The sequence below is a fragment of the Campylobacter sp. CH186 genome (assembly GCF_004378925.1).
Classification (GTDB): Bacteria; Campylobacterota; Campylobacteria; order Campylobacterales; family Campylobacteraceae; genus Campylobacter_D; species Campylobacter_D jejuni.
This window is the reverse complement of record NZ_RYYB01000001.1, coordinates 326,145-383,815: the sequence shown is the minus strand read 5'-3', so window position 1 is coordinate 383,815 and position 57,671 is coordinate 326,145. Positions and strand designations below refer to the sequence as shown.

58 protein-coding genes and 2 pseudogenes (2 of these 60 cut by a window edge) are annotated in these 57,671 nt (G+C 30.9%); 16 read left to right on the top strand and 44 right to left on the bottom strand.

What is annotated here, in order from left to right; all coding sequences use genetic code 11:
• On the bottom strand, positions 1-1,351 hold the 5' portion of the coding sequence (locus ELQ09_RS01910) for a heavy metal translocating P-type ATPase (RefSeq protein ID WP_134263730.1). It extends 1,007 nt beyond the left edge of the window; the window shows 1,351 of its 2,358 coding nt (coding positions 1-1,351); its start codon is at positions 1,349-1,351; its stop codon lies beyond the left edge, outside the window.
• Between the two features lie 109 nt (positions 1,352-1,460).
• Between ELQ09_RS01910 and rho the strand changes: the two genes are divergently transcribed.
• Both rho and ELQ09_RS01900 read left to right on the top strand, forming a co-directional pair.
• Positions 1,461-2,759, top strand: a complete 1,299-nt coding sequence (gene rho, locus ELQ09_RS01905; RefSeq protein WP_057042622.1) for a transcription termination factor Rho — start codon at positions 1,461-1,463, stop codon at positions 2,757-2,759.
• Between the two features lie 3 nt (positions 2,760-2,762).
• Positions 2,763-4,292: a DNA polymerase III subunit gamma/tau gene (locus ELQ09_RS01900; protein ID WP_134263729.1), complete on the top strand. Its 1,530-nt coding sequence runs from the start codon at positions 2,763-2,765 to the stop codon at positions 4,290-4,292.
• On the opposite strand, the pseudogene ELQ09_RS08370 reads toward ELQ09_RS01900, so the two are convergent.
• The 12 genes and pseudogenes from ELQ09_RS08370 to ELQ09_RS01830 all read right to left on the bottom strand — a co-directional run bounded on the left by ELQ09_RS08370 (position 4,289) and on the right by ELQ09_RS01830 (position 13,541).
• Positions 4,289-4,756 (bottom strand): annotated as a pseudogene (locus ELQ09_RS08370) (DUF2165 family protein). The gene ELQ09_RS01900 and the pseudogene ELQ09_RS08370 sit on opposite strands and share 4 nt — an antisense overlap.
• A gap of 79 nt (positions 4,757-4,835) precedes the next feature.
• Complete coding sequence (gene copA / locus ELQ09_RS01880; RefSeq protein ID WP_070317045.1) at positions 4,836-6,935, bottom strand: copper-translocating P-type ATPase CopA; 2,100 nt, start codon at positions 6,933-6,935, stop codon at positions 4,836-4,838.
• Positions 6,935-7,129 (bottom strand): cation transporter, encoded by a 195-nt coding sequence (locus ELQ09_RS01875; protein WP_002852760.1) that lies wholly within the window; start codon positions 7,127-7,129, stop codon positions 6,935-6,937. The genes copA and ELQ09_RS01875 overlap by 1 nt, the downstream gene beginning before the upstream one ends.
• A complete protein-coding gene (gene czcD, locus ELQ09_RS01870) occupies positions 7,119-8,069 on the bottom strand; it encodes a CDF family cation-efflux transporter CzcD (protein ID WP_088303470.1) in 951 nt (316 codons plus the stop codon). The genes ELQ09_RS01875 and czcD overlap by 11 nt, the downstream gene beginning before the upstream one ends.
• 74 nt (positions 8,070-8,143) lie before the next feature.
• On the bottom strand, positions 8,144-8,407 hold the full coding sequence (locus ELQ09_RS01865; protein WP_002933229.1) for a zf-TFIIB domain-containing protein: 264 nt from the start codon (positions 8,405-8,407) through the stop codon (positions 8,144-8,146).
• 70 nt (positions 8,408-8,477) lie between these two features.
• Complete coding sequence (locus ELQ09_RS01860) at positions 8,478-8,972, bottom strand: threonine/serine exporter family protein (RefSeq protein WP_002853757.1); 495 nt, start codon at positions 8,970-8,972, stop codon at positions 8,478-8,480.
• Positions 8,969-9,745, bottom strand: coding sequence for a threonine/serine exporter ThrE family protein (locus ELQ09_RS01855; RefSeq protein ID WP_134263728.1), 777 nt, complete (start codon positions 9,743-9,745; stop codon positions 8,969-8,971). Before ELQ09_RS01855 ends, ELQ09_RS01860 begins: the two co-directional genes overlap by 4 nt.
• Positions 9,746-9,826: 81 nt before the next feature.
• Positions 9,827-10,426, bottom strand: coding sequence for a DedA family protein (locus tag ELQ09_RS01850; protein WP_096702621.1), 600 nt, complete (start codon positions 10,424-10,426; stop codon positions 9,827-9,829).
• A gap of 79 nt (positions 10,427-10,505) precedes the next feature.
• Entirely contained in the window at positions 10,506-10,733 is a 228-nt protein-coding gene (locus ELQ09_RS01845; protein WP_002822505.1) for a hypothetical protein, read from the bottom strand.
• A 10-nt stretch (positions 10,734-10,743) separates the two neighbouring features.
• Positions 10,744-12,186 (bottom strand): outer membrane tyrosine kinase, encoded by a 1,443-nt coding sequence (gene omp50 / locus ELQ09_RS01840; RefSeq protein WP_096702619.1) that lies wholly within the window; start codon positions 12,184-12,186, stop codon positions 10,744-10,746.
• 155 nt (positions 12,187-12,341) lie between these two features.
• Positions 12,342-12,824 (bottom strand): peptidylprolyl isomerase, encoded by a 483-nt coding sequence (locus ELQ09_RS01835; protein ID WP_070317040.1) that lies wholly within the window; start codon positions 12,822-12,824, stop codon positions 12,342-12,344.
• Positions 12,825-12,833: 9 nt separating this feature from the next.
• The gene (locus ELQ09_RS01830; protein ID WP_096702617.1) at positions 12,834-13,541 is read right to left on the bottom strand and encodes a YebC/PmpR family DNA-binding transcriptional regulator; all 708 of its coding nucleotides are present in this window, start codon (positions 13,539-13,541) and stop codon (positions 12,834-12,836) included.
• Between the two features lie 105 nt (positions 13,542-13,646).
• Here ELQ09_RS01830 and ELQ09_RS01825 point away from each other — a divergent pair, with 105 nt between their 5' ends.
• Together ELQ09_RS01825 and ELQ09_RS01820 are read left to right on the top strand one after the other, a co-directional pair.
• Positions 13,647-13,988 (top strand): SMR family transporter, encoded by a 342-nt coding sequence (locus tag ELQ09_RS01825; protein ID WP_096702615.1) that lies wholly within the window; start codon positions 13,647-13,649, stop codon positions 13,986-13,988.
• Complete coding sequence (locus ELQ09_RS01820) at positions 13,988-14,296, top strand: multidrug efflux SMR transporter (RefSeq protein ID WP_002933241.1); 309 nt, start codon at positions 13,988-13,990, stop codon at positions 14,294-14,296. The genes ELQ09_RS01825 and ELQ09_RS01820 overlap by 1 nt, the downstream gene beginning before the upstream one ends.
• Before the next feature lie 17 nt (positions 14,297-14,313).
• Here ELQ09_RS01820 and argS read toward each other — a convergent pair whose 3' ends face one another.
• The 17 genes and pseudogenes from argS to cetC form a co-directional block, all read right to left on the bottom strand.
• Entirely contained in the window at positions 14,314-15,906 is a 1,593-nt protein-coding gene (gene argS, locus ELQ09_RS01815; protein ID WP_096702613.1) for an arginine--tRNA ligase, read from the bottom strand.
• A gap of 11 nt (positions 15,907-15,917) precedes the next feature.
• Complete coding sequence (locus tag ELQ09_RS01810; RefSeq protein WP_002852866.1) at positions 15,918-16,157, bottom strand: twin-arginine translocase TatA/TatE family subunit; 240 nt, start codon at positions 16,155-16,157, stop codon at positions 15,918-15,920.
• 1 nt (position 16,158) lies between these two features.
• Positions 16,159-16,776 (bottom strand): guanylate kinase, encoded by a 618-nt coding sequence (gene gmk / locus ELQ09_RS01805; protein WP_070317036.1) that lies wholly within the window; start codon positions 16,774-16,776, stop codon positions 16,159-16,161.
• 2 nt (positions 16,777-16,778) lie between these two features.
• Positions 16,779-18,455, bottom strand: a complete 1,677-nt coding sequence (locus ELQ09_RS01800) for a highly acidic protein (RefSeq protein ID WP_134263727.1) — start codon at positions 18,453-18,455, stop codon at positions 16,779-16,781.
• 56 nt (positions 18,456-18,511) lie between these two features.
• Positions 18,512-19,279: a flagellar biosynthetic protein FliR gene (gene fliR / locus ELQ09_RS01795; RefSeq protein ID WP_002859266.1), complete on the bottom strand. Its 768-nt coding sequence runs from the start codon at positions 19,277-19,279 to the stop codon at positions 18,512-18,514.
• Positions 19,266-19,901: an ABC transporter ATP-binding protein gene (locus tag ELQ09_RS01790; protein ID WP_002852807.1), complete on the bottom strand. Its 636-nt coding sequence runs from the start codon at positions 19,899-19,901 to the stop codon at positions 19,266-19,268. The genes fliR and ELQ09_RS01790 overlap by 14 nt, the downstream gene beginning before the upstream one ends.
• Positions 19,902-19,913: 12 nt before the next feature.
• Complete coding sequence (gene tsf / locus ELQ09_RS01785) at positions 19,914-20,987, bottom strand: translation elongation factor Ts (RefSeq protein WP_134224590.1); 1,074 nt, start codon at positions 20,985-20,987, stop codon at positions 19,914-19,916.
• On the bottom strand, positions 20,987-21,778 hold the full coding sequence (gene rpsB / locus ELQ09_RS01780; protein ID WP_134224589.1) for a 30S ribosomal protein S2: 792 nt from the start codon (positions 21,776-21,778) through the stop codon (positions 20,987-20,989). Before rpsB ends, tsf begins: the two co-directional genes overlap by 1 nt.
• A gap of 115 nt (positions 21,779-21,893) precedes the next feature.
• The gene (locus ELQ09_RS01775; RefSeq protein ID WP_134224588.1) at positions 21,894-23,057 is read right to left on the bottom strand and encodes a cyclopropane-fatty-acyl-phospholipid synthase family protein; all 1,164 of its coding nucleotides are present in this window, start codon (positions 23,055-23,057) and stop codon (positions 21,894-21,896) included.
• A 127-nt stretch (positions 23,058-23,184) separates the two neighbouring features.
• Positions 23,185-24,309, bottom strand: coding sequence for a cytochrome c1 (locus ELQ09_RS01770; protein ID WP_134263726.1), 1,125 nt, complete (start codon positions 24,307-24,309; stop codon positions 23,185-23,187).
• The gene (locus tag ELQ09_RS01765; RefSeq protein WP_134224586.1) at positions 24,306-25,556 is read right to left on the bottom strand and encodes a cytochrome bc complex cytochrome b subunit; all 1,251 of its coding nucleotides are present in this window, start codon (positions 25,554-25,556) and stop codon (positions 24,306-24,308) included. Before ELQ09_RS01765 ends, ELQ09_RS01770 begins: the two co-directional genes overlap by 4 nt.
• Before the next feature lies 1 nt (position 25,557).
• The gene (petA, locus tag ELQ09_RS01760) at positions 25,558-26,061 is read right to left on the bottom strand and encodes a ubiquinol-cytochrome c reductase iron-sulfur subunit (protein WP_088303480.1); all 504 of its coding nucleotides are present in this window, start codon (positions 26,059-26,061) and stop codon (positions 25,558-25,560) included.
• Between the two features lie 89 nt (positions 26,062-26,150).
• A pseudogene (locus ELQ09_RS01755) lies at positions 26,151-27,417 on the bottom strand (arsenic transporter).
• 14 nt (positions 27,418-27,431) lie between these two features.
• Positions 27,432-29,291 carry a tRNA uridine-5-carboxymethylaminomethyl(34) synthesis enzyme MnmG gene (gene mnmG, locus ELQ09_RS01750; RefSeq protein ID WP_134263725.1) on the bottom strand — a complete coding sequence of 620 codons (1,860 nt, stop codon included), beginning with the start codon at positions 29,289-29,291 and terminating at the stop codon, positions 27,432-27,434.
• Positions 29,292-29,378: 87 nt separating this feature from the next.
• Positions 29,379-29,876, bottom strand: a complete 498-nt coding sequence (gene cetB / locus ELQ09_RS01745; protein WP_134263724.1) for a bipartate energy taxis response protein CetB — start codon at positions 29,874-29,876, stop codon at positions 29,379-29,381.
• 18 nt (positions 29,877-29,894) lie between these two features.
• Positions 29,895-31,274, bottom strand: a complete 1,380-nt coding sequence (gene cetA / locus ELQ09_RS01740) for a bipartate energy taxis response protein CetA (protein ID WP_070317030.1) — start codon at positions 31,272-31,274, stop codon at positions 29,895-29,897.
• Positions 31,275-31,394: 120 nt separating this feature from the next.
• Complete coding sequence (gene cetC / locus ELQ09_RS01735) at positions 31,395-31,889, bottom strand: energy taxis response protein CetC (RefSeq protein WP_070317029.1); 495 nt, start codon at positions 31,887-31,889, stop codon at positions 31,395-31,397.
• Between the two features lie 267 nt (positions 31,890-32,156).
• On the opposite strand from cetC, the gene ELQ09_RS01730 reads away from it, so the two are divergent.
• Positions 32,157-33,533, top strand: coding sequence for a cation:dicarboxylase symporter family transporter (locus ELQ09_RS01730; RefSeq protein ID WP_070317028.1), 1,377 nt, complete (start codon positions 32,157-32,159; stop codon positions 33,531-33,533).
• On the opposite strand, the gene ELQ09_RS01725 is transcribed toward ELQ09_RS01730, so the two are convergent.
• Positions 33,530-34,336 carry an inverse autotransporter beta domain-containing protein gene (locus ELQ09_RS01725; RefSeq protein WP_070317027.1) on the bottom strand — a complete coding sequence of 269 codons (807 nt, stop codon included), beginning with the start codon at positions 34,334-34,336 and terminating at the stop codon, positions 33,530-33,532. The two genes, ELQ09_RS01730 and ELQ09_RS01725, sit on opposite strands and share 4 nt — an antisense overlap.
• A 141-nt stretch (positions 34,337-34,477) precedes the next feature.
• Here ELQ09_RS01725 and ELQ09_RS01720 point away from each other — a divergent pair, with 141 nt between their 5' ends.
• On the top strand, positions 34,478-36,004 hold the full coding sequence (locus ELQ09_RS01720; protein ID WP_002864548.1) for an inorganic phosphate transporter: 1,527 nt from the start codon (positions 34,478-34,480) through the stop codon (positions 36,002-36,004).
• Between the two features lie 7 nt (positions 36,005-36,011).
• On the opposite strand, the gene ELQ09_RS01715 is transcribed toward ELQ09_RS01720, so the two are convergent.
• The 3 genes from ELQ09_RS01715 to gatB are packed head-to-tail and all read right to left on the bottom strand — an operon-like array spanning position 36,012 to position 39,511.
• On the bottom strand, positions 36,012-37,190 hold the full coding sequence (locus tag ELQ09_RS01715) for a metal-dependent hydrolase (protein ID WP_070317026.1): 1,179 nt from the start codon (positions 37,188-37,190) through the stop codon (positions 36,012-36,014).
• A 9-nt stretch (positions 37,191-37,199) separates the two neighbouring features.
• Positions 37,200-38,096, bottom strand: a complete 897-nt coding sequence (locus ELQ09_RS01710; protein ID WP_134224584.1) for an NAD(P)H-dependent glycerol-3-phosphate dehydrogenase — start codon at positions 38,094-38,096, stop codon at positions 37,200-37,202.
• Positions 38,093-39,511, bottom strand: a complete 1,419-nt coding sequence (gatB, locus tag ELQ09_RS01705) for an Asp-tRNA(Asn)/Glu-tRNA(Gln) amidotransferase subunit GatB (protein ID WP_070317024.1) — start codon at positions 39,509-39,511, stop codon at positions 38,093-38,095. Before gatB ends, ELQ09_RS01710 begins: the two co-directional genes overlap by 4 nt.
• 114 nt (positions 39,512-39,625) lie before the next feature.
• On the opposite strand from gatB, the gene luxS reads away from it, so the two are divergent.
• The 5 genes from luxS to metF all read left to right on the top strand — a co-directional run bounded on the left by luxS (position 39,626) and on the right by metF (position 45,337).
• Complete coding sequence (gene luxS / locus ELQ09_RS01700; protein WP_002870821.1) at positions 39,626-40,120, top strand: S-ribosylhomocysteine lyase; 495 nt, start codon at positions 39,626-39,628, stop codon at positions 40,118-40,120.
• Between the two features lie 309 nt (positions 40,121-40,429).
• Positions 40,430-41,422 carry an isopenicillin N synthase family oxygenase gene (locus ELQ09_RS01695; RefSeq protein ID WP_070317023.1) on the top strand — a complete coding sequence of 331 codons (993 nt, stop codon included), beginning with the start codon at positions 40,430-40,432 and terminating at the stop codon, positions 41,420-41,422.
• Positions 41,423-41,432: 10 nt separating this feature from the next.
• The gene (locus tag ELQ09_RS01690) at positions 41,433-42,203 is read left to right on the top strand and encodes a MetQ/NlpA family ABC transporter substrate-binding protein (RefSeq protein ID WP_208357094.1); all 771 of its coding nucleotides are present in this window, start codon (positions 41,433-41,435) and stop codon (positions 42,201-42,203) included.
• A gap of 11 nt (positions 42,204-42,214) precedes the next feature.
• On the top strand, positions 42,215-44,479 hold the full coding sequence (gene metE, locus ELQ09_RS01685) for a 5-methyltetrahydropteroyltriglutamate--homocysteine S-methyltransferase (RefSeq protein ID WP_096703124.1): 2,265 nt from the start codon (positions 42,215-42,217) through the stop codon (positions 44,477-44,479).
• A 9-nt stretch (positions 44,480-44,488) separates the two neighbouring features.
• A complete protein-coding gene (gene metF, locus ELQ09_RS01680; protein ID WP_134224582.1) occupies positions 44,489-45,337 on the top strand; it encodes a methylenetetrahydrofolate reductase [NAD(P)H] in 849 nt (282 codons plus the stop codon).
• A gap of 21 nt (positions 45,338-45,358) precedes the next feature.
• Here metF and ELQ09_RS01675 read toward each other — a convergent pair whose 3' ends face one another.
• The 5 genes from ELQ09_RS01675 to ELQ09_RS01655 form a co-directional block, all read right to left on the bottom strand.
• A complete protein-coding gene (locus ELQ09_RS01675; protein WP_002852856.1) occupies positions 45,359-45,550 on the bottom strand; it encodes a membrane protein in 192 nt (63 codons plus the stop codon).
• Positions 45,547-46,227, bottom strand: coding sequence for a F0F1 ATP synthase subunit A (locus tag ELQ09_RS01670; RefSeq protein ID WP_002908551.1), 681 nt, complete (start codon positions 46,225-46,227; stop codon positions 45,547-45,549). Before ELQ09_RS01670 ends, ELQ09_RS01675 begins: the two co-directional genes overlap by 4 nt.
• A 68-nt stretch (positions 46,228-46,295) precedes the next feature.
• Positions 46,296-47,636: a DNA repair protein RadA gene (gene radA, locus ELQ09_RS01665; RefSeq protein WP_002870828.1), complete on the bottom strand. Its 1,341-nt coding sequence runs from the start codon at positions 47,634-47,636 to the stop codon at positions 46,296-46,298.
• Positions 47,636-48,502 carry a signal recognition particle-docking protein FtsY gene (gene ftsY, locus ELQ09_RS01660; RefSeq protein ID WP_134224581.1) on the bottom strand — a complete coding sequence of 289 codons (867 nt, stop codon included), beginning with the start codon at positions 48,500-48,502 and terminating at the stop codon, positions 47,636-47,638. The genes radA and ftsY overlap by 1 nt, the downstream gene beginning before the upstream one ends.
• Complete coding sequence (locus ELQ09_RS01655) at positions 48,502-49,059, bottom strand: TlpA disulfide reductase family protein (protein ID WP_070317020.1); 558 nt, start codon at positions 49,057-49,059, stop codon at positions 48,502-48,504. The genes ftsY and ELQ09_RS01655 overlap by 1 nt, the downstream gene beginning before the upstream one ends.
• A gap of 83 nt (positions 49,060-49,142) precedes the next feature.
• Between ELQ09_RS01655 and ELQ09_RS01650 the strand changes: the two genes are divergently transcribed.
• The 4 genes from ELQ09_RS01650 to ELQ09_RS01635 are packed head-to-tail and all read left to right on the top strand — an operon-like array spanning position 49,143 to position 53,068.
• Positions 49,143-49,769, top strand: coding sequence for a 5-formyltetrahydrofolate cyclo-ligase (locus ELQ09_RS01650; RefSeq protein WP_002860439.1), 627 nt, complete (start codon positions 49,143-49,145; stop codon positions 49,767-49,769).
• Positions 49,690-51,243, top strand: coding sequence for a ribonuclease Y (gene rny, locus ELQ09_RS01645; RefSeq protein ID WP_002853829.1), 1,554 nt, complete (start codon positions 49,690-49,692; stop codon positions 51,241-51,243). Before ELQ09_RS01650 ends, rny begins: the two co-directional genes overlap by 80 nt.
• Before the next feature lie 8 nt (positions 51,244-51,251).
• Positions 51,252-51,809, top strand: a complete 558-nt coding sequence (locus ELQ09_RS01640; protein ID WP_070317019.1) for a DedA family protein — start codon at positions 51,252-51,254, stop codon at positions 51,807-51,809.
• Entirely contained in the window at positions 51,809-53,068 is a 1,260-nt protein-coding gene (locus ELQ09_RS01635; protein ID WP_134224580.1) for a ComEC/Rec2 family competence protein, read from the top strand. Before ELQ09_RS01640 ends, ELQ09_RS01635 begins: the two co-directional genes overlap by 1 nt.
• Here ELQ09_RS01635 and ELQ09_RS01630 read toward each other — a convergent pair.
• From ELQ09_RS01630 to ELQ09_RS01620, 3 genes are read right to left on the bottom strand one after another with little or no spacing between them, the layout of a single operon-like run.
• Complete coding sequence (locus ELQ09_RS01630; RefSeq protein ID WP_070317017.1) at positions 53,012-53,818, bottom strand: YihY/virulence factor BrkB family protein; 807 nt, start codon at positions 53,816-53,818, stop codon at positions 53,012-53,014. The two genes, ELQ09_RS01635 and ELQ09_RS01630, sit on opposite strands and share 57 nt — an antisense overlap.
• A 3-nt stretch (positions 53,819-53,821) precedes the next feature.
• On the bottom strand, positions 53,822-55,204 hold the full coding sequence (locus ELQ09_RS01625) for an FAD-linked oxidase C-terminal domain-containing protein (RefSeq protein WP_002937828.1): 1,383 nt from the start codon (positions 55,202-55,204) through the stop codon (positions 53,822-53,824).
• A gap of 2 nt (positions 55,205-55,206) precedes the next feature.
• On the bottom strand, positions 55,207-55,932 hold the full coding sequence (locus tag ELQ09_RS01620; RefSeq protein ID WP_002853792.1) for a plasminogen-binding N-terminal domain-containing protein: 726 nt from the start codon (positions 55,930-55,932) through the stop codon (positions 55,207-55,209).
• A gap of 121 nt (positions 55,933-56,053) precedes the next feature.
• Between ELQ09_RS01620 and ELQ09_RS01615 the strand changes: the two genes are divergently transcribed.
• Positions 56,054-57,214 carry a M23 family metallopeptidase gene (locus tag ELQ09_RS01615; RefSeq protein ID WP_002852845.1) on the top strand — a complete coding sequence of 387 codons (1,161 nt, stop codon included), beginning with the start codon at positions 56,054-56,056 and terminating at the stop codon, positions 57,212-57,214.
• Here ELQ09_RS01615 and ELQ09_RS01610 read toward each other — a convergent pair.
• Positions 57,211-57,414 (bottom strand): hypothetical protein, encoded by a 204-nt coding sequence (locus tag ELQ09_RS01610; protein WP_070295705.1) that lies wholly within the window; start codon positions 57,412-57,414, stop codon positions 57,211-57,213. The genes ELQ09_RS01615 and ELQ09_RS01610 overlap by 4 nt on opposite strands.
• Before the next feature lies 1 nt (position 57,415).
• Positions 57,416-57,671, bottom strand: partial view of a polyphenol oxidase family protein gene (locus ELQ09_RS01605; protein WP_070317013.1) — the final stretch only. 425 nt of this gene lie beyond the right edge of the window; the window shows 256 of its 681 coding nt (coding positions 426-681); its start codon lies off the right edge, out of view; its stop codon occupies positions 57,416-57,418.

The following is a 57,671-nucleotide window of genomic DNA, read 5'->3' as shown; positions in this document are numbered from 1 at the left end:
TAATCAAAACCGCAATTGCATTGACTAAAGAAATTTCAAAACTTGCTTCCTTGTAAAAAAACCAAAAAGCAAAACAAATAAAAGCAATCAATAAAACCGTTCTAGAAAAATAAGCCGAAAGACTATTGACCAAACTTTCAAGTTTTGCTTTTTTAGAACTTGCAAGTTCTAAAAGCTGAATAATTTGACTGAGTTTTGAATCTTTGTAAAGCTTTGTTGCTTCATACTCCACACTTCCATCAAGCACTATACAAGCTGAAAAAATTTCATCTTCTTTTTGTATGAGTTTTGGGATATTTTCTCCATTTAAAGAAGAAGTATCCACACTCATTTCACCACTTTTACAAATCCCATCGATTAAAATTTTATCTCCAGTTTTAAGTAAAATTCTATCTCCCAAACAAACCTTTTGCACTTCTTTAGGAACAAATTCTTTACCATTAAAAACCAAAACTTCATTTTGTAAAAAATCATTAAGCCCATCTATAGTATCTAAAGCACGCTTTTTACTAAACATCTCAAGATATTTACCTATAAATACAAAGCAAATTATCATCGCCACGGAGTCAAAATACACCTCCCCTACCCTAAAAAACATAGCCCATAAAGAATAAACATAAGCCAAACTCGCTCCGCTAATTACCAATACATCCATATTTAAACTATGCATTTTTAAAGTTTTAAAAGCGCTTTTATAAAAATGAGATCCCGTATAAAAAAGCACAGGAGAACAAAGGATAAATTCAGCAAAATTTAAAATATCCTTAGTATCCTTATCCATACCGCTAAAAAGTCCTGCGTATTTTGCCACTGCTATCCACATGATATTCATCACACAAGCTATAGCCACAACAAGCTTAGAATAAAATTCCCTTTTTAGTAAATCCGCTTTTTTTGAAGCCTTGCTCGCATCATAAGCACTCGCTTTATAACCTATGCTTTCAATAAGTCTTAAAATTTGCACCAAAGAAATACTTTGCTCATCAAAAACAATGCGTGCTTTATGGCTTAAATGATTGATATCAAGTTCTAAAATTCCTTTTTGCTTGGTTAAAATTTTCTCATTAAGCCACACACAAGCTGCACATTCTATACCATGTATCATAAGATAAATTTCACTAAATCCTTCTTTGGTTTTAGTGATAAACTCATCATAATTTTTCATTTCATTTTGAAAATTTACAGGGCTTAAGGTTTGATTTCCAAGCTTTTCATAAAACTCATCTAGTCCACTTTCATGTAAAATTTCCCAAACGCTCTCACAACCCTTACAACAAAAAAATTTACCCTTATACTCTATCATTTGAGCCTGTTTATAATCAAGTTTACAATGTTCACATTTCATAATCATTCTTTAAAAAAATATTTTTTATAATTATAAACAAAATTTGACAAAAAGTGCATTTTTTTACTAAAATCACATTTTACAAAAATTATTCTGCTAAATCTTACGAGGACTTATGGAAAAAGAAAAAAAACAACATCAAAGAACCCACGTTCCAGTGGAAGGTTATAAAATCGAAGAATTAAAATTATTAGATCTAGAAAATCTAGTTAAAATCGCTAATGAATGTGAAATCGAAAATCCAAGAGAATTTCGCCGCCAAGAACTTATTTTTGAAATTTTAAAAGCACAAACAAAAAAAGGCGGTTTCATACTTTTTACAGGGATTTTAGAAATTTCTTCTGAAGGTTATGGCTTTTTAAGAGGCATGGACTCTAATCTTAGCGATAGTGTTAATGACGCTTATGTTTCAAATTCACAAATTAGAAAATTTGCTCTGCGTGTAGGCGACATCGTTACAGGACAGGTAAGAGAACCAAAAGATCAAGAAAAATACTACGCTCTTTTAAAAATCGAAGCGATCAATTATCTACCTTTGCAAGAAGCCAAAGAAAGACCTTTATTTGATAACTTAACCCCTATTTTTCCAACAGAAAAAATCAAACTCGAATACGATGCTATGAAGCTTACTGGTCGTGTTTTGGATCTTTTTACTCCTATAGGAAAAGGACAACGCGGACTCATCGTTGCTCCACCACGCACAGGTAAAACAGAGCTTATGAAAGAACTTGCTGCTGCTATTGCAAAAAACCACCCAGAAATGCATTTAATCGTGCTTTTAGTCGATGAAAGACCTGAAGAAGTTACCGATATGCAAAGATGTGTAAAAGGTGAAGTTTTTAGTTCTACTTTTGATTTACCTGCTTATAATCACGTGCGTGTAGCTGAACTCGTGATAGAAAAAGCCAAAAGAATGGTAGAAACAGGTAAAGATGTTATTATCTTACTTGATAGCATCACAAGACTGGCGCGTGCTTATAACACCGCAACTCCAAGCAGCGGAAAAGTCCTAAGCGGTGGGGTAGATGCTAATGCCCTACATAAACCAAAACGCTTCTTTGGCGCAGCTAGAAATATAGAAAATGGAGGCTCTTTAACCATAGTTGCTACAGCTTTAATTGATACAGGTTCAAGAATGGATGATGTAATTTTTGAAGAATTTAAAGGTACAGGAAATAGCGAAATAGTTCTTGATAGAAATATCGCCGATAGAAGAATTTATCCTGCAATTAATATCATCAAATCAGGAACAAGAAAAGAAGAATTACTCCAAGGCGTAGCAAATCTTCAAAAAATTTGGGCAATCCGTTCAGCAATTTCTCAAATGGATGATGTTGAGGCGTTGAAATTTTTATATTCTAAAATGCTTAAAACCAAAGACAATGTAGAACTTTTATCTATAATGAACGAGTAGAAAATGCTTCAAGCTTTAGCGATTAAATACAGACCAAAAACCTTTGATGAACTCATAGGACAAAAAACAGTTAGCGTAAGTTTAAAATACGCTCTAAATCATAATCGCTTAGCTCATGCTTATCTTTTTTCAGGACTTAGAGGAAGTGGAAAAACTTCAAGTGCTAGAATTTTTTCTCGTGCTTTAGTTTGCGAACAAGGGCCAAGTGATACTCCATGTGGTACTTGCAAACACTGTCTTGCAGCACTTGAAGGCAAACATATAGACATTATAGAAATGGATGCTGCAAGCAACCGTGGACTTGAAGACATACAAACCTTAATCGAACAAACCAAATACACCCCTTCTATGGCAAGATTTAAAATTTTCATCATCGATGAAGTGCATATGCTTACCCAACAGGCTGCAAATGCGCTTTTAAAAACCTTAGAAGAACCACCAAGCTATGTTAAATTTATACTTGCAACCACAGATCCTTTAAAACTTCCAGCTACTGTGCTTTCAAGAACGCAACATTTTCGCTTTAAACAAATTCCACAAAGTGAAATTTTAAATCATCTTAAAGAAATTTTACTTAAAGAAAATGTTAAATTTGAAGAAGAAGCTTTAAAATTTATAGCAAGAAGTGGCAACGGATCTTTAAGAGATACTTTAACCTTGCTTGACCAAGCTATTATTTTTTGTCAAAATGAAATCAGCATTAGTAAAATTACAGATATGCTAGGCTTTTTAGATCCTCAAAAAATCAAAGCCTTTTATCAGGCTATTTTAACAAAAGACAAAGAAAAAGTTTTTGCATATTTGGAAGAATTACAAGACTATGAAGCCTCAAGCGTGATTGATGAAATGCTTTTTTATTTAAAAGAAAGTTTTTTTGCAAAAAGTACAGAATTTTCTACTTTAATTTATGAAAGATTTTTCCGTATTTTATCAAAAGCTAAAAATATGCTTTGTGATGATGATGGCTTTACACTTTGTGTTATGGCTTTTATGATGATGGAAGCAAGTCATTTAAAAGAAATTGACGCACAAATCCAAGAAATCAAACAAGAAAATACAACAAATATTACACCTAGGATCACGCCTTCTCCTATCATGCCTAATCTTGAGAAAAAAATAGAAAAAAATGCTTATGAAATCTTGCTTGATAGTATTTATGATAGGGATTTTGATCTTGCAGAATGCTTTAAACAAAGCACAAAATTTATTAGTTTTGAAAACAATACTTTAAATATAAGCTCAAACGCACAAGGACAAAATCGCGACACACTCAATAAAGGTTTTAAACTCATACAAGAACTTTTTAAAGCTAAATTTGGAGAAAATGCTAAAATTAATGTGCAAAAAGCACTAACAATTGATGAAAATAAGCTTCAATCCTTAACTCAAGAATTACCAAACAATGAAAATAAAAACATAGATATTCAAAGTTCTATTAATATGCTTAAAGAAGGGGCCAAAAAATTTGACCCACAAGAAGATCTTAAAGAGGCTCTTAAAGATTGTTTTGGAGAGCCTAGTATAGAAAATTAATCATCATTTTTAAGAGAGATGAAAATCAAAGCTAAAAACATATAAGTTACCAATCTTGTAGCATCAGGTAAACCGTTCCAAACATTACTCATCCACATTTCAAACCATTCTGCAGCAACTACTTGGAAGGCAAACCATAAAATACAACAACAAATTAAAGAAATAATCCCAAAAATCTTAACATTATGAAAGTTTTGAACATCTAAATTTCTAGCTTTAAACATATCATAAGCACCTTTTTAGAGCTGTTAAGGCAATAAAAGTTCAAAAAGAATAATTGCTATATAGCTTATATGATGAATCACAGGAAAAGTAATAACCCTATAAACATAGCATTACCTAAATAAATTAGGCTTTGCATCCATACTCATCACATGCGAAACAAATTGGAAATTAGAATTGTAATCTATCACATTTCCAAAAACCACTATACCTGCTAACGATGCAAAATAATTTTTGAAAATCTAATCATTTTACTTATGCAAAAACATTTTTGTTACATTTATACCATTTTAATAATATATTATTAAAAAAATTAAATTTTTAAATTCTTTTAAGTCTTAAAGAATTAAGCACTACAGTAACAGAACTAAAACACATTGCAAACGCTGCTATATGAGGACTTAAAGTGATAAAAGGTACAAATCCTGCTGCGATAGGAATGCAAAATATATTATATATAAAAGCCCAAAAAAGATTTAACTTGATAATACTGCGTGTTTTTTTAGCAAGTTTAAAGCATTTAAAAATCGCTGATAAATCATCTTTTATCAAGATAAAATCTCCTGTTTTTTTTGCAAGTTCATTTGCCTTTGAAAAACTCATACTCACGCTTGCAGCAGATAAAGCCGCCGCATCATTGATCCCATCTCCTATAAAAAGAGTTTTTTTAAATTTTTGAATGATTTGTAGTTTTTCTTCACTCTTAAGTTGAGCATGAAATTCATCTATTTGTAATTCTTTGGCTATTTTTTCTACATTTTCTATATGATCACCACTTAAAATAAAAGTTTTAAGATTTTGCCCTTTTAAATTTAACACAAGCTCTTTAGCCCCATCTTTTAAAGCATTGCTTAATAAAACACTGCCTAAACACTTTTTATTCTTAGCAAAATACACCCTAGCATATTCTTTAAAAGAATCAAAAAAGATATCGCTTTCTTTTGTGTCAACTTCATTTTCGTGCAAAAACTCCGCACTACCTACAAGATAAATATCACTATCTTCTTTGTATTTTATGCCAGAACCCACAATCACTCTTCCTTCACCCTTTAAATCAAAAATTTGATCTTTATGTAAAGCCTTGGCTATAGGATGAGAGCTTAAACTTTCAATTTGACATAATTTATCAAAATCATCTTTAGAAAGATTATGCTTAAAAATACTCAAATTTTCCTTTGTTAATGTACCTGTTTTATCAAAAAAAGCATACTTAACTAAGGCTAATTTTTCCAAAGCAGCAGGATTTTTAATAAGAATGAAATTTTTTGCCGCATTTGAACTTGCCACAACCAAAGCTATAGGCGTTGCAAGACCTAAAGCGCAAGGACAAGAGATCAAAAGCACAGCACAAGCGTGCAAAAAAGCTGTATTTAAATCTGCTTTTACCACCCAAAAAACAAAAACTAAAAAAGCAAAAAATATTATACCCCCTATAAAATATTTAGAAATTTGATCTGCTAAATTTGCCAAAGGACTTTTGATATTTCCTGCTTCAAAAACTAGATTTTTGATTTGCTCTAAAGTACTATCCATAGCCTTTTTATTTGCTTTAATCCTTAAAGCACCATTTAAAACTACTGCTCCTGCTTGAACTTCATCGCCTTCTTTTTTTAAAACAGGCAAAAACTCCCCATTTAAAAAACTCATATCAAGCTCTGCGCTTCCTAAAAGCACCACTCCATCTGCAACAATGCTTTCTCCTTCTTTTACCAAAAGCACATCGCCACTTTTGACAAAAGAACTTGGAATTTCTTTAATACTTTCATCTTCAAGCAAAATTTTTGTCTTTTTTGTGTCTATATTTTCTAAAATCCTTTGATAATCTTGTGCTTTAAATTTAGCCTTACTTTCAAGATATTTTCCTAAAAGCACAAAGGAAATAATCATCATTGCACCACTAAAATACAAATCTTCTTCTTTAAAAATTTGCAAATACACTAAAAAAGAATACACAAAAGCACTCAAAGTCCCCAAAGCTACAAGGGTATTCATATCTAAATTTTTGCTTTTAAGGCCTAAAAAAGCATGAGAAAAAAAGTCTCTCCCGCAATAAAATATCCCAAAAAAACTCAAAGCCATTTGGATATTTTGTGAAAAAGAACTTTTAACAAACATTTCAAAATACATAATAATCACGCTCAAAACTATACTTAAGAGCAAATTTTTTCTTAATTCTAAGTGTTTTTTTGCCTTGTATGCATTCAAGCTTTGTTCATCTTCTAAAATTTCAAAGCCTAAATTTTTAATTTTTGCAATAATATCTTTGCGTTTTTCTTGATTTTCAAGTAAAAAAACCCCACTAGAATTCACATAAGAAACGCTAGCATCTTTAACACCATCAATTTTTTTACAAGATCTTTCTATGGCATTAGAACAATTAACGCAAGTCATTTTACCTATTTTTATACGCAATTCTTCCATTATAAACGCTCCACAATCTCAAAACCTAAATCTTGAAATTCTTTTGTAAAATTTGATACTTGATTTTCTTCTAAATTTAAACTTAAAATTTTTTGCTCCAAATCCACTTCTATATTTCCAAATTCATCTTCAAGGGAATTTTTAATCAAATTTACACAATTCATGCAATTAACATTTTTTACTTTAAATTTCATTTTCACTCCTTATAGGTTGTATAGTAATGTGTCCGATTTCAAATTCATGTAGTAATTTATGGGATAAATCCTGAGATAGTTTTTCAAATTCCTTTAGATCACAAACTTTCACTTTTAAATGCATAGAAGCTACTAGCATTTTATTGGTAATTTGAGTAATATGCAAATCCACCACCTCATCCACACTAGGATTTAAAAGCAAAACTTGTTTTACTTTTTCTATATCCACAGGAGAACTTTCAAGCAAGACATTAGTGCTTTGTTTAAGCAAGATAATCGCCCATCTTAAAAGCAAGATTGATAATACAATAGCTAAAATCGTATCTATATAAACAATACCGCTAAAATACACCACTATCCCACCTATAATAACCGCTAAAGAACCCAATAAATCGCTCATCATATGTAAAAAAGCGGATTTCATATTGACATTTTCTAAATTTGCACCCTTAAACATCATCAAAGCATTAACCCCGTTTACCAAAAAGCCTAAAATAGCTACAATTATCATGGTTTTAGCGTCAATTTCTTTTGGATTAATAAATTTTTCTATAGCCTCATAAATGATAAATAAAGCCGATAAAATAATGGTTAAAGCATTGATAAAAGCCACTAAAACTTCAAGACGAAAATACCCAAAGGTCTTTTGATGATCTTGCCATTTTTCTACAGCTATAATAGCTAAAAAACTAAGAGCTAAGGCAAAAACATCAGAAAACATATGCAAAGTATCGCTTAAAAGTGCCAAAGAATTTGAAAGGATTGAATAAATAAATTGCACAAGCATCATAGAAAAAGTCATTAAAAGAGAAATTCTTAAAATCTTTTTATCCATACTCCTTGCATCAGCATGGGAATGATGATGTTCATGAGAATGTTCTTCGTGATTATGATGACAAGATTTGTTAGCTAAAGGCTCGTGTGATAAAAATTTATACATCTTATATCCTTTTTGCTTGACATTTTAAGATATTAAGCTAAAAAAGATATAAATATTTGTTATTTTTATAAAAATTAAAAGTCAAAAAGCTCACCTAGCCAACTTTCTTTCTTTTTCTTTTTATAGTAATCATTGTGCTGATGATAAGCTGAGTCATTATATCTTGACTCTTGTCTTGGAGCTTGGTTAAAATTTGCTGTATTAGGGACACTGCGTTCTATGATTTTGTCAAGTTCTCCACGATCAAGCCAAACGCCACGACACTTTGGACAATAATCAATCTCAACTCCACTTCTATCACTCATAATCAAATCTACATTACAAACTGGACATAACATACAATACCTTTTTTTTAAATTTTTGATTTAAAATTATAAAAAGAAATATTAAACAATTTTACAACAAGTTTTAATGTTTTTTTGCATGTCTAGTCATCATAAAACTTTGTTCAAAAAATATAAGCAAAGTAACACTCACTCCTATAGCTAGAGCCAAAGTCACAGAAACGGTTGTAAAAAAATAATCAAAAAATTGAACCAAAAATTCAGACTTAGCCTTCAAATCATCACTGCGTATAAAAGAAATAAGATACAAAATCGCTTTATAAGCATAAATTCCAGGTATCATAGGAATAAGAGCAGGAAAAGCGATAATTTCAGCAGGGGTTTTGATGATTTTTGCTAAAGCAATTCCTAAACATCCTATGCAAAATGAGGCAACAAAAGTTGCGATTGCTAAAGTTTGAAAATGAAAATATTCCACCAAAGTAAAACGAAGCCCATGTGCAATTGCCGCTAAAAGAGCAGATAAAATAAGGGTTTTTAAAGGTGGATTGCAAGCATAAGCAAAGCCAAATCCCGCCACAGCAGCAAAAAACATATCTCTTAAAATAAATTCAATCATCTTAAAATCCCAAAATCTGAAATACTAAGCGTCATGTAAATTCCAAGTGCTATACAACAAATCAAAATAGCCACGCTGATAATACGACTAAACCCCATTAAAATATGATCTTTTAATATATCAATCACAGAATTTATAAAAAATACCCCTGGTATAAGATACAAGATACTAGAACCCAAAGCCACATCAGAGGTATTGGTATATCCCATATCCAGTCCAAAAAATACAAACCACGATGAGACAAAAGAACAAAGGATGTATTGAATTCTTAAATCAATCTTTGCTTTAGTTAAAATATATCTTAACAACAATCCCACAAAAGTTGCAAGAAACACTAAATTTCCAGCGCCAAAATCACCACCAAAAAGCCTACAAAAAGCCGAATTTGCCATAGAAACAAATAAAAGATTAAGCAAATAAGAATGCTTTTTTTGTTGAGAAATTTGTTCAAAAACGACTTTTGCTTTTTCAAGATCGTATTTGTGATCATATATAGCCCAGCTTAAAGCACTTAAATCAAAAATAAGCTTAAAATTAACATGGGCATGATGATTGGGTATAACATAAGTTCTTTGAATAGAGTTATCATCTATATCTACAATATTTAAAGTAATATGATGAAAAAAGAAATTGATATTGATCTCATAGCCATAAACCTCGGCTATTCTTCCTACGCATTTTGCTACCCTAGCTGTATAAGTTCCAGCGCTTAATAAAGTTTTAGTATATACGATTAAAAAATTAGTTAATCTTTGTATATCAGGTTTTTCCATATTTTAATCATCTTTAACTTGAATTTATTATAATTATAGCAAATTTGAAAATAATAAAGAAAAAAAGATTTACAATTTAAATCATTTACTAAAAGGCTTTTTGATTTTGATATAAATTAAGCTTGCGAAAATCACAAAAATAATTATAATGATTAAAATTTGAGTTAAATAAGTTTTAATCAACTCTTCATTTTGTCCTATATAATAACCCAAAAATACAAGTATAGCCACCCAAATAGCACTACCAAGCGCAGTAAAAAGTATAAAATTTACAAGTTTCATTTTTACCAAACCTGCGGGCATAGAGATGTACTGACGAATTCCTGGTAAAAGACGACAAGTAAAGGTTGAAAATTCCCCATGTTTGTTAAAAAATTCTTCAAATTTAGCAAATTTGGCTTCATTTATACCAAAATACTTACCCCATTTTAATACAAAATTTTTACCCCAAAAAAAGCAAATATAATAATTAATCAAAGCCCCTAAAACAGAACCTAAAGTCCCACTAAGTATACAAAGAGTGACATCAAGTTCACCTTTATGTGCTAAATATCCAGCAGGTATCATAACAACTTCACTTGGAAAAGGTATAAAACAACTCTCTAAGGTCATTAAGATAATAATACCCAAATACCCCCAAGCACTAGCCGTCTCAACAATAAAAGAAATGATTTCTTGCATATTAGCCTTATTTGAAGAAAATTTTAAAAAATTGTAGCTAAAAAATTAAACAGTAAAAAGCGGTTTTACACCGCTTTTTTTATTTACCTGCAACTGAAACTTGATTTGGATTGTCTGCTGCACGAGCGATCATGCACTCTTTTAAAACAGCAGCATCAGCTGGATCACTAACTTTTTTATTAATCCAACGTTCAACTTGTTTCATTGTTTTTGACTCTGGCTCTGGAGCTTCGTATTTTGCCATCAAACTTGCACAATCAGCCAAAGCAATGATAGGTAATAAACTTGCAAAAAGTATTTTTCTCATCTTTTGCTCCTTAGAATTTTACATTATACATTAACATGATATTATCAGCTCTTGCTTTATCTTTTTTCGCTCCACCAAATGGTAAGCCACGATTGCCCCAAATGTTTTGGATATTGGTATAGCTTAAGCGTAAGAATTGATATCTATCAAGTTGATAAATCACATAAAAATCATGTGCCGTTCCTCTTGTCATTCTTATATTAAGCGGATCGTTGATACTTGGACGGCTCATAGTATACCAGTATCTACTTCCCCAGAAGAACTCATACCCTACTTTTAAAGCCTTGGTAAAATCATAGCGTCCACCTACATGTACCGCATAGCCATCTTTTTCATTGAATTTTCCATCACCATAACCTTGTTTTTGAAGAGCTGCACTTAATAATGGATTTATCTCATTATTGCTTCCATTAGAATATCCCAAAGATGCGAACCAATTAAAATTTGTTCCAAAAGCTTTGTAATTTTCAAAATGAATATTAGCTAAAGTAAGATTACCTAAATTAATAACTCCATCATCATCTAATAATGTCGATCCTGGAATAGGCAATGCAAAATCAGTCATATGAGCTACATTGAAGATAATAAGATTATCTCCCATACCTTCTATAGGAAGTTCTCCTTCTACTGCAGCATAATAAAGATTTGCATCAGCATCTTTTTGATCGCTCATCCAGTCTCTTACCTTACCTTCTTCATCCCATTGGTAAGTTTTACCATAAGCTGCACGGATAGCTACCTTATGATCTTGCAAACTTTCAGGCTTATAAGTGATCACTGCTGCATCACCTAGAGCGTTGATTGCTAAGGCTGGATAAGTGGATTGTCTTAAAGCATTGTTTCTAAGATTACTTCCTGGACCATCGGTTCCTGGTTGTCTTCCTACAGTCGCAATCCACTCAGGTGTGATATAGTAGTCAAGATAAGCCCTATCTACATAAAGTACAGGCCCACTTGTTCTTGTGTTTCTTCCCGCATCTAAGTCATAAGGAGTACCACTCCAACCCATTTGAGACCAATTTTTAGCCATAGATAAACGACCATAGAATTTGGTTTTATCATTAATATCAGCATTCATATTTAAATGAAGCTCATTCATCCATTTGTTATTTACACTATAATCTTTATATCCACTTGTTTGACCTTCTGTATAAGGGATATGATTAAAGTTTGTATTTGATACAGCAGTTGAGAATTCAAGACCAAATTTAACCTTGCTTAAAGCAGCTTGAAATTCTGTTTCATCAGCTCTATCATTAAGATCGGCAAGTTCAGCTTTTACAGCTTCATTTTGCTTAGCTTGAGCTTCTCTTTCTTTTCTGATTTGTGCAAGTTCGGCTTGAATTTGCGCAAGCTGTTTTTGAAGCTTAGTTATCTCATCATCTGCATTTTTAGCAAAAAGTGAAGATGAAAGAAGACAAGCACTTAAAATAAGTGAAAACTTAGTTTTCATAATCATAACTCCTTGTAATTTTGTTACATTTAACTGAAATAAAATTATAATTATAGAAAAAAAAGCTTTAAAAAAAATTATGTGTTAATTATTTTTAGCTAGTCAAACTTATGGACTAGCTTTGTAAATTATAGCTTCAAAAAAGTTTTAAAATTTTAAATTTTATCGCAAATTTTTATATCTAGAATTTTATCTCCTTGGCGTATAGAGTCTAAAACTTCTAAACTTTCCTTATCTTTTGGATCAATTTGCCCAAAAACAGTATGAACTCCATCTAAATGAGCTTGAGGGCTGTGACAAATGAAAAATTGAGAACCACCCGTATCGCGTCCTGCGTGTGCCATAGATAAAGTTCCACGCTCATGTTTATGTTCTTGATCATCACATTCACAAATGATTTCATATCCAGGTCCACCTATACCATTGCCGTGCGGACAACCTCCTTGTATGACAAAATTTGGGATCACGCGATGAAAATTTAAATCTTTATAAAATCCTTCATTAGCTAAAATAGCAAAATTACAAACCGTTTGTGGAGCCTCATCGCCAAAAAGTTTTAGTTTCATTGTGCCTTTTTCAGTTTCTATGAGAGCAAATTTGTATTCATTTACTTTGCTTGTGTCGATTGTTTTTATCATTATTTCTCCTTAATCTATATTTGTATAAACAGCTTGAACATCATCATCATCTTCTAACTTATCTAAAAGTTTTTCTATATCGCTAAGCTGTTCTTCGCTAAAGCTTACAGGATTGTTTGGTATGTATTCAAGTCCTGCTTTTTTAAGAACTAAACCCTTAGTTTCTATAGCAGAGCTTAGCTCACCAAAAGCAGTATAATCACCGCTAATTACCAACTCTTCTTCATTTTGTTCTAATTCTTCAAGCCCTGCATCGATCAAATCAAGTTCTAATTCTTCTAAATCTCCTGCAAATTTTTCAAGATGAAAAACCGCTTTTCTAGTAAACATAAAGCCTAAAGATCCATTTTGTAAAACTTCTCCACCATTCTTGCTAAAAATAGCTTTTACATTAGCCACAGTGCGTGTAGGGTTATCGCTCATACATTCAACTATAACTAAAGCTCCGTGTGCAGCTTTTCCTTCATAATGAATGTTTTTAATATCTACACTATCTTTTCCACTTGCACGCTTAATAGCTGCATCTATATTATCTTTTGGCATATTATTTGCTTTTGCTGTAGCTATGGCACTTCTTAATTTTGGATTCATATCAGGATCAGCGCCACCTTCTTTAGCAGCTACTTGTATGGCTTTAGCAAGCTTAGGAAAAAGCTTGCTCATTTTATCCCATCTAGCCTCTTTAGAAGCTCTTCGGTATTCAAATGCTCGTCCCATAAATTCTCACTTTCTTTAAAGATTTTCAAACTTAAAAGTATAAACTAAAAAGGCTAATTAAAGCTTTAAATGGTATGATTTTACCATTTATTTTAGGAGAAGTTTTTGAATATCGCAAAAAAAGAACTTTTTGTTGCTTGGTTTTTCTTGATTGCTGCTATTGTATTTGAAGTTTTAGGCACTAGTTTTTTAAAAATGGAAAATCAAATTTTAGGCTATATATTCATGGCTTTATTTATAGCTTTTTCTTATTTTTTTATGGGTAAAGCGATTAAAAAAATTCAAATAGGCATAGCCTATGCTGTATGGGAACTTTTAGGGATTATTCTTATACTTTTAGTTTCTTTTATAGTTTTTAAAGAGAGTTTAACCTTAACTCAAATTCTAGGCATTGTTCTTTCTATCATTGGAATTATCATGATTAATATAGGCGAGGTTAAAGAATAATGTATATTTTTATCATTATTCTATCGGCATTGTTAGATATCGTAGCAAATTTATTACTAAAAAAATCAGATGGTTTTAAGCATAAAATTTGGGGCTTGGCTGCTATTATCAATGCTATACTTGCTTTTTTTCTACTTTCTTTTTCTTTAAAATATGTTCCTTTAAGCATAGCTTACTCAACTTGGGGTGCTATAGGCATCATAGGAACTTGTCTTGGTGGATGGATTTTATATAAAGAAAAATTAAACAAAATAGGAATTTTAGGTATCATTATCGTAATAATAGCAGTATTTTTGCTAAATTATTAAAACAGCAAAATGCTGTTTTAATGTTCCATTTTGTTTTTCGCTTCAATACCCATTAAAGAAAATGCAGTTTTAATACTAAGAGCAACTAAAGAAAATAATTTCAGTAAATCATTTTCATTTGCAGAGCCTACAACTTTATTTTCATTGTAGAATTTATGAAAATTTGCAGCTAAATTTTTAAGATAATCAGGAATTTTTTGCAAAGCTCTAGCCTCAAAAGCATCGTTTAAAATAGCCTTTAAATTCAAAGCTTCAAAAAGCAAATTTACGCCATCTTGATTTAAACTTTGCAAATCAGCTTTCATTACATCATCGATTTTTTTACCAGCTTTAGCAAATACTTGATGAATTCTAGCGTGTGCGTAGTTGATATAATATACAGGATTAGAGCTATCTTCTTTTTGCAAATCACTAATATCAAATTCCAAATGAGTATCACACTTTTTACTCAAAAAGATATAACGCAAAGCATCACTTCCTATCTCATCAACTACATCGCTCATCAAGATAAAATTTCCTGCTCTTTTACTCATTTTATAAGGCTCTCCATCTTTAAGCAAGGAAACCATTTGTGCTAAAATAATCTCAAGATTATTAGAGTCAAATCCCAAAAACTCCATCGCAGATTTCATTCTAGGGATATAACCATGATGATCTGCTCCCCAGATATTAATACACTTTCCATAACCACGACTCATTTTATCTTTATGATAAACAATATCTGCTGCCAAATAAGTCCCGCGTCCATCTTCACGGATAATTACACGATCTTTTTCGTCGCCTTTTTGCGAAGAAGCAAGCCAAATTTTACCTTCTTGCTCATAAATTCCTTTATGCTCTTTTAAAGATTCTAAAGTTGCATTTAAAGCATCATAATACGATCTTTCACTTACATAGTTGTCAATTTTAATCTTTGCTTGTTCTAAATTTTGTTTAATCAAAACAAGCATTTTATCTTTTGCCCAATCAGCCAAACTAGGGATATTTTCTTCGCTAAAAAATTCTTTACCAAATTTTTCAAAAGCTTCTTTTGCCAAATCCGCTATATATTCGCCTTTGTAATATTGCTCTGGATATTCAACATTTTCATGAAGTGTATTTTCTTTCACACTTAGTAAAATAGAAAGCCCTAGTAAATAAATTTGATTACCCGCATCATTGACATAGTATTCTGTATCGAATTTATAGCCCAAATGTCTTGCAAGTCTTGTTAAGGTGTCTCCAAAAACAGCGCCTCTTGCATGTCCTATGTGTAAAGGCCCGGTAGGATTTGCACTCACATATTCAAGCAAAAAACTTTCTTGTTTTTTTTCTCCTTTAGTAAAATCATTTGGATTTGTTAAAGCCTGATTTGCAAGCTCATTTAAAAAAGTTTTGGAAATTCTAAAATTTAAATACCCATTTACAGCTTCAACCGATTCAAAACAATCATGATTTTGAAATTTGTTCGCTAAGTCGCTAGCGATTAACATAGGAGATTTTTTTAATTCCTTAGCCAGTGAAAAAGCCAAAGGGGTAGCAAAATGTGCTAAATTTTTATCCTTTGGATTTTCAAGTGTAAAATCACACTCTAAAATCTTTTTAATTTCATTAAAAATAATACTTTTCAAAAGACTAAACCTTAAGCTTTTTTTGTTTCGTCTATACTTGCATCAGCATTTGTATTATTAGTTGTGTTTTTGTTTTCTTCTATTTTTTGAGTATTTTTTGCTACTTCATCATCATTATTCATTTCATCTTTAAAAGTTTTAATACCTTTGCCTAAACCCTTTGCAAGTTCTGGAATTTTTTTTGCTCCAAAAAGCAATACAACAATCAATAAAATAATCAACCAATGACTTGGACTTGACCAACCACCCATTTTATTCTCCTTTATTCCAAATATTTTGAATTTGCCCTAGATTCTGCCCTTTGGTTCTAAATTTATGGGCGATTAAAATCGCTCGCAATGCTTCATAACTTTGCTTTAACTCATCGTTAATGATAAGATAATCATACTCGCTAAGCTCTTTCATTTCATCACTAGCGTTTTGTAATCTTTTTTCTAGTTGTATTATTGTATCAGTATTTCGCTTAATAAGTCTTTTTTTTAACTCATCTTTATTTTTTGTAGTAATAAAAACAGAAATAATTTTATCAGCCATTTTTTGTCTGGCTATTTTAAATCCTTGCACATCAATATCAAAAACAACTATTTTTCCATTATCTAAAGCATCTTGAGTGTGCTTTAAAGAAGTGCCATAAAAATTTTCATGCACCTTAGCCCATTCTAAAAAATGATCACCATCTATACCTTTTTGAAATTCTTCATGGGATATAAAATGATAATGTATTCCATTTTTTTCACCCTCTCTTGGTTTGCGAGTTGTTGAAGAAATAGAAAAATAAAGCTCATCTTCAAATTCATCAAAAAGTTTTTTTAAAAGAGTTGATTTTCCAGCTCCACTAGGACCTGAAATCAACAAAATAAAACCTTGCAATTTTAATCCTCTTTAAAGCTAATGTTTATATTTATGTTCATATTTATACCCTTAAGAGCAGCTTTTAAGGTATCATCCTTAATACTTGAAGTGATCGCTCCTACTATGCTTTGGCTAAGCTCATTGACTATCTCTTCACTATTATCATCTTTAGTTGCATTACTTACTATAGGCTCTTCATTTTTTTCTACAATTTCCTCTCCAAGAGCTTCTTGTATATCACTTTCTTTCAATGCATCAAAATCACTTATATTTAAATTTGGCACAACCACTTCCTCTTCATTTGTTCCTAATTCTTTATCGTCTAAAATTGGCTCATCTTTAAAATCTTCTAAAACCTTGCTACTATTATCACTATCAATACCATAATCAAGCTCATCAAGTTGAGCTAGTTCTTCTTTAATCTGATCTTGAGTGCTCAAATTTGAAATAAAATCATCCATTTCATCTTGAACATCTTCTTCCACAACAGGAGCAAACTCCTCTAAAATTTCCTCTGATTCTTCATTATCTTTTGCTTGACCTAAAAATTCAGCATCCTCAGGAAGATCATCAAAATCCATTTCTTTTTCTTGCTCTTCGACCACAGGAAGATCATCAAAGTCGCTTATATTAGCTTGTAATTCTTTGTTATCTTCTAAATCTTCATCATTTTTATCATCTTCTTTGATTTCTAAATCTTCATCATTTTTATCATCTAGCTCATCTAAACTAGGCTCAGTATCCAAAGCTGTATGTTCTTGGCTTAAGTCTTCTTTTTCGTTTTTACTATCTTCTAAAGTTAAATCTAAATCAGTTTGAATGTCTTCTTGAGTCTGTTCTTTAGTTGTTTCTTGTTTTAAATTTTCATCTTCTAAATTTTGAACTTCTAAAGCTTTGTTTGCATTATCATCTTGAGATTCACTAAGCTCTTCTTGCATTTCTAATGCATTTGTTTTAGAATCGTCTAATAATTCTTGCTTTTCTATTTCTTCATTTTTATCATCTTCTTTGATTTCTAAATCTTCATCATTTTTATCATCTAGCTCATCTAAACTAGGCTCAGTATCCAAAGCTGTATGTTCTTGGCTTAAGTCTTCTTTTTCGTTTTTGCTATCTTCTAAAGTTAAATCTAAATCAGTTTGAATGTCTTCTTGAGTCTGTTCTTTAGTTGTTTCTTGTTCTAAATTTTCATCTTCTAAATTTTGAGTTTCTAAAATTTTGTTTGCATTATCATTTTGAGCATCATCATCAAAACTCAAATCTTTTATTCCCTCTGAATTTATATCTAAAGAATTTTCATCAGGCAAATCATCCAAATTTAAATTATCTAAATCCAAGCTTATATCAGCATAAGGATTTTCATCATTACTTAATATTGGCAAATCAATAGATGTATGTTTGTTTGTATCTTTATTATTAAGTAAATTTAAAAAATCTGTAGGTAAAAAAGGTTTTTGTAAAATTTGTGCATCTATATCTATATTTTGGTTTCGCGGAGCTAAAAAAATCAATCTATCGCATTTTTCTTTAAGAATTTTTAAAGGTGCTGGAGTATCACTATCTACAATAATCACATCATAATTACCCAAATTTTCACTATAAGCATTAAGTTCTTCAAAATCATAAGACATTTTTTTAGCACTAAGGCTTACAAGTCTTGAAACTACAGGGTTTTCATTTAAAAGTAAAATTTTCATCACTTTAATCCTTGAAAAATAATCACTATTTTACGATAATTTCATTTATCCTTTCCTTAGGAGAAAAAAAGAGTTTGCATATGAGTAAAAAGTTCTAAAATTAAATTTTTAAAATATTGCATCATAACTAGTAAAATAGCAATCAAAACTACAAAGCCTAAAGCTATCTTTATAGGATAACCAATAACTAAAAGATTAAATTGTGGCATTGTTTTCATCAAAAGTCCAAAAATAACATCGGCTAAAAGTGAAATTCCAAGTATAGGAAAGCTCATAGTAAAACCTATGATGAAAATATTAAACATACCCATATTTAAATAATGCATTAAATTCTCATGCGGATAAAATCCACCTAAACTAATATAACCTAAAGAATGACTTAAAAACAAAAGCATTAAATGATGACCATCAAAAGCAAGAAAAAACATCAAAGCAAGCAAATTTAAAATTTGTGCCGTAATAGGCATACTCGTTCCAGAACTTGGATCTAATATACTTGCCATAGTAAATCCCATAGTAAAAGCAATCTGCTCGCCTGCCATCATAATAATAGCAAAAATAATTTGAAGCATTAATCCTGCTATCATTCCAAAAATCACTTCACTAATAAGCTGTAAAACAAAAAAACTATCTAAATGCAAAGATTCTAATCTAGCCAAAGGATATAAATACATAGTCAAAAATAAAACTATAGTACTTTTTATCACCATAGGAATAGAATTATGTGAAAAAAAAGGAAAAAAAACTATAAGACCACTCATTCTAGCAAGAAGCAACATAAAAGTTACAACATTTTTGTCACCTAAATAATTAACAAATTCCATTGGCGTTTATAGTATAAGTTTTATCACAAAAACTTGCGAGCTTACTATCGTGAGTTACAAAAAATAAAGCTGCATCATTTTCTTTAACATAGGAAATTAAAAGTTCGATAACATTTTTAGCATTATCAAAATCCAAATTTCCAGTTGCTTCATCAGCAAAAATAATCTTTGGTTTTTTACAAAGCACACGTGCGATACTCACACGCTGTTGTTGTCCGCCGCTAAGCTTTCCTATTTTTTGATGTAAAAGCGTATCAATACCTAACCTTTTTAAAATTTTCTCATCTAAATCTTGACCCGATAAAACACTAGCAAGTTCGATATTTTCTAAAGCTGAAAAACCTTTAAAAAGATAATGTGTCTGAAAAATAATACCAAAATCATAACGGCGAATTTTTAATCTTTCGTTTTCATCTATCTGATAAAGACTAGAACCTTTAAAAAAAACTTCACCTTTTTTTGGAATCAATAAAGAAGAAAGTATATGCAAAAGAGTAGATTTACCACAACCGCTACTCCCTTGAATAGCAATGCAATCTTTGGTATTTAAAGTAAGATTTAAACCCTCAAAAAGCGGATAATCAAAACTATGGCTTAAATTTTCCGCTCTTAAGAGTTCCATTTTTAACCGTTTTTAAAGTTGTGCAGCAACTTCAGCCGCAAAATCTTCAGTTTTCTTTTCTAAACCTTCGCCAACTTCAAAGCAAATAAATTCAACAATGTTAATTTTTCCGCCAAATTCTTTTTCTTTTTCAGCGATCACTTGTTCTACAGTTTTTTTATCATCCATTACATAAAACTGACCCATTAAAGTAAGTTTGCTATCGAGTTGGGAATTATCAGCTATAAAACTATTCATTTTGCCCGGGATAATATTGTCCCAAATTTTTTCAGGTTTACCTTGAGCTTTAAGCTCTTCTTTGATTTTTTCTTCAGCTTCTTTTAAAATTGCATCGCTTAATTGTTTACGACTTGCAAATTGAGGAATTTTATGTTCAGGTTTATTTGGATCTTTAAGTCTGCGTCTTTCTTCATTTTCTTTTTCAAGTTCAGCAACCAAAGCTTTGTATTCATTTTCAACAAAAGTCATATCCAAATCTTCATAACTTAAATAACTTGGTCTCATTGCTGCAATATGCATACAAATTTGTCTTAATAAATCTCTTGATTTTGAAGCTACTTCAGCACTATCACAAGCTGCAGCGATCACAACACCAACACGGCCATTTGTATGAATATAACCATTTACAACGCCGTTAGCACCTGCTTTTAAAGTTGCAAATCTTCTTACAACTAAGTTTTCTCCTATAGTTGCAATTTGACTTTTTAAATATTCTTCAAATTTTACGCCATTGATTGTGCTTGAATGAAGTTCTTCCACACTTTGCAAGCTATTGCTTTGAATATGAGCTGTAGTATCTTTTGTTAAGGCGATAAACTGATCATTTTTTGCCACAAAATCTGTTTCGGAATTAATCTCACTTACAGTTGCGCTTGTAAAATCATCGCTTACTTTTACACTTACTAAACCTTCTGCAGCAAGTCTATCTGCTTTTTTAGCAGCCTTGCCTAAACCTTTTTCTCTTAAAAGTTGCACTGCTTTATCAAAATCTCCATTAGTTTCACTCAAAGCATTTTTACAATCCATCATCCCCGCACCTGTACTTTCGCGGAGTTCTTTTACCATTGCAGCAGTGATTTCAGCCATTATTCTTGCTCCTCACCGAAGTCTTCTTCGCTCATCGCTTCATCTAAAACTTCTTTTTTCTCTTCATCAGTGATTTCTTTTTCTTCATTTGGTAAAGCTTCACCATCTTGTTCTCTTAAAGCTTTTCCCTCATTAATCGCTTCAGCCATTTCTTGACAGAAAAGTTGCACTGAACGAATTGCATCATCATTTCCTGGAATAGGATAAGCTACCAAATCAGGATCGCAGTTTGTATCTAGTGGAGCTACAACAGGAATTCTTAATCTATTTGCTTCTTGAACAGCAATTTTTTCTTTTACTGTGTCAACAACAAAAATCATATCAGGTTGAGTTTTCATATAACGAATTCCACCTAAATAAGCTAATAATTTTTCTTTTTTTCTTGTAAGCATTAAAGCTTCTTTTTTAGTTAAAAGCTTAATACTTCCATCTTCTTCCATTTTTTCAATTACTTCTAATTTTCTAATTGATTGGCGAATAGTACCAAAATTTGTCATCATACCGCCAAGCCATCTATGATTTACATAAGGCATACCGCATTTTTCAGCGTATTCTTTAATCGCTCCACCTGCTTGTTTTTTTGTTCCAACAAAAAGTATAGTTTTTCCTTCAGCAGCAGCGTCACGAACAATACTATAGGTATATCTAAAATATCTTAAAGTTTTTTGTAAATCAATTACATAAATACCTTTTCTCTCGCCAAAAATGAATTTTTTCATCTTTGGATTCCAGCGTCTTGTTTGATGTCCAAAATGCACACCACATTCTAATAAATCTCTCATACTAACCATGAGTTTCTCCTTATAAATTTAGCTTTATTCCTCCACATCCCTTAATTTACACAAGCTAAAAAGGATTGATGTGTGTGAAATGAAGCTAGGATTCTATCAAATTTAAGTTTAGTTTTTACTTATATATGTATTCTTTAGTGAGACTTAAATTATTATTAATTTCCTTTGTGATTAAAAATTGGAACAAATCCACGCTTCCAACACGAAAAGCAGAGGCGCAAGAACGAAGGTATAAATCCCACATTCTTATAAATTCTTCATCATATTTTTCCCTTACCTTGTCCAATACTTTATTAAAATTTTCATCCCATAAATCTAAAGTTTTTGCATAGTGCATTCTTAAACTTTCTGCTAAAAGAAGATGAAAATCCCACTCACTCATAGCGCTTACAACCTCTCTTAAAGAAGGTAAATACCCTCCTGGAAAAATATATTTATCTATCCAAGCATTTGTTTTTCCTTCAAACATGGCTAAAATAGAATGTAAAAGCATAGAACCTCCAGGTTTTAAAACTTGTTTTACTTTCATAAAATAAAGTCCTAAATTCTCTTTGCCTACATGTTCAAACATACCTACCGAAACAACTTTATCAAAATAATTTTCAAATTCTAAATCTTGATAATTTTGAAGTCTTATTTCTATTTTATCTTCAAGATCAAGTTCTTTTACTCTTTCCTTGGCTTTTTTACACTGCTCCTCTGAAATAGTAATTCCAACAACCTTAACTCCATACTTTTGAGCCGCCATAATAGAAAGCCAACCCCAGCCACAACCTATATCTAAAAGCTTTTCTCCTTCTTTTAAATCAAGTTTTTTAAGAGTATGTTCTATTTTGTTAATTTGAGCTTCATAAAGAGTGTTGTTAGGCTCTTTAAAATAAGCACAAGAATAGCTCATAGTATCATCAAGCCAAAGCTTATAAAAATCATTACCTATATCATAATGACTTTTAATATTTTTACTTTCTTGCTTTTGAGTTATTTTACTCAATACATCTTTTTTGGTTTTAAAAAATTGCTGATTAGAAAAATAATACAATACCCTAGCCATTTCATCATAATCACCATCTATGTCAAGTTTTGCCTGCATATAATGTCTTGCAAAAACCAAACTTGTATCGCCAAACAACTCCAAAAAAGGAATTTTTTCTTTAAAAATTAAAGAAAATTTAGCAGGTTTGTTTCCGATAAGAAATTCTTCTTTATCCCAAAAAACAACTCTAAAATCCCCATAATTCCATTTTTTTAAAATAGATTTGATTAAAGTTTTTTCTAACATAAAATACTCCTAAATTCTAAAATAATTATATTTTAGAGTATCTCTCTTTAAATGTTAAAAGTTAATAAAAATGAAGAAAAAATAAGATTTTTGCCATTATCATTAAATAATGGCAAAAAATGTAATATTAATGTAATTTAGACCAAACAGAACGCTTCCAACCTATAGCAAAAATACTTAAAATTACAAAGAATACCATTACATAAATTCCTGTAGTTTTTCTTTCTTCTTTTTTGCTATCACCCACTTGATCAATATAAGATACAACCTTAGCCTGTGCAGCTTCTGTTAAACCTACTCTTGGCATAGCCGTTCCTGGAAGAAGTTTTTGAGTATTATTAATAAAATCATGTAAATATTGCTCACCACGAGATCTTATCATCATAGAAAGATCAGGCGGAACAGAACCTAAATAAGTTTTTAAATCATTTTGATTTGATGGAGTAAAAAAGCTATCATATTTCATATCATGACAACGTCCGCAAGCCTCAATAAAAGTTGCTTTATCTTTAGCAAATTTTATATCTTTTTCTATTAAAGCAGCTTTTTGAGCACTATTTTCCATTTTAGCATATTTTGCCTCAACATCTTTCTTAATAGCAGCATCTTCATTGGCTTCAAATTTAACACTCACATCTTTAAGATAAGCAATTACATTGGCTATATTTGCATTTGTAGCTTCTTCACTTTCTCCTGAAGTATCTTTATTGTAAGCTGTCATAATAAAAGCATCGCCAAATTTATGATCTACTTTTAAAGCAAGCGCAGGATGCATGATCAAAGCTGCTAAAAATTTTTCATCAAAAATAGCACCAGCTGCACTAAGATCAGGTGGTATTACCCCTATAGAAGAATCAGTAATATTAGCTGCTATTCCATCTTCTTTTACACCATGACATGCAAAACAGTTATTTTCAAAAAATTCTTTACCTTTTTTTGCATCACCCTTAGCAAAATCGATCTTTGCAACATCTGCCCAAAGTATTTCAACCTTGTTTAATTCTTCTTTTGCTTTTTCAAGTTCTTTGTTTGCACTCTCTATTCTTTTAGCGTCTCCTGAAGCTTGTGCATCTTTTAGAGCTAATTCTTTAGCTTCAACTATACCTTTTGCAAAAGTAGTATCTTCTACAGCAAAATCAAAATTTGCAGGAGCAACATGAGGTTTCATTACTGAATGAGCATAAGGCTCTACCCCCCAATATACAAGTGCAGTAAAAACTACTACAACTAAAAATATTTTTATTTCTCTCATTGTTTAGCTCCTTTTCTCTCCATGATAGTAATAACCGGTAAAACTACAATAAGTAAAAGTAAAAATACTACAGAAGCATAAAATCCTACCCAAGCATTTACACCTGTTGGAGGTAATTTTCCATAAACTGTTAAAACAATTAAATCGATAAGCAATATCCAAAACCAAATGAAAAATAAAGGTCTTTCATGAGCCGGTTTTACAACATCACTTCTATCAAGCCAAGGAAGTAAAAAGAAAATCACTTGAGCAATACCAAATGCAGCCAAACCTATATCAAAAGCTTTAATACCTGCAATATCAAAGAAAAATCCTCTTAAAACTTCATAACTCCATAAGAAATACCACTCAGGATAAATATGAGCTGGTGTTTTAAGCGCATTAGCTGGATCAAAATTAATTGGATCCATTGCAAAATCAAATTTAAAACAGACCAAATAAAAGAAGAAAATCATAAAAAAGCTTATATACATAAAATCTTTTGATAAAAATCCTGGCCAAAAAGGAATCACTTTAGAACCCTTTGTGTCACCTGCCATGTATTTTTCAGCCTCTAAGTCAAAGTCAAGTTCTTCAGAAATTTCATTATTAACATGAGGAATTCTTAAAGAATAGAAGTGAAATGCTATAATAGCAATGATAACTATAGGAAGCAAGCACACATGAAGCATAAAAAATCTTGTTAAAGTTGGATCAGAAACCGCATAATCCCCACGAATCCAAATCACAAGCTCAGGGCCAATAAATGGTACCCCTCCAAAAAGATTAGTGATTACTTGGGCTGCCCAATAACTCATTTGTCCCCAAGGAAGCATATACCCACTAAAAGCTTCAGCAGAAAATACAACAAACAAAAGCATACCGCTAACCCAAATCATCTCACGACCTTTCTTATAAGAACCGTAATAAATTCCTGTTAGCATATGTATGTATATAATCAAAAATACAACAGAAGCAGCAACGCCATGCATGTGACGCCAAAGCCATCCATAATCCACTTCTTGCATAATAGTCTTATTCACACTATCAAAAGCAAGTGCGGTATCTGGTTTATAATACATTACAAGTAAAAGTCCTGTAACAAAAAGCACTGCAAAAAGAGTGGTTAAAATAACCCCCATTGCCCAAAGAAAGTTAATTTGCTTTGGTATCCAATACTTTACCATTAAAACATCAAGCAGTTTATGTACTGCAAGTCTTTGATCAAGCCAATCTACAAGGCCATTAGCTTTTCTAATTTGTGCCATCTTAAGCCTCCGCTATCATTTTTTTATATTCAGGACCCTCTTCACCTAAAACAAGTTTGGTTCCATCAATTTTAAAAGGAGGAATTTCAAGAGGCTTTGGAGGAGGTCCAAAGACATTTTTTCCACTTGTGTCAAATTCTCCACCATGACAGGCACATTTAAACAATTGCTCACTTGGTTGGTAAGCAGGTATACAACCCAAATGCGTACAAAGTCCTATAACCACAGTATAAGCTGCGTTATTTACCACAACATCACGTTTTTCATCTTTTGGCATACTCGCATCTTTTTTTAATATAAAAATAGGCTTTTTACGCCATTCTATAGTTCTAAGCTCTCCATCTTGCATTCCTGATAAATCTACTGTAGTAAAACCTGCAGCTTTGACACTTGGAAGCGGATCCCAAGTTTTTTTCATCGCAACAAGCGAGAAAACACCGCCTACAGCAGCTACGCTTCCAAATGCAAAGCCCATAAAGCTTCGTCTACTCTCAGATGTAGCCATAACTTGTCCTTTCGATTTTATTTTTTAACCAAGTTAAAAGTTTATCGAAATTAAAATAAATTTTTTCTTTGTTTAACAAGTTTTGATATTTAGACAATAAGAGCAAAAAGAGAAAAAACAAGCACAGGTAAAGTTATCAAAAAGCCAAATTTACAATATTGCCAAAAAGAAATATTAATGCCTTTTCTAGCCAAAACTCCAAGCCAAAGCAAAGTTGCCAAAGAACCTATTGGCGTAAGTTTTGGGCCTATATTTACTCCTAAAAGATGAGCATAAATCATCAAAGAATCAAAAGAAAAACTTTCAAAATATTCTTTTAATACCAAATCTCCAATTAAAACCATAGGCAAATTATTAAACACAGAAGATTCAAAAGCCGAAATCAAAGCCACGCCAAAAATTCCACTCTTATCTTGCATGAAAAAAGCATAGCTTTTAACCAAAATTTCACTCACACCTATTTTATGTAAAGCAAAAACCACCATATAAAGCCCAAAACTAAAAAACAAAACTCCATAAGGTGCTTCAAAAAGAATTTTAATACTTTTTTTACCTTGAATTTTTAAAACAATAAGCCAAAAAATTCCTGCCCAAAGCAAAGCAAAAAAACTTATTTTAATATCAAAAATTTCACCTATAAAAAACTGATCACAAAAAAAATAAAAACACTACGCAAAGAAAAAACAATTTCAATGAAATTTGTTCTTTTTTGACTAGTTGAAACTCAAGTTTTTCAGGTAGCACTCTCACATAAAGCACAAAAACTATAGCTATAGTAGAAAGCAAAACAAAAAAATTTGGTAAAAACATATTTTTAGCAAATTCTAAAAATTCTATCTTAAAATAATTTGCTGTGATGATATTGGTTAAATTTGAAATAACCAAAGCGTTTGAACTTACATCACATAAAAAAAGAGACTAAGCAAAAAAGAACTTAAAATATAAGTATGATTTTTACAATCTTTAAAAGTTGAAAATAAAGCTATAATAATAGGTGTAATGATTAAAATCGCTCCATCACCAGCAAAAAATGCAGAAAGAAAAAATACAAAAATCAACAAAAACAACATCAATTTTTTGTGCTGATATAAATTTTTTCTTGATTTTTCTCTCTAGAAAAATGCAAAATTTTATTCGCAATAAAATCAAAAAATCCCAAAGATTCCAAGCTAAAATAAAGGATAATCAACCCAACCAAAGTTAAAGAACTATCCCAAACCAAAGAAAAAACAAAATAAGCGTCTTTAAAATCTACCAATTGAAAAATAAAAACAAAAAAAGCTCCCAAACTAGAAAATACCCAAATAAGTAAATTCCATGGACGCCAAAAAGCAAAATTAAAGTAGATAAAAAAATAAAAAAACAAGCATTTAAGCTTTTTTCTTTTGCATTTTGATATAAATTTGTAAAATGTCTAACGCTGCAGGAGTGATTCCGCTGATTTGACTTGCAGCAAAAATGGTTGGAGGTTTATGAGAATTAAGCTTTTCTACAACCTCATTACTCAAACCGCTTACACTTTTAAAATCAAAATTTTCAGGAATTTTAAGCTCGCTAAGATTTTTCATTTTTTCTATTTGAGCTTTTTGCATACTAATGTAATGATAATACTTTGCCTCATTTAAAATCTCTCTTAAAGAGTAATGATCCATAGTTTCAAACATAGGGTCAAGTTTTTTTAATTTTTCTATATCAAAACTTGATCTTGCAACAATTTTTTGAAGATTGACTATAGAGGAAATTTTATGTTCTCCCAAACTCTCTAAAAAAGCATTATTTTGGTTGTTAGGCGTAAATTCTTTAGAAAGTAAAAATTCAAGTCCTTTTTGAAGATTGTTTGCAATATTTTGTATATAAGTAAAATCTTGCTCACTTAAAAGCCCTAAATCATAGCCATATTTTCCAAGCCTAAGTATAGCATTTTCTTCCCTTAAAAGCAGTCTAAATTCCGCTCTTGAAGTAAACATTCTATAAGGTTCTTTTGTACCTTTTACTACTAAATCATCAATTAAAACTCCTATATAAGCTTCATCACGCCTTAAAATCAAAGGCTCTTTCATATCTATGCTTAAACTTGCATTAATTCCTGCCATAAAGCCTTGTGCTGCAGCCTCTTCATAACCTGTAGTTCCATTAATCTGTCCTGCACAATAAAGATTTTTAATCTTTTTAAGTTCTAAAGTATGCTTAAGTTCAGTTGGCTCTATATAATCGTATTCTATAGCATAACCAAAACGGGTTATTTTAGCATTTTCAAAACCCTTTACAGAACGCAGCATTTGAGTTTGTACCTCATAAGGCAAAGAAGTAGAAAAACCATTGATATAATACTCCGTCGCATCGATAGTTTGAGGTTCTATAAAAAGATGATGACTTTCTTTGTCGCTAAAACGATTGATTTTATCTTCTATAGAAGGGCAATATCTTGGCCCAACACCTTCAATCTGACCTGTAAAAAGTGGGGCACGATAAAAATTATTCTTAATAATCTCATGTGTAGTTGTATTAGTGCGTGCGATATAACAAGGAAGTTGAACGGGATTAAAATTTCTTGAACGAAAGCTAAAAGCTTTAGGATTTACATCGCCATCTTGGACTTCAAGTACGCTAAAATCAATGCTTTTTGCATCCACTCTTGGGCAAGTTCCTGTTTTTAAACGCCCCATTTTTAAACCCAAAGTTTGTAGATAATTTCCTAAATTTACTGAAGCAAGCTCCCCTACCCTTCCTGCTTGAAGTTTATTTTCACCTACATGAATGAGTCCATTTAAAAAAGTCCCTGTTGTAAGTATCACTTTTTTGGCAAAATATGTATTTTCTAAATTTGTTTTTACGCCTTTAACTTCATCATTTTCTACGATTAAAGCATTCGCTTGTTCTTGAGAAATTTCTAAATTTGGAAGTTTTAAAAGTTTATTACGCGCAATGATACGGTATTTATCCATATCAATTTGTGCTCTACTTCCTTGAACGGCTACACCCTTACTTTCATTTAAAATGCGAAATTGTATTCCCGCTTCATCGGTGATTTTACCCATAAGACCACCCATGGCATCAAGTTCTTTTACCAAATGCCCTTTAGCAAGTCCGCCTATAGCTGGGTTGCAACTTGCTGCTCCTATTTGCTCAATCAATGTAGTTAAAAGTAAGGTTTTTTTACCTATTCTAGCAGCAGCAGCACTTGCTTCAACACCCGCATGTCCGCCACCTATAACAATGACATCAAACATATTTTGCCTTGAAAAATGTGAATTTTTAAAAGAAAGATTATATAATATTTAGACTTAAAACAAACTCGTTTTAAGTCTAACAAAAATTTATTTAGCTTCTTGAAGAGAGAAGATTAGCTCATTATAAGTTTTATTTGCATCTTTGCAGAAATTTTTAAGCATCTCAACACCCTTATTTAAGCCTTGTTGCTGTTCTACTCTTAAAAGATCACTATAAAGGCTTTCTATTGTAGAAATAGCGCTTTTATTTGGCATACGACGAACGGAATAATAGCCTATGATATTATTATTAATGTCTATTGATGGGGTTACATTTGCAAAAACCCAGTAGTAATTGTTATCTTTGGTTTTGTTTTTTACGTAAGCAAAAATTTCTTTGCCTTCTTTCATATAATCCCATAAATATTTAAAAACAGTTTTTGGCATCTCTTCATGTCTTACTATGTTATGAGGTTTATTTAAAACTTCACCCATAGTATAACCTGCATACTTTAAAAAATCATCATTTGCATAAACTATTTTACCTTTTAAATCCGTTTTAGAAGTAATTAAACTATCTTCTTGTAAAAAAATTTCTCTTGACATTTTCTCAACCCTCTTAATTTATATTTTTAATTTTGCTAAGATTTCAGCACTTCTTTGCTCTAGTGATTTAATATCATTTACAATCGCATCGTAAGCTTTTTGATCGATATAATCTTGACTTGATTCTTCTATTGCTTTTTTAGCATTATCTTTTATAAATTCTTTAGCTAAATTTAACTCAGTTTCAGAACTAAGCTCATTAATAACACCTTGAGCTCTCTCATCTTGACAAAGATTAGAAATTGGATCTACACTTTCAAGATTAAAATTTTGAGCCCCATTTAAATTTAAATATATATTTGATTTATAAAGAATATGATCGATTTTAACCACAGATAAGATCAATCTCTTTGCAAAGGATTCAAAATTAACACCAAGGGCACTACTATTTTCTTCTAGACGTTTAAAAGCTTGAGAAAATTTATTAATTCTTTCTTCAGATTCACTAACAATGTTAAAAACTTGCTCACTGCCACTTTGGATATTTACAAAATCCTGTTGCATAGTTTGAATTGCAATAGAAATTTCGCTTGTAGATCTTTGAGTTCTTTCTGCTAACTTTCTAACTTCATCAGCCACAACCGCAAAGCCCCTACCATGCTCTCCTGCACGTGCAGCTTCAATAGCAGCATTTAAAGCTAGAAGATTAGTTTGATCAGCTATATCGCGTATAACCTCAACAACTGAAGTGATATTTTGGGAATTAGCCACAAAAGTTTGGACTGTTTCCTTGCTCGAATTTACAACATCCATTAAAGAACCCATAGCACTTTGTAAAGAATCCACCTCTGAGCCATTTTCTGTAGCTGTATGAGTAATAGCATCAACTGTATCGTATACATTTTTCATCATGTTAATATCTTGATTTAATGAGCTAGAAATTTGAGACATATCTTTATTTTGATTTCCAAGACTTAAATCCATTAAAGTTCTTGATAAAGCATTTTTAAAAGTAGATTTTGCTGTCACTTCTATATTTGCTAAAGCTTTATTTATAAATTCGATATTATGAGCAAAAATTCCTTTTAAACCTTCAGGCAAAGCCTTGCGATAAAATTCACCTTTTTGAGAACAAGAAATAGAAGTATTAATTTCCCTTAAGTAAGCTTCTAGCCCATCGATAGTATTGTTAAGATTATCTGCTATTTCGGCTAATTTTTTGCTTTTTGTTTTTGCATAGATAATTCTATTGTTAAAATTACCCTCTTTTAACTCTCTACAAAGAACCAAAAGTTTGTCAATCATTATTTGCTCATCTTTGTGTTGTCTAAACAAATAAATCATCAAAACAGCGATTAAAATAAAAATTATCGCTCCAATATAAATATGAATAAAAATGGCACCTAAAACACCGATAACACTTAAAAAAATAGTTGATAATAATCCATTTTTCACCATAAATTTATCCTTTTTATTAAAAAATTTTAAAGTCATAAATTAAAGTAATACTTTTATAATATATATTACTTTAATTTTTAGGCGGAGATTATACAACAAAAAAAATTAAACATATCTTATTTAGTTATCTTCTTGTAAGTTAAAAACAAGTTCATTATAAGTCATTTTATAAGAACTTACAATATCCATTAAAACTGAAACTCCAGTATTAATGCCTGATTTTTGCTCTTTTTCAAGTAAAATTTTATAAACTTCTTCAATTATAGGAAGAGATTTTCTATTGGGCGCACGACGAACAGAATAGTAGTTGATAATATTTCCATTGGCATCAAATGAAGCGTTTACATTTGCAAAAACCCAGTAAAAACTACCATCCTTAGCTTTATTTTTTACAAATGCAAAAATTTCTTCTCCTTTTTGAATATAATCCCAAAGACATTTAAATACAGTACGTGGCATATCTTCATGTCTTACTATATTATGAGATTTATACAAAAGCTCATCGACTTTATAACCTGCGTATTTTAAAAAGTCATTATTGGCATAAATGATATTCCCCTTAAGATCTGTTTTAGAAGTAATTAAAGCATTTTCAGACAAAACTATTTCTTTCATAATTTAAAATATCCCAAAAAACAAATAAATCAAAAATAGAATTATTACCAATAATAAATAACAAAAAGTAAACTGAATTACAAAATTATAAAATTTTCAAAAATATTTTAAATTTTATAATACAAATAATGAGAATTTTTGTAACATTTATATAAAAAATTGTCGTATCTTATATAAAGGAGTATTTCTAGATTTGTTTTTTTGTTAAAATTTACAATATACATTGTTAAAATTATATTTTATAAAGATCAAAAGGAGTGAATAAACTTGGAAACTTTAAGTCAAACTTTAGCTGAAAGAAAACCGCCTTTATATAAACGTATTATCAAAAGTCTTGGATTTTGGGTGATTATAGGCATTATTGCAGGTATTGCACTTGGCTGTACAGATAAAGGATTAGCCATTGCTAGCAAACCAGGAGTTGATTATTTTATAGGTGCCTTAAAGGTTCTTATAGGCCCTATTATTTTTGTTACTTTGGTTTTGGGCATCATTAGTCTTGAAAGTTTAAAAAAAGTAGGTAGTATTGGTGCTAAAGCGGTTATTTACTTTGAAGTTGTAAGTACTTTAGCGCTTGCTATAGGTATTTTTATGGCAAATGTTATGCAACCGGGTCATGGAATGAATCTTGATCCAAGTCAACTTGATACAAAAAGCGTTCAAAAATACATTTCTCAAACCACAGAAGTAAGTGCAAGCTCTGAGATTATGCATATTTTAAAAGATGCTATGCCTACTGATATTATCACGCCTTTTACAGAAGGAAAAACGATACAAGTTTTAGTTATTGCTATAATTACTGCTTTGATTATTTCTTTAATGAGAATAGAAGACAAACAGGCAATTCAAAGAGTTTTTGAAGTGGTACAAAATTTTGTTTTTAAAATTTTACAAATCATTATGTATTTTAGCCCTATTGCTGCCTTTTCAGCAATGGCTGTACTCATAGCTCAATACGGAATTGGCTCTTTGATCAACTTGGCATATTTACTTTTAGTAATGCTGATTTCATGTCTTGTTTTTATATTTGGAATCTTGGGTCTGATTTGCTATTTTGCAAAAGTAAATATCTTCAAATTTATGAGATTTATCTCAAGAGAAGTATTGATCGTTTTTGCAACCAGTTCAAGCGAGTCTGCACTTGCTCCTTTAATGAGAAAACTAGAAAAAGCAGGACTTTCTAAAGCAACAGTCGGACTTGTTTTACCAACGGGATATAGTTTTAATCTTGATTGTACAAATATTTATCTAGCTATGAGCTTAATCTTTCTAGCACAAGCTTTCAATGTAAATTTAAATTTAGCGCACGAAATCAGTATTTTAATAGTATTAATGATAGCTTCAAAAGGTGCAGTAGGTGTAACTGGATCAGGTTTTATAGTGCTTGGAAGTACGCTTGCAGCTCTAGGAAATATGGAAATTTCAGAAGCAAATGCAACCTTAGCACAAGTTTTACCAGTAGCTGCTATAGGTGTTCTTTTAGGTGTTGACAAATTTATGTCTGAAATGAGGGCGGTTGGAAATCTTTGTGGAAATTCAGTAGCAGCCTTAATCGTTGCCATCTGGGATAAACAAATTGATTGGGAAAAATTCCGCTATGCTATGGATAATCCAGAAAAATTCCATAATGCTGGAATGAACTAATGGGTTCTTTGGAGGAAATCATATCGATTAACCTCCTCTAAAGTATTATTTTTTTTCCTAAATTGTTTTAAAAAACTTTCATTGAAATTAAAACTAAATCCAACTTGAACAACGGTATCATCAATAGTCTCTCTTGCACTATAATCACGACGCAATAAATTTAAACTAAATACACTATAAGGAGAGTAAGATACTTGATAATTAGTTTTATCATTATCCTTACTTATATCAAAAGCAAAAGCGGTATAAGTTGGAATTACAAAACTCATTCCAAGCTGTAAATTTTTTTCTGCTTCATTGGGTATATAATAATTACCATAAGCCTTTATAAATTTACTATAACCAAACTCTGTACCAAAGCTTTTAGTATCTTTTTGTTCTTTTTGTTTATCAATAAAACCATTAACTCCAAATAAAAAATCATCTTTTTCATAACGATTGATTAAACCCCCTGAGTAATTATAATTATCTTGAGCCACAAAAAGTTCTTTTTGAAAAAGCAAAGAATTATTCTCCCCCTCATAAAGAGAACTTAAATTTTTAACCTGCACATTTTTATTTTGAAAATCTAAATTCCCATCTGTTTTATCTATACCATTATTATTTTCTAAAGTTTTTGAAAGCAAGCTATCAAAAGTGCTTTTAAAATCCACATTCTCTTCTTGAATTTTTGGAGCTTCTTTGGTATTTTTATAATCAAAGTGCTCCCAAGAATTTTGATTATTATTTTTTGCTAAAGCCTCTGTAAGTTCATCGGCATTGAGTAAAGAAAACAATGCTATTATATAAAAAATACCCCTCATTATTCTTATATTCCTTATTATTTCTTGTTTGAGTATTTATTATAAAAAAATAATATAAATAAAAATTCCACAAAGACTAAAAAATAAAATTAGCAAATTTAAAGTAAATAAGTGTATAATTAAAATAAAAAAGGGTTATTAATGCAAAAAGACAACCTCATAGCTTTTGTTATTTTTATTATCAGTACTATCGCATTTGTTATTTGGGGATTTGGTTATATTTCGCAACATCAACTGATTCTTTTTATTCTTGCTTCTATATTTGGCATTTTTATGGCATTTAATATAGGTGGAAATGATGTAGCCAATTCTTTTGGAACAAGCGTTGGTGCAAAAACAGTAACCATTAAACAAGCTTTAATTATAGCAGCTGTTTTTGAGCTAAGCGGGGCAATCTTCGCAGGCGCAGAAGTTACTAAGACCATACGCAGCGGTATTGTTATTTTTCCAAATTCTTTAGATCCTATGCTTTTTGTTATCATTATGCTTGCTGCACTTTTAAGCTCTGGGGTTTGGATTTTTATTGCAACCAAGAAAGGCTTACCTGTATCAACCACACACAGTATAGTTGGTGGGATTGTAGGTGCTAGCATTATGATGGGGCTTTTAAAATTTGATGGGATCCAAACACTCTCTATGGTTAAATGGAGTGAAATTTTAAGAATAGCTATTTCTTGGATAGCTTCTCCTCTTTTAGGGGGTATTGTAGCTTATATTATTTATTCATATATTGATAAGAAAATTTTAAAACCATCAGAAAAACTAAATGATGATTTGAAAAATATCAAAAAAGAAAGAAAAAAATTCAAAGAAGAATACTTTTTAAATTTAAAAACAAAATCCCAAGAAGAACAAATCAAAGAACTTTCCGCTATAGCTTTAGATGAGGAAGAACAAGAAAATAATTTCTATAGAAATAAAATGAAGGAATTTAAGGATCAAGAAAAAGATATAGATATTTACTCTATTTTAAAAACTCATATGCCAATCATTGCTTGTATTGCTGCTGCTATCATTTCGGCAATGTTTTTATTTAAAGGTTTAAATAATGTTAGCACTTTGGATATTTTACAAAACTTTTGGATTATTGGAATTATAGGAACTATAAGTTATGTTGTAACATTTGCTATAGTCAAAATCGTTAAAAAAACAGAACTTAATAAAACTACTGATAGAATTTTCTCATGGTTTCAAATATTTACAGCCTCTAGTTTTGCATTTTCACACGGAGCCAATGATATAGCCAATGCTATAGGTCCTTTTGCAGCGATTTTAGATGTCTTAAAAAACGGCACAATTAACGCGACTTCTCCTGTACCTTTTGCTGCTTTAGCTATGTTTGGAGTTGCTCTAGTTGTAGGACTTTGGTTTTTAGGTAAAGAGGTGATTACTACAGTAGGTTCAAAACTTGCAACCATACGCCCTACTACTGGATTTTCTGCAGAACTTGGTGCAAGCATAGTTATACTCTTAGCTACACAATTTGGAATTCCTGTTAGCTCCACCCATATACTCATAGGTGCTATATTGGGTATAGGAGTGTATAATAAAAACGCAAATTGGATTATGATGAAGCCTATAGGATTGGCTTGGATTATCACTTTACCAGCCGCTGGTATTATGGCAGCACTTGTATTTTTAGGATTTAAACTATCTTTAGGAATTTAAGTAAAGCTTATTTTTCTAAAATATTTTTTCCTTTAATTATATGCATCTTAATCTTTCCAAAAAGTTTATCCTCAGAATAAAGAGAACTTTTTGGAGCAAAAATTTCTTCATTCTCATCAAAAAGAACTAGATTAGCTTCTTTTCCGACTTCTATAACTCCACTATTTAAACCTAAAAATTCACTAGGATTTTTACTTGTAAATTGACAAAGCTCTTGCCAATTTAAAAATCCTTCTTTGATTAAAAAAGTATAACAAAGACTTATAAATTCGCATACGCTATGAATTCCAAAAGCCGCTTCATCAAAAGCTAAATCTTTTAAAGAAATTGATTTTGCACTATGCAAGGAAGTTAAAAAGCTAATCTTTCCTTCTTTTAAAGCCTCTCTTAAAGCCAAAACATCTTCTTTGCTTCTTAAAGGTGGCATAAGTTTCGCAGCCGTATTAAAATCTTCACAAGCACTATCATCTTTGATAAGATGATGAATGCTTACAAGTTTTAAATCCTTTTCATCTAATAATGTTAAAGAATCTTTCAAACTTAAAAGATCAAAAATAACTTTATTTTTATAAAATTTAGCCAATTCTTTCATTTTAGCTATCTGGCTAGTTTCAGCGATTTTACTCATGCCTATAAGCCCTAACTCAAAGCTCATTTCACAATCATTCATCACTCCATTATCATCAAAATCCTTATCATAACAACGCACAAAAATTGGAGAGTCTTTCATAAAAGCATATTGTGAACTTACTTTTAAAGTATTTGCATCTAAAGAACTATCAAGCTCTAAAGCACAAGCACCTTTATTTAAAAGAGTGGCTAAATTTTTAAGCTTGCCATTTGCATCCTTAACCCGTACGCTTGAAAAAATTTGCATCTTTCTTTGGGCTAAATTTTGTAAAAATAAAGCAAAACTTTCTTCATCAAAATCCATACAATCACGCAAAACTATACTAGAAATTCCTCCTTTTAGACACTCATTTTCTAAAAGTTCTAAATTAGCTAAAGAAAATTTATCATTTTTCAAACTCACACACAAATCCACAAAAGATGGAAGTAAAGTCATACCTTTAGCATCTAAAATTTCTTCACCTTGTAAATTAGAACCAATATTGGTAATTTTTCCTTCTTTAATCTCTATATCTTGTAAAGAATCTCCATAAATTTTTGCATTTTTAATTATCATGATTTTTCCTTAATCATTTTGCTTTAATAAATTCTGCGTTGCTTCTTGCACACTTTTACCCTTAAAAATTGCCACTACTTCATTTACAATAGGTGTATAAATTCCTTTCATTTTTGCTAATTTTTCTATAGCATAAGCAGTTTTTACACCTTCTGCTACTTCATTAAGTTCGGCTAAAATACTATCTAATTTTTGATTTTGCGCCAGTTTTAAACCCACTCTATAATTTCTTGATAAAACACTCGTTGCAGTTAAAAACAAATCCCCTGCTCCACTTAACCCTAAAAAAGTTTCTTCTTTAGCACCAAAAAATTTACCAAAACGATGCATTTCTATAAGTCCTCTTGAAATCAGTGCCGCTCTTGCATTATTACCAAGTTTTAACCCATCACTAATTCCACTTGCAATCGCCAAAACATTCTTATAAGCACCACAAATTTCAGCACCACGAACATCATTATCAATATAAGTTTTAATAAAATCAGGGAAAAAACTTGCAAATTTTTTACAAAGCTCTTGATTTATCCCGCTAATCATCAAAGCAGTAGGAAGTTTTTGCATCACTTCAGCAGCAAAAGAAGGACCGCTTAAAACACAAAAATTTTCTTTTGGTACAAAATCTAAAAAAATTTCATCTAAAAATTGACAACTTTGATTTTCTATGCCTTTTGAAGCAATTAAAATTTTTTGCCCCTTGTTGATGAAATTTTCTTTAAGCCAAGCACGCATTCCTTGAGAACTTAAAGCAAAAACAAGATATTCACACTCTAAAGCTTCTTTTACACCAACAAAATCTTCTAAATCACGCTGATGCAAAGAACTGATAAAACAATTGTGATTTTCTTTTAAGGCTAGATGTAAAGCACTGCCCCATTTTCCCGCACCAATAACCGCTATACGCATCAACCAAGCTTTGTTTTTAAAATTTCATTTACTTTTGTAGGATTAAAAGCTCCTTTGCCTTCTTTCATTGTTTGACCCACAAAAAATCCAAAAAGCTTGTCTTTACCACTTTTATACTCTGCAACCTTATCAGTATTTGCATTTAAAATTTGTTCAATCACCGCTTCTATAGCTGAATCATCACTTACTTGCTTAAGTCCTAGCTTTTCTATAGCATCATCAATTTCCACACTAGTATTTTCAAATACAAAAGCCAAAACATCTTTAGCCGCTTTTGCACTGATAGTGCCATCTTCTATGCGTTTAATTAAAACTCCAAGCTTTTGAGCATCTACGGGAGAATTTTCTATAGTCAATTCTCCTTTTAAAAGTCCTATAAGTTCAGTATTTAACCAATTTACGCAAAGCTTAGGATTTAAATTTTGAGAAATAAGACTTTCAAAAAAACGACTCATTTCTAAAGAACTGATTAAAACCTCAGCATCACTTTCTTTTATACCAAGCTCGTCTATAAAGCGTGCTTTCTTCTCATCAGGAAGTTCAGGAATTTTAATATCCAAAAACTCATCTTTTAACAAAACAGGCAATAAATCAGGATCAGGAAAATAGCGATATTCTGCCGCTTCTTCTTTGCCACGCATACTTCTTGTAACTAAATTTGTCGTATCAAAAAGTCTAGTTTCTTGAACTACTTCTTGTTCGTAAGTTCCATCTTCCCAAGCCTCACTTTGTCTTTTTACCTCATATTCTATGGCTTTTTGGATAAAACGAAAAGAATTAAGATTTTTAATCTCTACTCTAGTATAAAGTTTTGTATCGCCCTTAGGCCTTATGCTAACATTTGCATCGCATCTAAAACTTCCTTCTTGCATATTTGCATCTGAAATATCTAAAAAGCGTATAATAGAATGAAGTTTTTTAAGATAAGCTACTGCCTCATCACTACTTCTAAGCTCAGGTTCACTGACAATCTCAAGCAAAGGAGTTCCTGCACGATTTAAATCCACTTTAGAAAAATTACTTTCATGGATATTTTTACCTGCATCTTCTTCCAAGTGCGCTCTTGTAATACCTATGCGTTTATTTTCACCCTTTACATTGATAAAAAGCTCACCCTTTTCTACTATGGGGATATCAAATTGTGAAATTTGATAAGCCTTAGGTAAATCTGGATAAAAATAATTCTTGCGATTAAAAACACTTTTTTTATTAATTGTTGCATTGACAGCTTTTCCAAAAGCTATAGCTTTTTTTACAGCCTCTTCATTTAAAACAGGCAAAGCTCCTGGTAAGGCCAAACAAGTGGGACAAACATTAGTATTTGGAGCTTCTCCAAAAGAAGTTGCACATGAGCAAAAGATTTTTGTTTTTGTATTTAACTGAGTATGAACTTCAAGACCTATAACTACTTCAAACATAAAATTTCCTTGAATTTTTAAATGTTTTATTTTATCTTTTTTTCTTTTAGAAAGGCTTTAAATATTAATTTTAAATGCTATAATCCTTAGGCAATTTATATTTAAGGAGTTAAAATGCCATTATTAGACAGCTTTAAAGTTGACCATACTAAAATGCCAGCTCCTGCTGTGCGTTTAGCTAAAGTTATGAAAACACCTAAGGGTGATGATATTAGTGTATTTGATTTGCGTTTTTGCATACCAAATAAAGACATTATGAGCGAAAAAGGCACTCATACCTTAGAACATTTATTTGCAGGATTTATGAGAGATCATTTAAATTCAAATTCAGTTGAAATTATTGATATTTCACCTATGGGTTGTCGCACGGGTTTTTATATGAGTTTAATTGGAACACCTGATGAGAAAAGTATTGCAAAAGCTTGGGAAGAAGCTATGAAAGATGTTTTAAGCGTAAGCGATCAAAGCAAAATTCCTGAACTTAATATCTATCAATGCGGAACTTGCGCAATGCATTCTTTAGATGAAGCCAAACAAATTGCCCAAAAAGTTTTAAATCTAGGTATTAGCATAATGAATAACAAAGAATTAAAACTCGAGAATGCTTAAAAAGAATCTTTATTTTTTAAACGATTAAGCTTTAATTAATATATTTTTATATATGATTTTGAAATTTTATTATTTTAAAAGGAGAAAAAATGAAACTGATGTGCGAGATGTGTAGTATCTAGTGCGTCCTTTGGCTTAACATTATGTTTCCAAAGGTCCAAAAAGTGGATAAGGAGATATAATGTGTAAGAAAGTCAAAAAAGTTTATTTTTTCAAAATACTCATTTAAAATCTTAACTTACAAAAATTTCTCTAATAAAATTTAATTCAAAATATCTTCTTATCCTTAATTTAATTTAAGGAGCAAAAATGAATTTACCTATACTTGATTTACAAGCTTATGAAAAAGATAAAAGCACTTTTCTTAAAAATTTAAGAGAAATTGCTTCTAAAATAGGTTTTTTTTATCTTATCAATACTGGTATAGATAAAAATTTAAACGAGAAATTATTCAAACTTGGCAAAGAATTTTTTAATCTTTCTAGAAGTTCGAAAGAGCTTATTTCTATGGTACATTCTCCTCAATTTAGAGGTTATACTAGCGAAGGTTTTGAATACACAGCAGGATCTAAGGATTATAGAGAACAACTGGATATAGGCACAGAAAGAGATGCTTTAAACTGGAATTTAAACTCACCCTTATGGCAAAGACTAGAAGGTCCTAATCTTTGGCCTAGTGAAATTCCAGAACTTAAAAAAACTTTCTTAACTTGGCACAAACAAACCAAAAAAGCTTGTTTAAAGCTTTTAAAAGCCTTCGCTCAAGCTCTTGATCTACCTAGCAATGCTTTTGATAAACTTTATGGAGAAAATTCTTACGAACATTGTAAAATCATACATTATCCAAAAAGCTCAAAAAATATCACTCAAGGCGTAGGTTCACATAAAGATGGTGGGCTTATCACTTTTGTTTTTCAAGAAAAACAAAGCGGACTTGAAGCTTTTATAGATGGTAAATGGCTTAGTATACCCCCACTTGAAAATAGCGTTGTAGTTAATATAGGAGAATTTTTAGAACTAGCTACCAATGGCTATTTAAAAGCTACTATTCACCGCGTGAATTTAAGCCCAAAAGAACGCTTTAGCATAGCTTATTTTCTTGGAGTGCAACTTGATAAGGATATACCTATTTTTAAGTTAAATCCAGAGCTTGTTAAAGAAAGCAAAGGTGTGGATACTGATCCTAAAAATCCACTTTTAAGAAATGTTGCAAGTAATTATTTTAAAAGAATGATACGCTCTCATCCTGATGTAGCAAGCATTTATCATAGTGACTTGATAGAAAAATTTAGTTTTGCGTAAAGGAGAAAAAATGACTTTATTTACTAAAGCTTTTTGCGTCGCTACTCTTTTTACCGGTTTTGCATGGGCAAATGAAGAACTTAAAGTTGGCTCTTCTATAACACCTCATGCAGATATTTTAAGATTTATAAAATCAGCACTTCAAAAACAAGGTTATGATTTAAAAATTTATAAATTCAATGATGGAGTAATCCCTAATGTAATGGTTGAAAATGGTGAGTTAGATGCTAATTATTTTCAGCATGAACCCTATTTAAAAGAATTCAATCAAAGACAAGGCACCCATCTTGTAAAAGTTGCCAGTATCCATATAGAACCTATGGCAGTGTATTCTAAAAAACATAAAAAATTTAACCCCAAGGAAGGACAAAGCATTTCTATACCCAATAATCCTACAAATGAAAGCCGTGCTTTACGCATTGTAGCAAGCAAAGGACTTATAGAAGTTAAAGATAATGAGCTCATCACTCCTTTAGATATCACTAAAAATCCTAAGAAGCTTAAATTCGTAGAGTTAAAAGACGCTCAACTTACAAGGAGTTTAGATGATGTAGATTATTCTCTTATTAATAGCAATTTTGCTATTTTAGCAGGTTTAAACCCTGTAAAAGATGGGCTTTATACAGAAAGTAAATATAGTGAATATAGCAATATCATCGCTGTTAAAGAAGGTAATGAAAACCTTCCTAAAATCAAAGCCCTAGTAAAGGCCTTGCAAAGCGATGAAGTTAAAAAATTTATAGAAGAAAAATATCAGGGCGCTTTAATCCCTACATTTTAAGGAGAATAAATATGAAAAATTCAATCATTTCTTACCCAAGAATAGGTGTAAATAGAGAATTAAAATTTGCTATTGAAAAATACTTTAAAAACCAAAGTTCAAAAGAGGAGCTTTTAAAAAGTGCTAAGGATTTAAGGATTAGACACTGGCAAGAAATTCAAAAAGCTGGCATTGATTTTATCCCTAGTAATGATTTTTCACTTTATGATAATGTCTTAGATACGGCTGTGCTTTTTAACATTGTTCATATAAAGTATAAAAATTTAAATTTAGATGCTTTAGATGAATACTTTGCTCAAAGTCGAGGTTATCAAGGAGAAAATGGAGATGTTACAGCCTTAGCAATGAAAAAATGGTTCAATACAAATTATCATTATTTGGTGCCTGAGTGCGATAATGCTGATATTATAGCTTTAACAGGGGATAAAATTTTTAAAGAATATCTCGAAGCTAAAGAGCTTGGCATAGAAAGCAAGCCTGTTTTAATAGGCATTTTCACACTTTTTAAACTCATTGCCTTTAAAGATGAAAAAACTCAAAAACTCGCCAAAGAAAAGCTTTTAAACGCTTATATAGAGCTTTTTGATAAACTAAATGAACTTAAAGTGACATGGCTTGAACTTGATGAGCCTTATTTGGTTTATGATTTAAGCAAGGAAGATATCGCTTTGTTCGAAGAATTTTACCAAGAACTTTTAAATCACAAAAAAAATCTTAAAATTTTACTTCAAAGCTATTTTGGAGACTTAAGAGATATTTATCCTAAACTTTTAGAAAGCAAATTTGATGCTTTAGGGCTTGATTTTATCGAAGGTAAACAAAGCTTAGCCTTAGTTCAAAAATACGGCTTTGCTAAAGATAAAATCCTTTTTGCAGGTCTTATTAACGGCAAAAATATCTATGCTAATGATTATGCTAAAAGCCTAAAGCTTGTTAAAGAGCTTCAAAAATATACACAAAATATCATCTTAAACACCTCTTGTTCGCTTTTACATGTGCCTTATAGCACTGAATTTGAAAGCAAATTAGATTCAAGCTATCTTAAACTTTTTGCCTTTGCTAAAGAAAAACTTCAAGAACTTAAAGATTTAAAAGAAATTCTAAATTCTAGCGAAGAAAATCCGCTCTTTAGAGCCAATCAAGAGCTTTTTAAAAATATCCCAGAGCGTTTAGATGAAAAAGTCAAAGCAAGGCTTAAGGCTTTAAAAAAAGAAGATTTTACCAGAACGCCTAGTTTTAAAGAACGCGCCTTAATCCAAAAAGAATTTTTAAAACTCCCTCTTTTACCAACCACAACCATAGGTTCCTTTCCTCAAAGTGCCGATGTAAGATCTAATCGCCTTGCCTTTAAGCAAGAAAAAATTTCAGCTCAAAACTACACTGAATTTAACCAACAAAAAATCAAAGAATGCATACAAATTCAAGAAGAAATAGGACTTGATGTTTTAGTGCATGGAGAATTTGAAAGAAATGATATGGTGGAGTATTTTGGAGAGAATTTAAAGGGCTTTTTATTTACTCAAAATGGTTGGGTGCAAAGCTATGGCACAAGGTGCGTTAAACCTCCTGTGATTTGGGGTGATGTATCACGCACAAAGCCTATTACCCTAGCTTGGTCTAAATTTGCACAAAGTTTAAGTCAAAAAATCGTAAAAGGTATGCTAACTGGACCTGTAACCATACTTAATTGGTCCTTTCCAAGAGAAGACATCAGCCTAAAAGAAAGTACTGAGCAAATTGCCTTAGCTATAAGAGATGAAGTGTTAGATCTTGAAAATGCAGGTATAAAAATCATACAAATTGATGAAGCCGCTTTGCGTGAAAAACTGCCTTTAAGAAAAAGCGATTGGCATAGCGAGTATTTAGATTGGGCTATTCCTGCTTTTAATCTTGTGCATAGTGGGGTAAAAGCTAAAACTCAAATTCACACTCATATGTGTTATAGTGAATTTAGCGATATCTTAAAAGAAATTGACGCTATGGATGCTGATGTGATTTCTTTTGAAGCTTCAAGATCAAACTTAAGTCTTTTAGATACTCTAAAAGCTATTCATTTTAAAACTGAGGTGGGACCAGGAGTTTATGATATACATAGCCCTAGAGTTCCAAGCATAGAAGAGCTAAGCTTAACCATAGAAAAAATTTTAAACAAATTACCTAAGGAGCAAATTTGGATCAATCCAGACTGCGGACTTAAAACAAGGGCATATGAAGAAGTCATAGCCTCTCTTAAAAATTTAGTTACAGCTACGCAAAAAATACGAAAACAATTATAAGGAGTTTTTATGTGTAATTTTTCTTTTGAAGTTTTTCCACCAAGAAAGGATGAAAATATCAAAAATCTTCATGCTATCTTAGATGATTTAGGGCAATTAAGCCCTAATTTTATCAGCGTAACCTTTGGAGCTGGAGGCTCTATTAACTCACAAAACACTTTAGAAATTGCAAGCTTAATCCAGAAAGAATATCAAATTCCTAGCATAGTACATTTACCTTGCATCCATTCCAGTAAAGAAAAAATCACTCAGATACTTCAAAAATGCAAAGAAAAAAATCTTAATCAAATTCTTGCTCTAAGAGGCGATATATGTGAGAATTTAGAAAAAAGCAAAGATTTTTCTTATGCTAGTGATTTAATTTCTTTTATAAAAAAACAAGAATATTTTGAAATTTATGCCGCATGCTATCCAGAAAAACATAATGAATCTAAAAATTTCATCGAGGATATACACCATCTTAAAACTAAGGTAAATGCAGGAACAGACAAGCTCATTACTCAACTTTTTTACGATAATGAAGATTTTTATACTTTTAAACAAAATTGTGCTTTAGCAGGTATTGACATACCTATTTACGCAGGTATTATGCCTATTACTAACAAAAGACAGGTTTTAAAAATTTCTCAACTTTGCGGATCTAAAATCCCTCCTAAATTTGTTAAAATTTTAGAAAAATATGAAAATAATACTTTGGCTTTAGAAGATGCAGGTATCGCGTATGCTTGCGATCAAATTGTCGATTTAATCACAAGTGGCGTAGATGGAATTCATCTTTATACTATGAATAAACCCAAAGCAGCTATTAAAATTTATGAAGCTGTAAAGCATTTGCTTAAAGAAGAGCTTCATGCTTAGAAAATAAACTATTTTTTGCTTTTATCTTAACTTATTTTCATTTTTTAGCTTATGGTTTTCTATAAGTAAAACAAAAATTAAAGATAAAAGCAAACCTGGTATAATACCCAAGCAAAGATAGAAAAAAGAATTATATTTAAAAAAGAAGAAAAGTGCACCAAAAAGCATTAAAGCTAAAGATGCACCTTTGAAAAATTCTAAAATATAGATCAATGACCTTCCTCAACAACAGTTGCACCCGCTAAATATACATAAGTTAAAATCATAAAAATAAAAGCTTGTAAAAATGCCATAAAAGTTAAAAGCACATAAGCAGGAAGTGGAGCTATATAAGGAACTAAAGCTAAAATTACCATCAAAAACAAATCGTCACCTTTAATATTTCCAAACAAACGGAAGGACAAAGAAACCACACGAGAAAGATGAGAGACTATCTCTATAGGAAACATCAAAGGAGCTAAAAGTTTAATAGGTCCCATGAAATGAGCAAAATACTTTACAAAACCTTGTGCCCTAATACCCTCAAAATGATAATATACAAAAACTATAATAGCCAAGGACAAAGTCAAATTTAAACTTGCAGTTGGAGCGTGAAAACCAGGTATTATACCTATAATATTACTAAAAAACACTATAATCCCCAAAGTTGCAACCAAAGGAAGATATTTTCTTGCACCTTTTTCACTTCCCATGGTATCTCTACCCATAGATAAAACTCCCTCTAAAAAAGCCTCACCTAAATTTTGCATACCGCGTGGAACAAGTTGCATAGAACGAGTAGCCATCATAGCCACTATAACAGCAATTAAAGCTACCAAACCTATGTGAAAAAAATAAGAAAAAGTATGACTTGTATCAAGCAAAGAGCTAAATAAAAATAAATCTTTCATGGTTTCCTCAAAAATTTTATTCTAAACTCGGAATTCTAGCAAAATCTTACTTATATTTTAATGAAAATTTACATCCATTCTAAAACTTGTGAAAGTTCTTTAGCAACAAAACACTTAAGTCCTATATCTTCCAAAGGCTTAGAAGGAACAATAGCATTTTTAAATTTTTGCATTTTAGCTTCTTTTAAACGCGTATCAAGGCTAAAAACCTCTCTAATTTCTCCATTTAAACTAAGCTCTCCTATAAAAATACTATCTTTGCTCAAAGGGCGATTTTTAAAACTTGAAATAATAGCTGCAACCACAGCCAAATCCGCAGCAGTTTCACTTACTTTTACTCCGCCGCTAATATTTACAAATACATCATAATGCCCTAAAGGAATTTCAAGTTTTCTTTCAAGCAAAGCCAAAAGCATATCTAAGCGATTTTTTTCATATCCTGTAGCGCTGCGTTTTGGATAAGAACTTTCACACACTAAAGCTTGAACTTCTAAAACCAAGGCACGAGATCCTTCCATCACAACACCTAAAGCACTTCCTGAAATAGCCTTTCCACGAGTAAAAAAACGATTTGCTAAATCTTTTGCGCTAATCAAACCCTTAGCAGTCATCTCAAAAATACCTACTTCATTCGTTCCACCAAAACGATTTTTAAAGCCTCTTAAAAGTCTGATTTCTTTAGTGGCATCTCCTTCAAAATAAAGCACCACATCTACCATATGCTCAAGAACCCTAGGCCCTGCTATAGCACCTTCTTTAGTAATATGCCCTATGATAAAAGTACTGATATTATAAGCCTTGCTAACACGCATAAGTTCAAAAGTAATCTCACGCACCTGAGTGATGCTTCCTGCTGCTGAAGTGATTTTATTTGAATATAGAGTTTGTATAGAATCAACGATAAGAATGCTATAATCTTTTTTGTGCAATTCTTCTAAAATATTTTCAAGGCAAAGTTCAGTAAGTAAAAATAAATTCGGAGTATTAGCCTCAAGACGATCAGCTCTTAATTTAATCTGGGCTTTACTTTCTTCGCCACTGACATAAAGCACTTTTTTACCCTGTTTAGCTAAATTTGAAGCAATTTTTAACAAAAGCGTAGATTTTCCCACACCTGGACTTCCGCCTATAAGCACTAAAGAACCTTCAACAAGCCCTCCGCCTAAAACCAAATCAAGCTCATTATCATCTGTGCTGTATCTTGTAAAATGTTCTAACTCCACATCTTCAATACAAACAGCCTCACTTGTTTTCATACTAACTTGCGCAAGCTCTTTTAAAACTTTAATTTGCTCAGCTTTTAATTCTATAAAACTATCCCAAGCTCCACAATCAGGACATTTTCCAAGCCATTTGCTTTGTTGATTTCCACAAGCTTGACATTCAAAAAGTGCTTTATTTTTTGCCATTATTCAAAAATAGGATCTAATAAAGTATCTAAGTAAGCATTTGCATTAAATTCTTGCAAATCCGTCATTTGCTCACCCACGCCTACATAAAAAATAGGAAGCTCAAGCTCTCTTGCTATACTAAAAAGTGCACCCCCTTTAGCTGTCCCATCAAGCTTTGTGATAATCACACCATCAAGTTTTACAAGCTCATTAAAAGCTTTAGCTTGTAAAATTCCAGCATTTCCCTGTGTTCCATCTAAAACTAAAATTTTTCTATGGGGTGCGCCTTCTAAAGCTTTGTTTGAAATTCTTACAATTTTTTCAAGCTCATGAGCTAAATTTTTTTGATTTTGCAAACGGCCTGCTGTATCGATAATTACTCTATCAAAATCCTTTGCTTTTGCTTTAGAAATGGTATCAAAAGCAACCGCTGAAGGATCATGCCCTTGTGCAGTTAAAACTATATCTACATCCACTTTTTGCGCCCAAAGTTTTAATTGCTCAATCGCACCTGCTCTAAAAGTATCACACGCCCCTAAAATCACTTTTTGATTTTGGTTTTTATATAAATAAGCAAGCTTGGCAATACTTGTTGTTTTTCCTGCTCCATTTACTCCTAAAATAAGCTCTACAAAAGGTTTTTCTTGATTGGTTTCTTTTTTTTCATAAAGAAAATAAGAACCCATAACATGCTTTAAATCTTCTTTTTTTACTTCATTTTGAGGTGGTAAATAATAAATTATCTCTTCAACTATTTCATAACTTACATCTGCTTCAAGCAAAATTTCTTCAAGCAAATCTTTGGTTATCTTTTTATTCTCTCCTTTAACTCCAACAATATTTTCAAGAGTTTTTGCAAGTCCTTTTTTAAAAAAATCAAACATTAAAGTATAGCCTTTTGTATATCGATTTCTAGCATTTCTTCAGGAATAAGCCCTAAATACTGATTAATCAATTTAGAATGCTTGTTGTAAAGAAACATAGTAGGAATTCCATTTACCCCGCCTAAAGCTTTAGCTAAAAGATAGTTATTTTCACCATTAGCGACTTTATAAGATATTTTATGCTGTTCTATAAATTTTTGAATCTCATCATTAGATTTATCTTCTAATAAAACTCCAACTATGTTAAAATCATTATTATACTTTTCTTGTAATTTATTAAGATGAGGGATTTCAGCAATGCAAGGGGTACACCAAGTAGTAAAAAATACAAACAAAGTTGCCTTATCTTCATCATTGAAATTTAAAACGGCATTTTCTTTTTTAATTGAAATTAATCCTCCATCAATCAAATTAAGTTTAAAATTCATATCATCACTTTGATTGATACTTGCCTCGGTACTTAAATTTACATCATTTTGCTGCTTTTCTTTATCATCGCTACAAGCAACAAACAAATAAGATATTGCCACTAGTAAAAGTATTTTTTTAATCTTCATTATTTATCAATCCTTTATTCTTCTTTATAAAAATGCTAAAATTATAACATACATAAGATAATATTTTTTTAAAGGCATATTATATGGAAAAAACAGATTTTAGGGCATTGCAAAAAATACGCCTTTTCAAACATTCAAAACTAAATTTCAAACAAGATTATAAAATATTCAAAGAATGTCTTAAAATAATAAAACTATTTAAAGCTAAAAATATTTTAATTTTTATTCCTTTGCATTATGAACCAAACTTAATAAAATTTCGCCATATTCTTAATAAAAATTACAAACTTTTTGTTCCATTTATGCAAGATAAAAGTTTAAAAATTGTAAAATTAAGATTGCCTTTTATTAAAAAAAGGTTTGGGGTTTTAGAGCCTATAGATTCTTTTTTTAAAGCAAAAATTGATTTAGCTATTGTGCCTGTAATTGGCGTCGATAAAAATTTAAAAAGAATAGGACATGGGCAAGGTTTTTATGATAGATTTTTTGAAAATTTAAATTACAAACCTCATATAATATTTGTCCAAAGTATAGATGCTTTAAGTCAAAATAATCTAACACAAAAGCATGATATTTCAGGAAAATTATACATAAACCCTTATAAAAAATATTACAAGAAAGAAAGAAAAAATGATAGAATCACTTATCGCACTTATAGCCGCTATAGTCGGACTCGGTATAGGATATTTAGTTGCAAAAAAAATCAATGATGCCAAATATGAAATTTTCGTAGAACAAGCTAAAGCCAAAGCCAAAGCTATAGAATACGAAGCGGAGCTTATTTTAAAAGATGCAAAAAATTCAATTCTTAATGCAGAATTAGAAGTTAAAAAAAAATACGAAGAAAAAACTCACAAAATTCAAAAAGATTTTAATCAAAAATTTGATGATCTTTCTAAAAAAGAACAAAAACTTCAGCAAGAAGAAGAAAAACTAAAAGAAGATAAAGAATACCTTTGCAAGTCACAAAAACACATTCAAGACTTACAATCTGATGTTGATAAATTAAAAAATAAATATCAAGAAAAACTTGATGATGTTTTAAAAATTTTAGAACATTCTACAGGACTTACACAAAATGAAGCCAAAGAAATCATTCTTAAAAAAGTAGAAGAAAATTCTCGCGAGCAAATTGCACATATAGTAAGAAAATATGAAGAAGAAGCAAAAAATGAAGCCAAAAGAAAAGCTAATTTCATCATTGCTCAAGCTACTTCTCGTTTTGCAGGTGAATTTGCAGCTGAAAGACTTATCAATGTTATTAACATTAAAAACGATGAACTTAAAGGACGCATCATTGGTAAAGAAGGGCGCAATGTTAAAACCTTAGAAATGGTTTTAGGTGTTGATATTATCATCGATGATACACCAGGTGCTATTATAGTAAGTTGTTTTAATCTTTATCGCCGTGCTATTGCTACAAAAGTTATAGAACTTTTAGTTGAAGATGGTAGAATTCAACCCGCGCGCATAGAAGAAATTCACGAAAAAGTGTGTAAAGAATTTGATAGTGCTATTCTAGAAGAAGGCGAAACCATAGTTATGGATCTAGGTTTAAATAAAATACACCCTGAAATTGTAAAACTCATAGGAAAACTCAAATACCGAGCAAGCTATGGACAAAACGCTTTAGCACATTCTTTGGAAGTGGCTCACCTTGCAGGAATCATTGCTGCTGAGTGTGGCGGGGATGAGAATTTAGCACGTCGTGCGGGAATTTTACATGATATAGGAAAAGCATTAACCCATGATTTTGAAGGATCTCATGTGGATTTAGGTGCAGAACTTTGCAAACGCTATAAAGAGCATCCTGTAGTAATCAATGCTATTTACGCACATCATGGACACGAAGAAGCTACAAGCATAGAATCAGCAGCTGTTTGTGCAGCAGATACTTTAAGTGCCGCACGACCTGGAGCTAGAAGAGAAGTATTAGAAGCTTTCTTAAAAAGAGTCAGTGAGCTAGAAGATATCGCTAAAAGTAAAGAAGGAATTAAAAATGCCTATGCAATCAATGCCGGAAGAGAAATTCGCGTCATAGCCAATGCTCAGCTTGTTAATGATGATGAAAGTGTACTTTTGGCTAAGGAAATAGCAGCTGAAATTCAAGAAAAAATGCAATATCCTGGTGAAATTAAAGTCAATGTCATACGTGAACTTAGAGCTGTAGAATACGCTAAATAAGGTTTATTATGCAAGATATGATTGATACTTTAATAAAATATGGTTATATTGTTTTATTCTTTTACTCTTTAGGGGGCGGAATGGTTGGAATTTTAGCCGCAGGAGTTTTAAGTTCTCAAGGAAAAATGGATCTTAGTTTTTGCATTGCTCTTGCTTTTATTGCTAATACCATAGGTTCAACTTTGCTTTTTATACTTGGAAAATATTACAAAAAAGATATTATGCCTTATTTTAAAAAACACCGACGCAAACTAGCTCTTGCTATGATGAAAACAAAACAACACGGAATTATTTTACTTATAACTCAAAAATTTATTTATGGTTTAAAAACTTTCATTCCTATAGCTGCAGGCATGGCAAAATATAATTTTATTAAATTTTTTATTATCAATACTCTAGCTAGTTTGGCATGGGCTATTGTTCTAGGTTTTGCTGCTTATACTTTTGGGTATGTTATTGAAGCAATTTTTGATAAACTAAGTTTATATCCTTATACTGCTCCTTTATTTTTATTATTTTTAGCTGGAATAATTTGGCTCTATTTAAGTAAATTTTCCAAAAAATAATGTCTCTATGGAATTCTTTTTTTTACTCTTTTAAAGAATTTCATTATTTATTTTTATCTGTTGTTATTATTTTTATTTTTAATATCCTTTTAGAATATAATAATTTTTTAAACTTTAAAAACCAAAAACATTACTTTATAAATAACGCTCTATTAACGCACCAATATATAAAATATAATAAAAAAAATAAAAAATACTGGGTTTTAAAATTACAAACTGAAAACTTCACTTTTTATACCACAAGTTTTAAGGATTTAAATTTAAGCAAGAATCAACTTTTAAGCCTTAGAATTATCACCCATAATATTAACTTTAAAGACTATCTGAGCAAAAGTTTTTATGCACCTTCTTACGATTTTGAAAAATTAAAAGAAAAAGAATACAATCCCATTATATCTTACTTCTTAAATCAACATACAAATGAAAAAATTAAAGAATTTTATGGTGCTTTATTTTTTGCACTGCCCATATCTTTAGAGCTTAGAAACGATGTAAATTACTACGGCATAGCACACCTTATAGCAATTAGCGGTTATCACATAGGCTTGCTTTTTAGTTTAATTTTCTTTATTTTAGCTCCAATTTATAGTTTTTTCCAAAAAAGATATTTTCCTTATAGAAATTTACGTTTAGATTTAAGTATTTTAATTTTTACACTACTTTTAGCTTATGCTTGTTTAATAGGATTTGTCCCTTCTTTTGTGCGCTCCTTGATTATGGCTTTTTGGGTTTTTTATCTATTGTGTAAAAATATAAAAATTATTAATTTCTTTACGCTTTTTTGTATTATTTTATTGTGCATTTCTCTTTACCCTAGACTTTTATTTAGTATTGGATTTTTATTTTCTATTTTAGGTGTTTTTTATATTTTTTTATATATGCATCATTTTGCAAATAAATTTAATAATCTTATAAATATTATTTTGCTTAATATTTGGACTTTTTTTGCCATGGTTTTACCTGTGCTTTATTTTTTTCCACTTATAAGCTACCAACAAATTTTAGGTATTATTTTGAGTGGAATTTTTGTAATATTTTATCCTTTAGTATTATTTTTGCATCTTATAAACTATGGAGATTTGCTCAATTTTATCTTAGATGAATTTTTTAAATTTAAAATTTATGGAACTAATATCTATATCCCATTTTGGATTTTTATAAGTTATCTTATTGCTTCTTTAATCTCTGTGCGATTTAAATATCTAGCTTTTCTTTGTATTTTTGCGAATTTTATTCCCTTCATTATGATTGTGATTTAGAAAATAATAGAGTTTAAGCCCAAAAAGATAAATAATCCAAGAAATATAAATCCAAATAAAAAAGAATAAAATAGTAGAAAAAGATCCATAAACACTAGCGTATGTTTTATTATATACCACATAATATACAAATAAATTTTTTCCTATATACCAAATAGCACCCGCTCCAAAAGATACTAAAGCTAAACTTTTAAGAGTTCCCTTATGAACAGAACTTGAATAAGATATAAAAAATAAACCCCAAATAATTACAAAGGGTAAAATTTCAAAAAAATTAAACCCTATTTTATAATCATCTAAAGTTTGTTGGATAAAACCTGAAATATAAAAACTAAGCCCAAGCCCCAAAGGAACAAGAGTTAAAAGAGTCCAATAAGAACTAATGCTTTGCCAAAGTCCTTTAGGTTCATTTTTAGTAATACGATTGATTACAAAATCATAGCCTGAAAAAAAAGCTAAAGAAGTAAATGCCATAGCAATAAGACCTACAATACCCAAATTTACACTATTTTTTAAAAAAGTATCGATGTAAGTAGCAACAACATCTTGTTGCGTTGGTATTAAAAAAGCAAAAATTATTTGCTTTGCTTTTTCATAATAAGCTTTAAAACTGGAAATTTGCGTAAAAACAGAAAAACATACAAATAAAATAGGTATTAAAGATAATACAGTATAAAAACTAAGTGCTGCTGCATAATTTAAAATTTCCTTATCACGCAAATTTAGCAAAATAGTAAAAAAATTTTTCACCTTCTAAAGTCCCATTTTAAAAGGATTTAGTATATTATTTGGATCAAAAGCTTTTTTAATATTTCTCATTAAATTCATTTCGGCTTCAGAAAAAGCTAAATTCATAAAAGGTGCTTTAGAAAGTCCTATGCCATGCTCTCCGCTTAAAGTTCCTCCAAGTTTCACTGTTAATTTAAAAATTTCTTCCACAGCTTCATAGCCTTTTTTCACCTGCTCTTTATCATTTTTATCAGGAACCATAACATTAGTATGCACATTTCCATCCCCTGTATGCCCAAAACAAGGGATTTTAAAACCATATTTTTTAGAAATTTCATCTATACCTTCAAGCAAGGCAGGTAGTTTAGAACGCGGAACTGTAATATCTTCATTAAGTTTTAAAGTTCCATACATGGCAATGCTTTGAGAACAATTTCTTCTAGCAAACCAAATATCTGCGGCTTCTTGTTCGTCTTTTGCTATTTTAAATTCACTAGCTCCAGCTTCTAAAAAATAATGTTCTAAATTTCTCAAATCCTCATCAATAGCCTCTTTAACATTACCATCCACATCAGCAATCAAAATAGCTCCAGCTTCTATAGGCAAACCTTTATTAAATTTGCTCTCAACCGCTCTAATGCTAAGATTGTCTAAAAATTCCATAGATACAGGACTTACACCGCTAGCAAGGCTTTTATAAACCGCATTCATAGCACTTTTTACACTTGGAAAAATAGCAAAAGCAGTTTTTTTGAATTTAGGTAAAGGTATTAATTTTAAAGTAAGCTCACTTAAAACTGCTAAAGAACCTTCACTAGCGATTAAAATTCCTGCCAAATTATAACCTGCTACATCTTTAATAGTGCGTTTTCCTGCACGAATGATTTCTCCGCTGGGCAAAACAGCCCTTAAAGCCATCACATAATCTTTTGTAATGCCATATTTTGCAGCTCTCATTCCCCCAGCATTTTCGCTTACATTACCCCCTAAGCTAGAATACTCCATGCTAGCAGGGTCAGGTGGATAAAACAGCCCGTATTTGGCTACTTCTTTTTGTAAATGTATATTAATAACCCCAGGTTGCACAACAGCCACTAAATTTTCAAGATCAATTTCTAAAATTTTATTCATATGCTTTTCAAAAGCAAGCACCACACCGCCATTAACAGCTAAAGCTCCTCCTGTAAAACCAGATCCTGAGCCTCGTGGTATGACTATGATATTATTTTCATTGCAAAATTTTAAAATTTGAGCAATATCTTCTTCATTTCTTGGAAAAAGAACCCCATCGGGTAAATAATGTTTTTTTGTCGCATCATAGCTATAAGCTCTTTTGTGAATTTCATCAAAATAAGCGTTTTCTTCTCCTAAAAATCGTTTAAAATATTGTTCAAATTCTTTTTTCATGTTTATTGCACCTTAGGAAGATTAATCAAAGCATCATAATATCTATAATAATTTCCTATTTCTTGAGAGTTAAAATCAAAAAAATTACTTTTATATCCACCTATACGAGAATAAAAAGGAACCTGAACGCTAGTTGGCTTGCTTATAGGCACTTCATAAAGCTTATTAAAATCTTGACAATCCACAACTTCTGCTTGATTTTCCAAAGCTACAACCAAAATACCAACCGCATTATCATCACAAAATTGCCTAAAATCTGAACGCTTAGGAGAAAGAGTGGCCGTTCTAATTAATTGTGCTCCAAAAATGTCAATATGGGTAAAATATATCTGCGGAAATTCTCTAACAAGTTCATTATAAGTTTGTTCATCAGGAGCAATTACCAATCCTCTATCATAAAGAAAATTTAAAACAACCTCATCACCTACTTTAGGTAAAACATTTGGTAAAGGCAAAGCATCTTGCTTAAGAGCTGAAAAAACGCTAAATTCTAATTTTGCCAAACCATTTTTTTTATCTATAACACTTGCTCTAGCGATGATACTTTGCGAATTGCTAAAATGTTGTACTACTACGCCACTTGAATAAAGTTTTATATCATCACTATCTTTAATATAACCATAAATATCATCAACTTTTACAAGTTCACTTTTTATAGGTTTTAAATCAAATCCAACCGCAAAGAGGCTAAGGTTTAAAGCTAAAAAACACACTATAGTTTTAAACAAATTTGCTCCTTAAATAAAAATTTATAGAATTATAATCCTTTTTTGTTAAGCAATTGTAAGAAAAATAAAGTAAAATATAGCTTTCAAATTTCAAAATTCTTTTAAAAATTAAGGTTATCTCATGAAAAAATTATTGCTTTTATTTATTTTTGTTGTTCAAAGTTTTGCAGCTTTAAGTGTTGAAGAGTTAACTTGGGATAATGGAGATACCTTGCTTAAATTCTTACAAAGAAATTCCATACCTATGTCGCTTTATTATGGACTTGATAGAGAAGATCAAGAACTTGCTTCTGATATAGCTTATAAAATAAAATATCAAGTTTTAAAAGATGAAAACAACAACATAGAACAAGTTTTAATTCCAATTAGCGATGATTTACAAATTCATATCTATAAAGATAAAGATGGACAATACACTCTTGCTTTTACTCCTGTATCTTATCAAAAAGAAGATAGAATTTTACATTTAACCATTAAAAGCTCTGCTTATCAAGATGTCTATGAAGAAAGTGGTAGCAGTACTTTAGCTCGTGCTATGGTTCGTGCTTTTCGAGGAAGTATAAATTTTCGCAATATCCAAAAAGGTGATGAAGTAACCCTATATTATGAACAAAAAAGACGCATGGGTAAACTTTGGGGCGATATAAATATAAAAATGGCAATGGTAGAAATCAATAAAAGCGCTAGAGAAGTCTTTTCTTATAATGATATATTCTATGATCGCGATGGCAAAGAATTAGAATCTTTTTTACTTACAAAACCTGTGAACTACACTAGAATTTCCTCTCCTTTTACAACAGCAAGATATCATCCTATATTAAAACGCTATCGCGCCCATCTTGGTATAGACTATGCTGCACCTACTGGAACTCCTGTAAAAAGTGCTGGCAAAGGAGTAGTAACCTTTATAGGCACAAAAGGTGGCTATGGAAATGTAATTCAAATCAAGCATGACTCAGGTTATATGACTTTATATGCTCATCTTAGTCGTTTTGCAAAAATTAAAAACGGACAAAAGGTAAATCAAGGACAAGTAATTGCATATGTTGGTTCAACAGGTATGAGCACAGGTCCTCATTTGCATTTTGGAGTATATTTAAATAATAAAGCTATAAATCCTGCATCTGTTGTAAAAATCGCCAAATCAGAACTTAGTGGAAAAGCAAAAGAGAATTTTAAACATATCATAGCTGGATACGAGCAGGTTGTTAAAGAAGCCCTAGCCTCGAATCAACCTAATCCTCCAAAAGAAGAAGATTTTGAAAACTATATAGAATTTTAATTACTCAACAACGCTTTATCTTTTGCATTGATTAAAGAATTTAGAAGAGTTGTAAGCTCTTCTTTTTCTTTTTCATTAATTTCACAAAAATCTGCATCAATCAATTGTTTTACCAAAGCTTCATTCAACAAATCTCCATCGCCAAATTCTCTAGCTTTTTGAATGATTTTTAACACTCTTAAATCTTTTCTTTCATACATTTTAATCCTTTAAATAAACCACACTCACAAAACGCTTAGGCGTTTTATCACGACGATAAGAAAAAAAACTCTCATCATCAAAACTACAAATTCCACAATCTTTAATATTTTCAATGCCTAAATTTTGCGCTTGAAATTTTACTAAAGCTTTTAAATCAAGTTTATCATCTTGAACAAATTCTTTAAATTCTTTTTTAGCAAATTCTAAAATTTCTCCATCTATTTCATAATTTTTAGCACAAATTCCAGGCAGGATA

Excerpts from the sequence above, each read along its gene's own strand:
- ELQ09_RS01820 (WP_002933241.1), top strand. The coding sequence starts at position 13,988 with ATGTATATTTTTATCATTATTCTATCGGCATTGTTAGATATCGTAGCA.
- ELQ09_RS01770 (WP_134263726.1), bottom strand. The coding sequence starts at position 24,309 with ATGAGAGAAATAAAAATATTTTTAGTTGTAGTAGTTTTTACTGCACTT.
- ELQ09_RS01640 (WP_070317019.1), top strand. The coding sequence starts at position 51,252 with ATGCAAGATATGATTGATACTTTAATAAAATATGGTTATATTGTTTTA.
- copA (WP_070317045.1), bottom strand. The coding sequence starts at position 6,935 with ATGGAAGAATTGCGTATAAAAATAGGTAAAATGACTTGCGTTAATTGT.
- mnmG (WP_134263725.1), bottom strand. The coding sequence starts at position 29,291 with ATGTTTGATGTCATTGTTATAGGTGGCGGACATGCGGGTGTTGAAGCA.
- ELQ09_RS01790 (WP_002852807.1), bottom strand. The coding sequence starts at position 19,901 with ATGGAACTCTTAAGAGCGGAAAATTTAAGCCATAGTTTTGATTATCCG.
- luxS (WP_002870821.1), top strand. The coding sequence starts at position 39,626 with ATGCCATTATTAGACAGCTTTAAAGTTGACCATACTAAAATGCCAGCT.
- cetB (WP_134263724.1), bottom strand. The coding sequence starts at position 29,876 with ATGTCAAGAGAAATTTTTTTACAAGAAGATAGTTTAATTACTTCTAAA.
- petA (WP_088303480.1), bottom strand. The coding sequence starts at position 26,061 with ATGGCTACATCTGAGAGTAGACGAAGCTTTATGGGCTTTGCATTTGGA.
- gatB (WP_070317024.1), bottom strand. The coding sequence starts at position 39,511 with ATGTTTGAAGTAGTTATAGGTCTTGAAGTTCATACTCAGTTAAATACA.
- omp50 (WP_096702619.1), bottom strand. The coding sequence starts at position 12,186 with ATGAAAACTAAGTTTTCACTTATTTTAAGTGCTTGTCTTCTTTCATCT.
- ftsY (WP_134224581.1), bottom strand. The coding sequence starts at position 48,502 with ATGTTTGATTTTTTTAAAAAAGGACTTGCAAAAACTCTTGAAAATATT.
- ELQ09_RS01635 (WP_134224580.1), top strand. The coding sequence starts at position 51,809 with ATGTCTCTATGGAATTCTTTTTTTTACTCTTTTAAAGAATTTCATTAT.
- ELQ09_RS01715 (WP_070317026.1), bottom strand. The coding sequence starts at position 37,190 with ATGATAATTAAAAATGCAAAAATTTATGGAGATTCTTTACAAGATATA.
- ELQ09_RS01875 (WP_002852760.1), bottom strand. The coding sequence starts at position 7,129 with ATGAAATTTAAAGTAAAAAATGTTAATTGCATGAATTGTGTAAATTTG.
- ELQ09_RS01855 (WP_134263728.1), bottom strand. The coding sequence starts at position 9,745 with ATGGAAAAACCTGATATACAAAGATTAACTAATTTTTTAATCGTATAT.
- ELQ09_RS01835 (WP_070317040.1), bottom strand. The coding sequence starts at position 12,824 with ATGATAAAAACAATCGACACAAGCAAAGTAAATGAATACAAATTTGCT.
- fliR (WP_002859266.1), bottom strand. The coding sequence starts at position 19,279 with ATGGAATTTGTTAATTATTTAGGTGACAAAAATGTTGTAACTTTTATG.
- cetA (WP_070317030.1), bottom strand. The coding sequence starts at position 31,274 with ATGGTGAAAAATGGATTATTATCAACTATTTTTTTAAGTGTTATCGGT.
- ELQ09_RS01775 (WP_134224588.1), bottom strand. The coding sequence starts at position 23,057 with ATGTTAGAAAAAACTTTAATCAAATCTATTTTAAAAAAATGGAATTAT.
- rho (WP_057042622.1), top strand. The coding sequence starts at position 1,461 with ATGGAAAAAGAAAAAAAACAACATCAAAGAACCCACGTTCCAGTGGAA.
- ELQ09_RS01765 (WP_134224586.1), bottom strand. The coding sequence starts at position 25,556 with ATGGCACAAATTAGAAAAGCTAATGGCCTTGTAGATTGGCTTGATCAA.
- ELQ09_RS01655 (WP_070317020.1), bottom strand. The coding sequence starts at position 49,059 with ATGAAGATTAAAAAAATACTTTTACTAGTGGCAATATCTTATTTGTTT.
- ELQ09_RS01725 (WP_070317027.1), bottom strand. The coding sequence starts at position 34,336 with ATGAGGGGTATTTTTTATATAATAGCATTGTTTTCTTTACTCAATGCC.
- ELQ09_RS01610 (WP_070295705.1), bottom strand. The coding sequence starts at position 57,414 with ATGTATGAAAGAAAAGATTTAAGAGTGTTAAAAATCATTCAAAAAGCT.
- tsf (WP_134224590.1), bottom strand. The coding sequence starts at position 20,987 with ATGGCTGAAATCACTGCTGCAATGGTAAAAGAACTCCGCGAAAGTACA.
- ELQ09_RS01830 (WP_096702617.1), bottom strand. The coding sequence starts at position 13,541 with ATGGGACGAGCATTTGAATACCGAAGAGCTTCTAAAGAGGCTAGATGG.
- ELQ09_RS01845 (WP_002822505.1), bottom strand. The coding sequence starts at position 10,733 with ATGAGAAAAATACTTTTTGCAAGTTTATTACCTATCATTGCTTTGGCT.
- ELQ09_RS01850 (WP_096702621.1), bottom strand. The coding sequence starts at position 10,426 with ATGCAAGAAATCATTTCTTTTATTGTTGAGACGGCTAGTGCTTGGGGG.
- ELQ09_RS01615 (WP_002852845.1), top strand. The coding sequence starts at position 56,054 with ATGAAAAAATTATTGCTTTTATTTATTTTTGTTGTTCAAAGTTTTGCA.
- ELQ09_RS01625 (WP_002937828.1), bottom strand. The coding sequence starts at position 55,204 with ATGAAAAAAGAATTTGAACAATATTTTAAACGATTTTTAGGAGAAGAA.
- ELQ09_RS01690 (WP_208357094.1), top strand. The coding sequence starts at position 41,433 with ATGACTTTATTTACTAAAGCTTTTTGCGTCGCTACTCTTTTTACCGGT.
- ELQ09_RS01720 (WP_002864548.1), top strand. The coding sequence starts at position 34,478 with ATGCAAAAAGACAACCTCATAGCTTTTGTTATTTTTATTATCAGTACT.
- ELQ09_RS01670 (WP_002908551.1), bottom strand. The coding sequence starts at position 46,227 with ATGAAAGATTTATTTTTATTTAGCTCTTTGCTTGATACAAGTCATACT.
- metF (WP_134224582.1), top strand. The coding sequence starts at position 44,489 with ATGTGTAATTTTTCTTTTGAAGTTTTTCCACCAAGAAAGGATGAAAAT.
- ELQ09_RS01695 (WP_070317023.1), top strand. The coding sequence starts at position 40,430 with ATGAATTTACCTATACTTGATTTACAAGCTTATGAAAAAGATAAAAGC.
- rpsB (WP_134224589.1), bottom strand. The coding sequence starts at position 21,778 with ATGGTTAGTATGAGAGATTTATTAGAATGTGGTGTGCATTTTGGACAT.
- metE (WP_096703124.1), top strand. The coding sequence starts at position 42,215 with ATGAAAAATTCAATCATTTCTTACCCAAGAATAGGTGTAAATAGAGAA.
- cetC (WP_070317029.1), bottom strand. The coding sequence starts at position 31,889 with ATGAAAGAAATAGTTTTGTCTGAAAATGCTTTAATTACTTCTAAAACA.
- rny (WP_002853829.1), top strand. The coding sequence starts at position 49,690 with ATGATAGAATCACTTATCGCACTTATAGCCGCTATAGTCGGACTCGGT.
- ELQ09_RS01810 (WP_002852866.1), bottom strand. The coding sequence starts at position 16,157 with ATGGGTGGTTGGTCAAGTCCAAGTCATTGGTTGATTATTTTATTGATT.
- ELQ09_RS01650 (WP_002860439.1), top strand. The coding sequence starts at position 49,143 with ATGGAAAAAACAGATTTTAGGGCATTGCAAAAAATACGCCTTTTCAAA.
- ELQ09_RS01860 (WP_002853757.1), bottom strand. The coding sequence starts at position 8,972 with ATGATTGAATTTATTTTAAGAGATATGTTTTTTGCTGCTGTGGCGGGA.
- czcD (WP_088303470.1), bottom strand. The coding sequence starts at position 8,069 with ATGTATAAATTTTTATCACACGAGCCTTTAGCTAACAAATCTTGTCAT.
- radA (WP_002870828.1), bottom strand. The coding sequence starts at position 47,636 with ATGGCAAAAAATAAAGCACTTTTTGAATGTCAAGCTTGTGGAAATCAA.
- ELQ09_RS01800 (WP_134263727.1), bottom strand. The coding sequence starts at position 18,455 with ATGAAAATTTTACTTTTAAATGAAAACCCTGTAGTTTCAAGACTTGTA.
- ELQ09_RS01900 (WP_134263729.1), top strand. The coding sequence starts at position 2,763 with ATGCTTCAAGCTTTAGCGATTAAATACAGACCAAAAACCTTTGATGAA.
- ELQ09_RS01865 (WP_002933229.1), bottom strand. The coding sequence starts at position 8,407 with ATGTTATGTCCAGTTTGTAATGTAGATTTGATTATGAGTGATAGAAGT.